The following is a 48,656-nucleotide window of genomic DNA, read 5'->3' on the forward strand; positions in this document are numbered from 1 at the left end:
AGGTCCGAATACTTACTTTGAAGGCTATGAAAATAATTTTGATAATGTAATATTTGCGGAAAGATTCTCTGAAGGTGAGATCGGCTTTGTTACCCAAGAGAGTTATAAGAAATTCAAAGTAAACCATGTTTCTTTAAATAAGGATTTGTTCTTGAAATTTTGGCCACAAGACAAAAAACAACATTCCCTATATAACATCGAAGACTTATCATTCCCTTTTTTTATTTCAAATCGTACAGATATTTTAGCAAATAAATCTGTACGAAAAAATAACTTTATTTGGTATCCAACTGACAAAGAGCTTAATCTGCAACACCAATTTTAACAGACTATATCAAAAGAAAATGTCCTACTAACAATAGGGTGTCACGACAAATTTCTCAAAAATCTTGAAGGCGCTTGGTTAACAGGTGTTTCCTTATCCCATGGCATGAACTTCTGTTTGGGATAAGTGACATATAAAAGACGCTTAGAGCGTGTTAAAGCTACAAATGCATTATTCTTTTCTTCATTAAGAGACGCTCCACCTTCCTTAACCGCTCGATAATCAGGAAATGTACCCTCATTCATCCCCATCAAAAAAACTATATCAAATTCTAGTCCTTTCACAGAATGAACTGTACCTAATATAACTCCGGTATTTTTGTTATTATTTAGGGAAATTCCTAAAGCAATTTGATTCCTAAAGTTAGATAATGTTTTATTCTCAGCAGTTGTTTGCAAAGAGTATGCCTTCCATAATGCTTTTAGCTCTTCTATATCTTGTATTACAAATCCCTTCTTTATTAAGTCGTTCGAATAATGAGGTGAAGTATTAACATATGCTTCTATCAGTTCCAATCCCTTTATAAAATTATTTATACCTGAATTAACAACTTTCCAGGACTCAAATAGAATGGTATATTCATTCTTTATATCAGATGAAATAATAAAATCTGATAATTTATATAGTTTATCAATTCCAACATTAGTATCTAATAAAGGAATTTTTTCTAACTCTAAAAGTTTACACAACTGTATAAAATGAAGTTTATCCAAAGAGTTCACTAGAATTCTAATGCCTAAATCATACATTTTAAGTAAATCACTTACAGGCTCGCTCAGATCATTTGTCTTTTTATAAACAAATGGAATTCGCTCTTTTCCTAATTCCTTTTCAAGACTTTTAAATACATATTTATTTCTTCCTAAAACAGCAATTCTTTCAGCAGTTATATCTCCCTCGATATCATTGTGCTTTTTAGAATCCAGGAAAAATTTAATCTTATTAGTTATGAACTCTGCTTCTGACTGTTCATTTTGACATTCAGAAATTGAAAATTCACCATTGATTACAGCATTAGAAATATCTACTGAATTTGGAATTAACTTTTGTGCTGCTGTTAAGACGGAAATAGAAGATCTGAAGTTTTCCGCAAGCTGTATTATTGGGGCGTTAAAATCAATGACAAAGTTTTCAGTCATAAAAGTTTTACTTGACCCATTAAATCCATAAATCGCTTGATTAGGATCTCCAACCATTAAAATATTATTGTGTTGCTTACCGCATAGTGCTTTGATTAATTCATATTGTGCAAAATTTAAGTCTTGAGCTTCATCAATGCATACATATCTAAACATCTTTCTATATAAATCGGCGACAGCCGGACGTTCAACAAGGATTTTATAAGCGAGACAAATTACATCATCAAAATCTATGGCATTTTGAGAAGATAACACAGCGTTATATTCATGGAAAAGTAACATTGTTTCTTCATCAGCCGCTTCATTCGTCTGAACAAGCCCACATAAATTCTTTTTTTGCTGGCTGATGTAATTTAAAACATCAAATATGAACTTCTGCCTATCTTTATCTGAAGCTCCTGTAACGTATTTTTTTAATGATAGGTTATTCTCAAATACCTCAAGTAAAATTTCTCTTCTATCATTTTCCCGCTCAAAAATATGCGGCATTTTATCTATCCCTATTGCAGTACCTTTTGAACGAATAAGCTCAAGGCAAAATTTATGAATAGTTCCAATGAATGCCCTATCCTTTATGCTCTGTACATCTTTAAGGCGTGTTTGCATTTCATCCGCAGCTTTATTTGTAAATGTTAATGCTAACACTTTAAATGTTCCTGGTTGCGAAGAGAGTAAATATCTTACACGTTCAGTCAAAACTCTCGTTTTACCGCTTCCTGCACTTGCCAAAACAAGCATAGGCCCGTCTTTTGACTCAACTATTATTCTTTGTTTATATGAAAGCCTGATTTCCATTATATATTAGCTTTATCAATTTCAATTTTCAAATCAGCAGATATTTTATCAAAAAGACTTTTCAAGATTGGAGGGAATCGTCTTTTTTTATCTTCTAATTTCACGATAATTTCAGTAACAATAGGGCTTATTGAGGTTTTGTTCTTAGACATATAATTCAAAATATCCAAATCACTAAATGCAGATATTTCAACTTTCCTTTTCTCAAGAAGTTCTGCTCTGGCAGTTTTCTCCTGTTCACTATTAAAAACTAAATTTTTATAGATTGCGTTTTCGATTTCAATAATTCCATTCTTAATTTCGTTTTGATAGCCTAACTCAATCAAATATTTTTCAAAGTCATTAGAGTTTGGAATTACAAATACATTTGAGGGACTATCATCGAGACTAATCTTAATTTTTGAAAGAGCTGATTTTACTTTTTTGACAGGATCAGGCTCTCCATCACTAAGTATGTACCAAGGAATATTGAATGTTTTACAAAGGCGAATAAAAGGTAAATAATTACCTGCTCCTCCAACTCCTACGAAGTTTATCCCTAGCTCAAAAGTGTGTTTGGCCCAATACCCTTTACCGAAAATCGGCAAAGATTGTTCTTCCGTTTCTCCTTCAAAAAGAACAACAGCCTTTGCAAAAAGCAATTCTCCTCTGGAATGCATTACTTCTCTTCGTAATTTTCTCAAATCTTCTGGGAACATTCCATCTATACTAAATTGAGATACTTGAGGATGGTCATTTGATTTGTAAAAGTGCCTAATCTCTTCTAAATCGCATTGTCCTGCAATATATGGAGAGTGCGAGGTAATAATTTTTTGACCTTTGATCTCTATTAGCTGAGAATATAAATGCCTTTGTGCATTAGGATGTAAATGAGCTTCTGGCTCTTCAAGTGCTAAAATGGGATAATAGGGGCTTGCTTTTCCCTTTTCAAAACTATCGGCAAGCCACGTTATATATGCTTTGAATGCCAAAAGGGAAGCCCAGCTTCTAGTTCCCATCCCATGATATTCAAGGGGAAAACTTTCATTTTCACCATCTTGAAAATTAATATTCAGTCCTTTATTCAGATCCCTAATTTTTTTGTTTAAAGGAGTAATATCAATACCCGTACTTCCTGATGGAATCGTATTACTTAATTCTTTTAACCTATCACGTAAATGGGATAAAACTTCACTATTCCCTACAATATCATCATTTAGACTCTTTATTTTTTTTTCGAGTTCCTCGATTTTCTTTGGATCTATTTCAATTTTAGAAATAAGTTTCCCGAGATAGGAGGAACGATCCTTCAGGTCACCTAATATATCTCGTTGAGCATCTATAAAAAACAATGGCAATGTTTGAAATGACGACTTTAAAGGATCTAAATATTCCTCTTTCTCCCAGTTTTCAACGTTTTCCTTCCAATCACTAATCTTATACTTTTTTATTTCGTAATCATTTTTGAAGATGTTATATGACACCTCAGTTCTAAAAGCCACATACTGGTTATCATTCCTATCAATATTTATTAGATCACCAAATTCAACATCTCTCCACAAATCCGTAAACTCTTTTATTCTTTCGCTGTTCTCATTTACAGGAATGATCCTTACATCAATTCGAATTTTATTTGCTTCATTAGAAACATCTTCTTTACTTATATGAAAATCTTCTTTTGATACAAAACGTTTTTCAATTCCTAAAGCCAGGTTAATTGCCTTTAGGAATGTGGTTTTCCCCGCGTTATTAGCACCAACAAGCAAAGTAAGAGGCGTTAAATGTACTTCGATATTCTTCAGAGAGCGGAAGTTAGAAATTCTTACAATGTCAATTAAAATACTCATTAGTTTAGTCCTTTTTAGATGCAGGTAATTTTAAAACCAAAATGAATAATTTGAATTATAACAGATTCAATAAGCAAAATATAGAAAAAGCCACCAACACGGTGGCTTTTCTATATTTTTGTTCGTCAATTTTAGTTCTTAGGTTTCCCTTGCAACAATTCTACTTTTTCCTTTTCACTTGCCAACAACCGTTCATATAACTCTACCACCTTATCAATAGGATTAGAACTGCAATAGTAATTAATGGCATTCAACGTAGAACTGTCGTTACTATTAAAAGTATTTGCAATAACATTAATCGCAGCTTCTTCGTTAAATTTCTGAATAGCTTCCGGGGTCACTTTCAACACTTTAGCGACCTGTTCTAAAATATCCGGTTCTATAGTTTCTTTCTGTTCCAATAGAGATATTTTCTTTTGTGTCCAATCATCGCCTAATTCATAGGCAAGTCCTTCCTGCTTCATACCCAGCATTTCCCTGAAACGTTTAACGTTCTTTCCTTCGTGTACTTTGTTTGGCATATCAGTGTTTGTCATGCTACAAATATAATAAATCTATCAATGGAATAATGAACCCCAAAGGGGTATAAAATACCGCTAAGATATTCTATTTATTCGGCAAGATAGCTAATTAAAGTATTGAATATGAGGGTATTGTTATGTTGTTTTGATTACCAAATCGATACCATATGACAAAGCAGGAATATAAGACGCTTACCTATAGGCCCACTCAAATGGAGAGTAACGGTGTAGGTAAGCCTCATGAAGCGCTGGAGGTCTTTTTTAGTGATTTCACAGTAGAAGATTGCCGGAAGCGCCTTTGGGAACTATATAGCCATTGGATAATTAACCATGAAAGACAAGGAACTGAGCATAATGAAGCCAGCACCATACTGCTTTTCTATACTCATACTGAAATGCTGATAGAAGCCGCTTATTTGCTCTATAATAAGAAAAAAAGGAAAGATGCAGCAAAAGAAGCAGCTCCACTGCCAGAAATACCTGTACTCAAACCGGACGAAACCCTGGTATCCATAACCCCGGATGAAACATTACAGCAGGTGATACAGGCAATAGTCAAAGAAGCGCTGCCAGAAAGGATATTTCTCATTAACCCGATTAGTGACGGCCAAAGCGGAGAGAATTTACAGTTAGAGCTAATGGTATTGCTGCCTGAAACGGCCTCTAAGCCGTTTGATGAATACCACAATAGTATTACTGCTGCCTGTAAGGATATGGCATCAGTCAAGATCTTAATACGGAAAGCGCAGGAAGTATATAGCTTTTTACAACAGGGACATATATTTTACTCTGTGGTTTGTACAGATAAGGCGCTTGTATATAGTATAAATACTGTCCCCTTGCCAGTTCCTGAACATTTACCCGTAGCTGAAATACGGGAAAAGGCGTATAAAACTTTTGAGCAGGATACCCCTAAATGTGAAGCATTTATAGACGGAGCCAGGTATTACCTGCTTACAAAAAAGTACGGCATAGCAGCATTTATGTTACAACAGGTAGTAGAACACCTACTGCGGGCTGTCATTGCCAGCCTAATGAACCGGAACGTATTTACCCATAACCTCACCAGTTTACTACAGACATGCCGGTTATGTGCCAAAGAAATAACTACAGTATTTCCACGTGATACGGATAAAGAAAAAGAGTTTTTTCAACTGTTAAACACGGCCTATGTAAAGGCCAGATATACTAATGATTACGAAATCGGCGAGTATGAAGTGTCTATCCTGCTGGAACGTGTTGAATACCTGCAATTTAGAGCCAAAGAGGTCTGTACGAAAAAAATCGAAGCATTCGGCCAATCTGTAAAATCATCAATCACCCAGTAAATTACTGTTTATGCCACAACCACACGACTTTTACCCGCAAAACTTATCTGTATCTGAAATAGCCAATCCATACATGGTAGCTAATACCTTTTTCCATGAATATGACTTAGCCTATGTAAAAAGAACCATCGCCAGTTGGATGGCAGCGGTATATAAAACGGCCAGCTGGAACAATGAATCCCCCGGTAATCTTGTCTATTTTTCTGAAAGGCTTTTACGGTTAATTGAAGCCGGATGGCTTATTAATCAGATGGACAATAGCGAAAGGCTGGCTAACCTAAGGTTGCAGTATCCGGAAGGAGAAATTGACATGATGAACCCTACCTTGTATTGCAAATTTGTACATAAAGACTACCCTTGGGATTATTTCCCCCGTAGTCTAACGCGGAAAGAATTTATTACCCCTTATAAAGTCTTTCCCAAATTCTTTCAGTTTCGTACACTATCCGAATGGAAAGAGGAACTGCATAATATTTTACATATTGCTTTAACTGGCGATAACATGGAGGCTACAGGAGATGTAATTGATGTATTGGCATTTAAAAAGCATCTTGATAAACTTGCAGATGCCTGCCACTTAATCAGCGTCAGGGAATTTGAATGGTCTAACGGAGAAATCATAGTAAAAACCATTAACACAACAAATAATGAAGGGGAAAACGCTACAGAAAAAGATTGATAAATACACTTGCAAATTAGGCCACAATCTAATGTGTATCCGTATGAAAAAGGGGATTAGCCTGTCTGCTACTTCGACTGACACAGGTATCTCCGTATACACATTACATAATATTGAGAAAGGGAAGTACCAGCATATAAGGATATTAGTACTTTTCCGATTGGCCAAATACTACCATATAATGCTGTCAGATTTATTTGAAGGTATGGATTAGGATACGCTATTCACCAACATCTTTAATATGTGTCAGCCACTTTTCTACCTGATCATAGATTTCCTGCACATCTTTTTCAGGGTAATTCTTGAACATATAATCAGCAAACTTAGCTTTCGTTTTAATATCTTCCCATTCCATAACCGTGAGGCTTAACATCGGCCATTTCTTGGTTTGTTGCATAAATCCATATAATGGCAGATAAGGTGGGGCATAGTAAAAGGAATTATCTACCAGTTCATCATATAAAGGGCGATTAAACGCCCTTTTCATATCCCCAACCACATCATACAGAATACGAAATTTACTGCCTTGCTGTATAGTAGTAGCTAATGCAGGCATTCCCTTATCCTGGAAGAAAACAAACAGGTAATCTATGAACCCTGGCTCCATTTCGTCACACAAATCTTTGCTGTAAAAAGTATAGTCCAGCTTAAACTGGTCTAAAGAAAAATCAGGCAGTCGCTTATCAATAATGTAATTAATCAAAAGTTCTTCCTTCTCCATAATCTGCTCCAGCGAAGGGCCATGCATTTTCCCATCCATGAATATTACATATCTGGCTTTGGAAAACAATTCAAAATAGTAACTCTTAAAAACAATTGTTTTCCTGTCAAAGGTTACCTGTACATATAAAGGATATGTAAGCTGACCGTGAAAAAACACCTGTTTTAGCCGGTCATTGAAATATGTTTTATAGCTAACCTTGTACGTCTTTTCCATTTTTCACTCATTTTATACGTAATGGCATCAAAACGTGTAACAGAATCTAATATACCCTTATTCCCAGCATACAAATCATACCAAAGTATGCTAAAGCTGACCAATGGGGGTAAGGCTTGCAAAATAAACACTCCAAATTAATAAAAAGTTTTGGTAAAAAACAAATTAACCTAACAAATTTACTATATTAGCATTGGAGGGTATATTCTCTTGCACAGAGAGATTTTGTGAAGTTGATAAAAGTGGAGGTGCAGATGGAAAACATTCAGCCCGAGAAAATAGTTGAAATACTAAAGGGGCATGGTACGCATGTAACTATTGAAGAAGCTAAATTGATTCTGGAATTTATGTACAAGTTGGCTCAAATTGCTTTAAACACATATTTAGGAAAATGAAAGCAGACTTATATATACGCGTCAGTACTGATGAACAGGCTGACAAAGGTTTCTCCCAGAGAGATCAGGAGGAACGTTTGCAGAAATATTGCCTTAACAATGGGATTACTGTCCGGAAAGTAATATTTGAGGATTATTCAGCGAAGACGTTTGACCGGCCGGGATGGAGCAATGAGCTTTTAGACCTAAAGAAACGGAAAGGGCAGATTGATGTAATCCTGTTTACCAAATGGGATAGGTTTAGCCGTAACGCAGGAGATGCTTACCAAATGATTAATATTCTTCGTAAGCAGGGAGTAGAACCACAGGCCATAGAACAGCCATTGGATATGACAGTCCCGGAAAGCAAAATAATGCTTGCGGTCTATTTGGCAACGCCGGAAGTCGAAAATGATCGTAGGGCACTTAATGTAAGATACGGCATGCGCAGGGCAAAAAAGGAAGGGCGGTGGATGGGGCCAGCTCCTGTAGGATATGTCAATAAGATAACAGAAGATTTCAGAAAGTATATAGCCCCTGAGGAACCTTCTGCCAGTATTATGAAATGGGTATTTGATATGTTGGCAACCGGCCAGTATCAGGTAGAGCAATTATATAAGGAAGCCTGTTTAAAAGGCATTCGTTGCTGCAAGGCTAATTTCTGGAAATTATTGAGAAACCCGGTCTATTGTGGTAAAATATACCTATCTGCTTTTAAAGATGAAGAAAGTAAGCAGGTACAGGGTCTGCATGAACCTATTATATCGGAAGCACTATTTTATGAAGTGCAGGATATATTGGATGGCAAAAAGAAGGATTACCGCACAAAAGTTGGTTCACAGGAAATAATGCAACTACGTGGCTATTTACTTTGCCCCAGATGTGGTAAACTATTAACGGGCAGTGCTTCTCGTGGTAGAAATGGCCAGTATTATTATTATCACTGCATTTCCTCCTGTGGTGCAAGATTTAAAGCAGAACAGGCTAATGACCTTTTTTCAAAGGAACTACGCAAATTTATACCCAACCCCGGCATGGCAGAATCTTATAAATACGTAATTAATTCCGCCTATAAAGTACATGCAAAAGGGCATCATGGTGAAGTCAGACAAATTACGGATCAGCTAAATGAAGCACAGGCTGATATTGTAAAAGCAAGAAAATTATTGTTAAGGGAGGATATTAGCGCTGCCGATTATAAGGAAATCAAAGCTGATTGTGAGAAAAGAATTACCCAACTTGAAGCCGGTCTAATAGAACTTTCCAGAACAACCACTAATATAGAAGCCTTGCTTGACAAAGCAATAACATCTTTAGTCAGGCTTGAACAGCTGTATCTTGACAGTGATGTAAAGAAGAAGCGGCACATTATTGGTTCGATATTTCCCGAAAAACTCACTTTTGACGGATTCAATTATCGAACCACCCAAATCAACGAAGCCGTTAAGCTAATATACAGTCTGGACAAGGGATTCACCCAAAATAAAAATGGACAAACCGAAACTAATTTCGATTTGTCCACTTTGGTGAACCGGATTGGATTCGAACCAATGACCTGCTGCTTAGAAGGCAGCTGCTCTATCCAGCTGAGCTACCGATCCGTTTTCCAAATTTCCCGTATATTTACCGTTTCATTTGGGAGTGCAAATCTAGTGAAAATTCCCTTTATAAAACAAATTTTTGCCATTCAAAATTTAAAAAAATTTATGGACGTTAAAATTGAAGCAAGTTGGAAAGAAGTTTTAAAAGATGAATTTCAGAAATCTTACTTTGAACAAATCGCCCTCCATCTCAAGCAGGAGAAGGCTTTGAACCGCACCATTTACCCTCCTGGCAACCTTATTTTCAATGCTTTCGACAAGACTCCCTTCGATAAAGTTAAAGTTGTTTTATTAGGACAAGACCCTTATCACGGTCCCGGACAAGCACATGGTTTATGCTTTTCTGTACAGGATGGCGTTAAACCTCCACCTTCCCTTGTGAATATTTTTAAGGAGCTGCATGCCGACCTCGGCCTGCCTATTCCACAAGGAGGGAACCTTACCAAATGGGCAGATCATGGCGTATTGCTCCTTAATGCATTCCTCACTGTCCGCGCCAATGAACCCGCTTCTCACTCAAAAGTCGGCTGGGAAAACTTTACGGATGCGGTAATCAGAAAGGTGTCAGAAAATAAAAAAGATGTGGTATTTATTCTTTGGGGACGGTTTGCCCAGGACAAACAGGTACTGATAGATGCGACCAAACACCATATTCTGAAAGCGGCGCATCCATCGCCTTTCAGTGCTGATAAAGGATTCTTTGGCTGCAGGCATTTCTCTAAGACAAATGAACTACTGGCAAAAGCGGGTATTGAACCTGTGGATTGGAGTTTATAACAATATGTAGCTATAATGGTTACCCGTTACACCCTGTATAACGAGTACCCATTATAGCTATATACTTTCTATTATTTACCTGCTTTTAATTCATTACCCGCTCTAATCACCGCTTCATTCACTGCCTTCACCCTCTCTATATCCATTTTCTCCACCTCCCTGTCATAAGTCAACATCCCATTCACCTCATGCTCCACATCCGTCGTCTGCGTATATATAGCTACACTCAATCCTTTATACCTCATCAATTGCTCCACCTGGTCCATCAAAAGCACATAACTATCCGTTAATCGCTCCTTAGTCGGTTCATAAGCATATGCATTATTCTCCACCGGCCACATATGCCCCCGTACAAACAAACCAACACCTCCAAATTCACCCAACGATGCCGCCCGCTTATCATCCGGTACAGAAGCCCCATAAGGCCCCACGTAAATATGTGTATCTACAAAATCTCCATTTCCAGGATCACCTGCAGGCTCCTGATACCCAGGGTTATTATTAAATCCTGAATTACCATTTACCAGCCTCGAAGGATCCAGCTTCTTTACCCAATCAGTCATTTCTTTTACATCAAATGCCCCCCAGTTTTCATTGAATGGTACCCAGGTAATGATAGAAGGGGAGTTGTAAAGATCATCCATCATATCTACTAATTCCTTCCGGAAAGCACTTCTATTCTTTGCCGTATCTTCATGCTGATACCAGATAGCCGGCATATCCTGCCATACTAGCAGGCCGAGCTTGTCTGCCCAATAGTAAAACCGCTTAGGCTCAGTCTTCATATGTTTCCTGATTAAATTGAAACCAGCTTTTTTTGTAAACGAGATATCAGATCTTAACGCTTCTTCTGTAGGTGCCGTCAAAATGCCATCCGGCCAATAACCCTGATCCAGTAAGCCAACCTGCATGATAAATTTATTATTTAGCAGTGGTCTTATCACTCCATTTACTTTACCCAGTTTTATATCACGCATCCCAAAATAACTGCTGACTTCATCTTTGATATTCCCTTTATTATCCGTCAGGGTTATTTTCAGATCATATAAAAACGGATCATCGGGCGACCATAATTTTGGCTCTTTTATTGGCATATATAAAAGCGTGCCGGAGCGCCCTGAAATTTCAGACACTACGTCTGAACCATTCAATGCAACAGCCTTTACCTTTGCCTGATCTGCATCCACAAATACCTGAAGCCTGTTGTTGACAAGGTCAGGTAATAGCCGGATACTTTTAATATAATGTTCACTGACTGGCTCCAGCCATACACTTTGCCAGATACCTGATGTAAAGGTATAATCGCCCCGTGGACCGTTTTTGCCGGAAGGTGTTCTGCCATCGTTAGGATCATGTGCTGCAACGACAATTGTGTTGGTACCAGCTCTTAGAAATTTTGTAATATTGATATTAAAGGAGCTATACCCACCAGCATGCACCCCGGCTTTTTCTCCATTGACAAATAAGGTCGCATCATGATCTACTGCATCAAAGTTGATGATGATTTGCTTCCCTTTCCATGCGGCAGGCATTTCAAATGTACGGCGATACCACATATTGATTTCCTGATTCCGCGCAATACCTGACAGCACAGACTCCGGACAGTAAGGCACCAATATCTTTTCCGCTTTATCACTAAAAGCAATCGGTTTAACAGGGGCAAATGCACTCGCCACTTCTTTACCACCTATATAATCCCATTTCCCATTCAAACACATCCATTCCTTCCGCTCCAACTGCGGACGTGGGTAGTCAGGAAAAGGAACCGCTGCTGCCATCGCAGCTTTCGTCCATTGGGTAGGTAGTTTGGCTGTTTGGGCTTTTACGGAGAGTCCGTGGAATAATAGGATGCCCAAATATAGCAGGCAGTATTTTGTTTTCATAATAAACAAAATACAAATAAAAATAGCCGCATTATAGCGTGTAGCTATTTTTCATTGAATGTGATGGCGATGCCAGGACTGGCCAAAGCTGAGAAACTGGCAGAACTGAGTGTGAAGAGATTAAGCGCCGGCGCCAATGTGGTACAGGAGGCATAGCAGGCCGTAGCAAAAGCAGCACAGGTGTTTCTTGCAACAGGCGATGCTGCGATATTCCAGCAAGAGGCCATGTCACGTAGAAAACTCAACCAGCTATTTGTATCTTTGCAGTAAACTATTTCATCTATGGAAGATACGAGGGGCATGATGGACAAAATCAGGCATCACGATAAATTAGCTATCGCGTTGAATGAAAACTGTGCTATCCAACTACCGGATGATGTGAAAGCAATTTTGGTAAAACCTCACAGACTCTCCTTTTACTATTTTCAATACATGGTGAAGGGGTCCGCCACTTTTGTGGCTGACATGCAGCAATTTACTGTTGGGGATGGCGGACTGGTCTACGGTTTGCCTAACCAGGTCTTTACCAAATTGCCTTACGATAAAAATATGCAGCAGTATGCGCTCTCTTTTGATGAAAGCACGCTGATGCTGTTGCCAGGTTCTTATCCATTCCTTGTCAATCCTTATAATGCCAATACTATCTCTTTTGACGAGGCTGCTCAGCAACGGGTAAAGAATCTTCTGGCCGGACTATTTCAGCTTTTGCATGCGCCTGGTAAACAGAAGAAGTCTGAAGTGATCCTCGCGCATTTGCATGCAGTACTGACTGAGTTTAATACCGCCTATTTTGAGCGGTATGAACGTAAGGAGGTGAACACCGGTTCCAAGTTATCAAAGTATATCGCCTTTAAATTGGCTGTAGAAACGAACCTGTCTGAGCAGCATGATGTGCAGGGTATTGCGGATAGACTCGCTTTAACTTCAAGCACCTTGTACGGTATTGTAAAGGAATTTGCAGGCGTTTCGCCCAAAGAGTGGATCACTAACCGGCTCATGCTGGAAGCACAGCGGAAATTACAATATTCAAAATTATCAGTGAAGGAACTGGCTTATGAGCTGGGCTTTACTGACCCCCGTTATTTCTCCCGTGTTTTCAAAAAGAGTACAGGGAAGCGTGTAAGCACCTATCTGTCCGAATTACAGGATTTGTCCCACAATTAAAACGATTTGTCCCCATCGGCTGTTTTTCTGCCTGCTACCTTCGTTGCATAAATCAGAAGGTATGAAATCAGCATTAATAACAGGCGCTAACAAAGGTATTGGCTTTGAAGTAGCAAAAATACTTGCGCAAAAAGGTTTCTTTGTTTATTTAGGTAGCCGTGATCCTGAAAACGGCCAGGCGGCAGTTGAAAAACTGAAAGCCGAAGGATTGACCAATGTTTCAGCAATACAATTGGATGTGACCAGCCAGGCATCTGTGGATGCGGCAAGAAAAGCAATCGGTGCTTTAGATGTACTGGTCAACAATGCTGGTATTTCCGGTGTATCAGCGCAATCTGCATTAGAGACGGCAGCGGATCAGTATCAGAAAGTATATGATACCAATGTATTTGGTGTAGTAAGGGTGACACAGGCTTTCATTGATTTATTAAAAAACTCCCCCGAGCCTCGTATTGTAAATGTAAGCACGGCTATGGCTTCGCTTTCTGCAGCAGCGGATATTTACAATAGCAATTATCCTAAGCGATATGTAGTATACCAGTCTTCCAAGTCAGCGTTGAATATGTACACGGTGAATCTGGCGTATGAGTTGCGGGATACTGCGTTTAAAGTGAATGCTGTTTGTCCGGGGTATACGCAAACTGATTTTACGGGGCATCAGGGTACCAGTACACCTGAAGAAGCAGGGCAAAGGATTGCTAAATATGCGTTGATAGGGCAGGATGGTCCGACAGGGCAATATTTCAGTGAGGAATATTATCCGGCGCCGGCTAATTGTCCATGGTAATTAGAATAGGAGGGGGGATTATAAATAAATGAAACTCCTGGGAATCGCATAAAATGGAATCTGACTCCATCAGGTATCCGAATAAAAAGAGGGTGTATCAAAGTTAGATACACCCTCTTTTTATTCAAACCAGGTTGTTAAGTCGCCATTCCTGGGGTTGTTATGATATAGTTATCCATTTGTAAAAGCCAGTTTTATGCAAAAGCGAAAATAATGGATAATCATAAGGTACACTACTTTATGGCAGGTACTGCAAAATGGCAATCCGGGTGATGGCTTTTGCCATATTTGGTAGACATACCTGACTTGTTACTCCTGTATCGCAATATTTCGATATTGAACGGTTTTAGATGATATATTATATATATAAATACTTAAAATCAATGAGTTTGTCATATCCCAACTAAATTTGGCGAAAAAAAAGTTCAACTGCTCTTACTTTGAGTTACCTTCGCATCCCAATTTTCTGTGATAGATTTAATGTAAATGAGAAAGGATATCAGAGCTACCATCAGCGCACTAGGAGGCTATGTACCATCGAATATTTTGACAAATGAGTTTTTATCGACAATCGTAGATACTTCCGACGAATGGATCAAACAGCGTACTGGTATTAAAGAAAGACGTATTGCAACCGCAGAAGATGAAGCTACTTCGGATCTGGCAGCATCAGCCATCAGGAACTTACTGGATACCTACCAGGTAAAACCAGAAGAGATTGAGGCGGTCATTCTGGCCACTGCTACTCCGGACCACTTATTGTCACCAGCCAGTAGCCTGGTATGTAAAAAAAGCGGACTTAGCAATGCTTTTGGTTTTGACCTCAATGGGGCCTGCAGTGGTTTCCTGTTTGGTCTGACTATGGGGGCTAGTCTGATCGAAAGCGGCAGGTACAGGAAAGTCATTGTGGTGGGGGCGGATAAAATGAGCTCTATCGTTGATTATAATGACAGAAACAGCTGTATTCTCTTTGGAGATGGTGCAGGAGCCGTTTTGCTCGAACCTACCACTGAAAACTACGGGGTAATGGATAGTGTACTGAGAACTGATGGCGCAGGAAATGACGCGCTGCTGGTACCAGCCGGTGGGTCAAGACTGCCTGCTACGAATGAAACCTTACAGAACAGAGCGCACTATATCAAACAACATGGTGCATTGGTATTTAAGAATGCGGTAGAGTCCATGGCTACAGCCTCTGGTGAAGCCCTGGATCTCAATGACCTGGATGCAAACGAAATTGACTGGGTCATTCCACACCAGGCAAATATGAGAATTATCCAGGCTGTGAGCGACAGACTCAATATTCCATTTGAAAAGGTAAAGATCAATATAGAAAGATACGGGAATACTACTTCGGCAACAGTACCGTTAGTATTGTGGGATTTTGCAGAAGATTTTGAGCCAGGGCAGAATTTGCTGATCACTACATTTGGTGCAGGATTTTCGTGGGGAGCTACCTGTTTGAGGTGGGGACAGTTAATCGCAAAAAAGGAGCAATTTGAATATGCATTACCAGAAAGCGTAACAATATAAGATCTGATATTACAATATTGCAGGCAGCGGAAACGCTGCCTTTTTTATTTAATTTTACAAAAACATACTAACTAGTATGTTTTTGTATTACTTTTGCATTGTTCAAGTGATTAACTATGTATCAGACGATTTTAGTATTACATTCTATTAACCGTTACCTTGTACTTATCAGTCTTGTTTATTGTATAATAATGGCCTGGAACGGCGTGCGGGGAAACAAGGTTTTTTCCTCTACTGACAATACTTTCAGACATTTGACTGCGACTATTGCACATATACAGTTGATGCTTGGTCTTTACCTCTATATTATTAGTCCTGTTATCAGATATAATGTGTTTGAAGAGTATACATTCTTTCGTTATTTACACATTGCATTGATGGTAATTGCTATTATCATAATCACAATAGGCTCCGCCAAAGCAAAGCGGATGGAAACAGATAAGTTGAAATTCATGACGATACTGCTATGGTTTTCACTGGCGCTATTGATCATATTGATCGCCATACCATGGCCTTTTTCACCATTGGCTCACCGGCCTTATTTCAGATCATTTTAATCTTATTTAGTGTTATGTTACAACTTTTCAAGACGCCCATAGGACGCCTCAGGATCATTGGATTTTTCGAAGGTATTTCCCTGCTGATTTTGGTGTTTATTGCTGTGCCATTAAAGTATTGGGGTGGGCAGCCAGCCATGGTAAAGACGATGGGGCCTATTCATGGGTTGCTTTTTACCTTATTTGTCATCACGACACTCAGCGTAGGTGTGACGTACAAATGGAAGTTCTCCGAGGTTTCGTGGAAGGTGTTAGTTGCCTGTATTATACCATTCGGAACTTTTTATGTTGATAAATACATACTTGCGCCACAAGCCAATAATGAAAACAGGTAAGTAGAACTCATTTCATAATTACCCTTCAAGCATTGACTATCAATTACAAATACCCATTTATGAAATGAGTTCTAGTTATCTGTCTCAAAGTGATTCCTTTGCCAGATGGAGTTTTGATCTGTAGGGTTGTGATAATGTGCTACGTATAGAAATTAAATCCGAAATTGCAGGGTCAATCATTCAACTCCTGGAAGATAATGGTTTTGAATGTGAGGAACTGAACGATTAAAATAAACATCCAGATGAAAAAGGCGGAGGCAACAAGGATAAATATTTTACAGAAAGCATTTGAGTTAATTTATGTGAAAGGGTATAAGACAACCAGTGTTGATGATATTATTGCAACTACCCAGGTAACAAAAGGCGCCTTTTATTACCATTTCAAAAATAAGGACGAAATGGGGGTGGCAATTATCAATGAACTGATGAAACCTGCGCTTACGAGTAGTTTTATAGCGCCTTTGGAAAAAGAAGGATCAGCACTGGATGCTATTTATAACCTGATGTATCATTTGTTGATGAAGGATGAATTTATGAAAGTTGAGTATGGTTGTCCTGTGGCTAATCTGGCTAGTGAAATGTGCCCCTGGAATGAGGATTTTAACAATGTATTGAATGAAGTGACCGAGCAGTGGACAAAGTTGATGACCGCTACTGTTGAGAGGGGAAAGAAAAGCGGGACAATACGAAAGGATGTGAATGCAAAGCAGGTGACGATGTTTGTAATGTCTGGCTATTGGGGGGTGCGCAACTTTGGGAAGCTGGCGAATAGCAGGAGTCCGTATATGCTATATCTGAAGCAGCTTAAATACTACCTGGACACATTGAAGGCATAAAAAAACGGGGCTTTAGGCCCCGTGTTGTTAGTTAAACAGTACAGCGCCACCGGCTTTTTTCAAGGTAAGCGTGATCGTTGAACCTATTTTTTGTTTTTGTAGTGTGGAGGATTGCCCATCCCCATCTTTAATGATAGATACTTCTTTATTTGCCAGCATGGGCAGTGCGATTGTCAATGTCTTCTCTTTCGGTTCTCCGTTCACTGCGGCTACATACCATTTGGTACCTTTGCGTCTTGCTATTACACAGTATTTGCCCGGATAGCCATCGATCAGGCGGGTTTCATCCCAGGTGGTGGGTACATTCCTGATAAAGTCCAGCAGGTATTCCGGTTCTCCTGTCATATTATCGGGTGTTAAACCCCAGTGTTGCACTGATGAAAAGAACAGTACGGCAGTTGCCATTTCAAATGCATCTGTAGTACGTCTGATAGAACCTTTTTGTTGGGTACGGCTTAAGCGTTTATTGAGGAATACCGGTCCAAAATCCATTGGCGCCACTGCATTGCGTGTGAATGGATAGATGGTAGCGGTTTGCGGATAGTTATCACAGAATGATTGCTGGAAGACGAGGTTTTCTGATGCCAGTACGGCTTCGCTGGTTACATAGTTCGGATACATCCTTTCCCAGCCCCTTGGCAGGGTGGCGCCGTGGAAATTAATGACCAGGCCGAAGTCAGCCGCATCCACTAAAATATCGTGGTACAATTGCATCGTTGCCTGTTTATCTCCGCCGAAGAAATCAACTTTTAATCCTTTAATACCTATTTTTTGTAACCAGGCCATTTCTTCTCTGCGCACGTCTCTTTCATTCATGCGGTTCCTGGGCGTAAGCGGGGCATCATTCCAGGATCCATTGCTATTGTACCAGAGTATCAGCCCAACCCCTTTTGAGGCTGCGTAACGTGCTAATTCTTCCATTTTCTCTTTACCGATCTGTGTATCCCAGAATGCATCGATCAATACATATTCCGCTTTCAGTTGAACAGCCATATTGATATAAGTCACCTGGTCATTGTAATTGGCACTGCTATCCTGCCATACAATCCAGCTCCAGGCAGCACGGCCGGGAGTAAATATTTTTTTAGAACTGATCACCGGTTTTACGACATCAGTGGCTACTGTAGATTCAACAAGGGGTTTAAGGTCATTACCTACGGTAATGGTTTTCCAGGAAGTCTGTAAAGGTAGGGGCGCACTGGCGCTTACCGGCCCTTGTCCGTTGTTTTCACCGCTTTGGGGGAAAGCGATCGTATACAGACCATCAGCAGTACCATCACTCAGGTGTGTACCCACATAGTTGCCTGCCACGCCTGTTTCGGAAACCAATGCCCATTGCTGGCCGGCTACATGGAACAATGCCGGGAAGGTATATCCTGCTTTATATTGTGAGGCGGTGCCTATAGGCTCATCGAGTGTATAAGTTTCCTCGTAGGAGGGTTTTGTTTTCATCCAGCCGCTCATGGGCAATGCCTGTGGTGTGATAAACGTAGTCGTTGCTGCGGGGAAGTCGAAACCGGTTACTTCTTTTTCTACCGTACAGGTGAGGGGGCCTTTGCCGTTCTGAGGAATGCGGTAGGAAAAGGCCAGGTCCCGGTTGCTCACACGGAACAGCACCTCTATTGTATCTTTGCCGGCATTGGTAAAAGCACAACGCAGTTCATTCGCCTTGTAATCTACCTTGCTTACTTTCGATCTGTTAAGAGTGTATTGTTCCTGCACGGGTTGCTTTTTGTTACCAGCCCATTGTAGTTGTTGGGAGAAATCGCCGATACTGCTCACCAGTCCTAATTGCGATGGCTCCAATACCTGTTTGCCGGCATAGGTAACGCTATAATAAGCTTTTCCTTCCCGGAGCTGAACATTGACCAGTAGTTGGTTGTCCGGACTTTTAACAAGAACATCGTTTTTCTGAGAAAAGGCTTCAGTACCGGCAAATGCGGTAGCTAAGAGGCATAGCAACGTACGTTTTATCATATCATGGAAATTATTGACCTGTAATTTAGTTTCCCATTCTAAAATCGCTTACACTGTGCTGATCGAGCCTGATGTCTTCAAAATTGCTTGTGGTACCTGTATCGATAGGACATTGTGTGCTAATGCCCACCCATATCGTTTGCGGGTAATCGTTTTTATACAATCGTACCATCTGCCAGTTTTGGTTATCCAGGGAATAATAGCTGGCCACCGTTTTGGTATCAGATGATATTTTCATGTAAACGAAGCCCTGTTCCACGATGTCATGGTTATTATCGTCGGAAGTGCCTTTTGTTCTTACAGTGACCACACGGTGCTTTCCACGTTCGTCCTGTTCAAAACATTGTTTTTGATAGAGACTATCATTGACGTAAATATACAAAACACCGGCATTATAAGTACCTGTTTGGGTAAAATTAGGTGTAACTTTGACAGTTAATGTAAAAGGTTTGGTATTATCAACCTGTGAAAGCAGTAGGGGGGCGGTGTTATCAGACAATTTTCCGTCAGGGTCATTGAAGTAATCTTTTTTTTCGCCTACCCGGAATTCAATTTTCCCTGAGTCCTTTACTAATGCGAGTGAGTCAGCGTCTTTGGCAGGATGTTCTCTTTGCCGGCAGGCTATAGTACTATCAATTCTGCTTTTGAAGAAGGGGTGTTTGATAAAATACATCCGGATGATATCTTAGAACGACATATCCTGGAACTGAGTTATTTCCAGCTGCAAAAGGCCATGGCGCCGGAAAATTGACCTGCCTATAGTACACATTGCAGGTTGAGGATTCAAAATGATAAGGGAATATATATCTATGTGACACACCGTACCATTTACCTGCGTAGTTTCCAGGATGGCAGTGTGTGGCTGGCGCTATGTCTGTATTCTCCTGCCACCTCTTCAAGCCCTTCACCTGATATTGATGGCAGGGTAATAAACAGTGAAACGGGGGAGATCATCAAATTTGAGCGTTATAAACAATTCGGAAAGCAGATCCTGACCCGCCGGGAGGTGGAAGTGATTAATCATATTGCGGGAGGGCTTGACAGCAGTAAGATTGCCAGCCTCTTAAATCTTTCTGTATATACAGTACGCAGGCACCGGCAGAATATATTAAATAAGTTAAGCGTAGCAAATACTTCGGAGGCTATTAAAACCTGCTCTCATATGGGATTGCTGAAATAGTTACTTACTTCCAGTAAATTATCGTCCGGGTCCCGGAAATATACTGATCTTATTTTACCTGTAGCGCCTGTTCTTTCTACAATTCTTTTCTTATAAAAATCACCCGAATCTCCCGCGCAGGGGCCAGCTTGACTAAATTCAAAATGATAGGCTATCATTTTTCGATCACGCCTTTCGTTAAACCCGATTTCCCAATAATAGATAGTAACTTTGCAACATGATTAAGTTAGTAGTTACAGATCTGGATGGTACTTTGTTAAATGATCAGCATGAAGTACCTAAACGCTTTTGGGATATAGCCAACCGCCTGTTTAAGAAAGGAATCAAGCTCGGCATTGCCACTGGTAGACCACATTTCAGTATTACTGAAAATTTTCCTCCTTTGATGGCGCATGTTTATGCTGTTTCAGACAATGGTAGTTTTATCATGCATGATAAAAGGGAGATTATGGCGAAGCCATTGCCGCATTCTGAATTAGCTGCATTAGTGAATACATCGCGTGGTATTGCCAATACCTATCCTGTGCTTTGCGGAAAGGATTATTGGTTCCTGGAAAGCGAGGATAAAGTATTGCTGGAAAAAGTACTGATCTACCAGAAGAATATCAAAATTGTGGAAGACCTGACAAAGGTGGAAGAGCCAATATTGAAGATGTCTGTACTCGATTTAAAAGGTGCCGATCAAAACAGCTATCCTCATTATGTACAATTTGCTGATAGGTTGAAAGTCGCATTGGGTGGAACTCTCTGGGTTGATGTGACACGTATGGATGCCAATAAGGGCGAAGCTGTGCAGATGTTACAGCAGGTGAATGGGATCACTCCTGATGAAACGCTGGTATTTGGCGACTTTATGAATGATTATGAAATGATGAAGGCGGCCAAATATAGTTATGCGATGAAGAATGCATATCCAAAGATCCTGGAGGTGGCTAATTTTGTAACAGAGAAGGATAATAATGAGGAGGGGGTATTGGATGTGATAGAGGCATTGTGTCTCAATGATGAGTAGGCGTTAGTTAACCCTGCTTATTCATACTGCGAAAATACAATATTTCATATTTCAGAGGGGGCTTTGCCAAACATCTTCTTGAAGGTGCGGGAGAAATGAGAAAGGCTTTCAAAGCCTAAATCGAGGTAGATGGCGGATGGCTTTTTATGCTTTTTCTCTATGAGATGGCGTGCTTCGGTGAGTCGTTTTTCAAGGAGCCAATGCCGGGGAGCTGCATCAAATACTTTGTTGAAATCACGTTTAAATGCCGCCAGACTTCTTCCTGTTAACTGTGCAAATTTTTCTATGGGTACATTGATATGATAATTGCTAAGCATGAATTTTCTTAGATCGATCTTATGATGTATCGAAAAATCAAATAATAGATTTCGTAATGAAGGGAGGGTATGCAATAACAATTGCACACCTTCTCTTACTTTTATCATGCCCATGGCATTGTTTATCTTTTCATCCTGATGACGTACGTATGGTATTACGGATTGAAAATACCCCCGCATAAAATCATTTGAAGGAATCAGCATATTTACCGGACCGGTGTATTTTTCAGTGATTTCTATTTGTTCTTCCAATGCGATTTTTCTCAGTAGCTCTTCCTGCAGGATGATGACGATTGTTTCATAGCTGCCTTCGTCTGAAGGGGTTTTCCTGAGTTGTGCCAATTGGTTCTTGCCTACCAGCAATATATCGCCTTTTTGAAGGGTCGTTTTCTGGCTGGATGTTTCAAATGTCAATTGTCCGTTTACCATCAGGATAAGCGTACTATGCCCCAGGAATGCTGCTACTTCCTTTCGTGAAGCTGTAAGGTGAGAGTAAAAGATAACACCAGGAATTATTTCGATCGGGTTCAGCATGGCATGAAATTACAAAATTATCGTTGCAGATAGGTGCCGCCGGCTGACAAAGGCATCGTCTCTTCTGCCTTTGATGGCTTTGCCTACCAGTAGTTCGTTGGCGCCATGGCCGTAGAAATCGCCGGTATTCAGGAAGTTGATGCCGCTGTCGAGTGCCTGTTGGATGGTAGCAATGCTTTCATGTTCGTCGTTTGTGCCGCCCCAGGCTGTTGACATACGCATACAGCCAAGTCCCAGTTTTGATACCAGCGGGCCATTATTACCTAAAGCTATTTGGTTCATTGTTTTCGTTTTTTGATGGTACAAAGCTCGGTGGTAATGTGGGATGGTATATTTCCCTGATGGCTCAAAAAACTTGACTGAATGGCTCATTTTACAGCCCCACACTTCCTTCTGCCCAATACCCTTGTAATTTGATATTCCTGGAACTGACATCATGCTTTTTTAAAGCAGTTCTAAACTGCTGTACAGAAGCTACATTACCTGTAAGGTAGAATATGGCTTCCCTGTACTCATTTATGTACTTGTCCAATTCTGCCAGCGCTGCATCCGGCGTTTTGGGAACAATTCTGATATTATAGGGAGTAGGAAGATCTGGCTCATTCAACTCAAATATGCCGAATGCCTTACCATTGTTTTTATTGATCTCCCCGAGCAGGCTGATATAGAATCCAAGACTTGTTTCATCTCCAAAAAAGAAGTGAGTATGTTTACCTGGATCATATATTTTCCTGCCGCCAGGAACTGATACTTTCAGATGATCGCCGGGTGTAAGCTGATCTGCCAGATGACTACCCGGGCCATTACCATGAATATGAAAGTAGATATCAAAGGTGCCGTTTGTCTTGTTGAAATCAACAGGTGTGTAGTGTCTTATTTCCGTATCACTCACCCGGAAATTAATAGCACTACCCGGAAAGTAATCAATTTTAGAAAGATCTGTGTGAAAGGTGATCACTTTAATTTCCCTACTGTATTGGGAAATATCGCCCACTTCGATATTCATAAATTTTGAAGGTAGCAGGTTTTCCATTTGGTCGGCTACCCATTTAGGTACATTTGGCATAACTCAAAAATTATTTGTTGCTTTTTGTAACTGGATCTGTGCCAGCATTAATTCATATGCGCTTTGAATATAGTTTCGTTCGGTAGTGCTAAGGCTTTTCTCTGTGTCTAATAGTGCACTGTAGTCAAAGGCCCCAAGGCGGTATTGCTCCTGTTGATTGTGAAAGATGGTCTTTGATAATTCATAGCTATTCTTCGCATTTTTTTGGTTCAGCAGGGCATTGGCCAGTAAGGTACGAGCCTGTTGTACTTCGTAATTGATATCTGCTTCCCGCTGTTGTAGCAGTAGTTCGTGTTGACTGATCTTTTGCCTGTATTCAGTTAAGACGGCTTTATTTTTAACATGGGCGGAAATAGGAATGTGCAAATTGAGGGTAACATAGCTAAAGGGACTCCACCACCTGCCAGTACCGTAATTGAATTTATCCGAGAGGAAAAGCTGGGAATAATTTGCGCTTATCGATAAGGTAGGAAGCAGCTCCTGTTTATATTTTTGCAGATTGATTTTATTTTCTTCCTGTTGCAAGGCTAGTTGTTTGATTTCTGTTCGCTCGCCATTTGTTTTATCATAGGCAAGGGTGATGGCATCCAGTGAATCGCTGAGCAGGAGAGTCGTCTCAGCTGGTACATTCAATTGGTAGCGAAGGTTCATTACACTCAGTTCATAATTCTGATCTGCCTGTTTGCTCAGCTGGTCAGCATTCTCGCGATCCAGTATGGCCCGGAGATAATAGTTTTCAATCAGCGTACCATTATTATACATCCCCGTTGCAATCATTTCATATTCATGATTGCGTTCCGCGATATCTGCGGCTATGCGTTTTTGTAAACCTTTTAGTTGAACGTCAAGGTAAGCCCGGCTTATCTGCAGCATGATATCTATCTGCGCGGCGTGGTTCTTTTCTTCCTGTAGGGCGAGTGCAGTTTTTGCCAGTTTGGTGTCGGTTTTTAAAATTGGATTGAACAGTGGTTGGATTAGATTTAATCCGAAGACTGTTTCATTTTTAACCATGAGTGGTAATAGTGTTGTTTCATCGTATCCTGGTAGTATCCCGCCTGGAATAACGGTATTCTGTAATTGCGGGCTATACTTTATGTGTCCGTCACCACTAAGTGTTGGTAACCACTCGTTGGTGGTTTGTTTTACCTTACTGGCTGCGATGGCTACATCATATTGAATCGCCTGAACGTCAAACCTGTTTTTTAGCCCGAGTTGAATCGCTTCACTACGCGAAAGGGTTGTCTGTGCATAGCTAATCGCCGCCGTTGTCAGGAGTATTATTAGGAGAAAATTCTTTTTCATCGTTGTGATTGTTAATTAGTGTGCACTTTTGGTCGTTTTGATCAGCATGATGACCGGGATGCAAAGCGCAAAGAGAAATGCGAAGGTGATAAAGCCATGATTATAACTGAGCAGTGTTTGTTGACTGATGATGCTGTGATCCAGCATCTGGTATGCGGCAGTCCTGGCTTCGTCACTGGCATAACCTGCACTGATAAAGTTTTGTGTTAGCAATGCTGTTCTTTCCTGTGTGGCGGTATTGTACTCCGAAATATGTGCGACAAGGTTACTTCGTACAAATGCACTGTTCCTTGTCGTGTATATACTGATGAGCGCCACACCGATGGCGCCACCCAGTTGCCGTGTCATTGTTGACAGGCCGGTTGCCTGTGCCAGGTCTTTACCACGGAGTGTGCCTACAGCAATACCGATCATATTAGGTGCTACCAAAGCCACTCCGATATTGCGGATGATGAACGGCCAGAAAAAGTCATCTTTGGAAGCATCAGGAGAAATTAAGGCCATGGGCAACAGGGAAATGATCACTATGATTAGGCCTGCAATCATCTGGATTTTCGGACTTACATTGACCAGTAATTTCTTACCTGCAATCATCCCGACAGCGCCCACTATTCCGCCAGAGATCAGGAAGGCGCCAGTTTGCGTAGCTGTCCATCCAAGTGATACCTGGGCAAGGAGTGGAAAAATGAAAAGGGTACCATTCGCCATAATGCCATACATCATACCGATCACATTGCCAAGTACCAGATTGAAGTTCGAGTATAAGCGTAGTTCCACTGCTGGATGATCAGTAGTGAGTTCTCTCCATACAAAGGCGATGAATGAGCAGATAGAGATGGCAAAGAAGATGCGTATTTCTGCACTATCGAACCAGTCGTGAATAGAACCTTCTTCTAGGACATACTGCAGGGAACCTAATGCCATGGCTATAAAGGCAATGCCTGCCCAGTCGATCTTCGGAGGCCGGACAGCGTCGGGCAGGTCGGTGATATACTTCCAGGACAGTAAGGCGCCAATCATACCCAGGGGTACATTCACAAAGAAGATCCAGTGCCATGAAAGTGTATCGGTAATATAACCTCCCAGCACTGGACCAAAAATGGGCCCTATCATGATGCCGAGTGCAAAGGTGAGAAAGCCGGTTTTTGCCTGTTCAGGAGGAAATGCACCTAGCACGATAGACATTGCTGTTGATAACAATCCACCGCCGGCCACGCCCTGAATGAACCGCCACAGCACTAAGATCCACAGGTTGGATGATAGGCCACACAGCAATGAGGTTAATGTGAAAACTACTACAGAACTGGTGAAATACAACCTGCGACCAATCAGGTTCGCCAGCATTCCGGAGAGTGGAATGACGATCACGTTTCCAATACCGTAAGCGGTAGAGACCCAGCCAATTTCAGTGACACTGGCGCCGATATTTCCGCTGATTTCCCTGAGCGACACATTCACAATGGTGCTATCGATCAGTTCCATCACTGCACAGGCAACACAGGTTAATACGAGTATCCACTTCGCCGTGCCGGTAGGATATTGAGTTTCCGCAGTCATATCAGTTTACTTTAACTTTTACGAAAACACTAAGGCCTGGATACAATTGTTCCTTTACAGTTTGCGGATCCAGTTTGATCCGTATAGGAAACCGCTGGGCGATTTTGATAAAATTGCCCGTAGCATTATCAGGTGGTACCAGTGCAAAGCGCGCACCTGTGGCACCGCCATAGGAATCTATCGTGCCTGTTAATTTAATTTCTTCATAGGCATCTACAGAAATGCTGACTGGCTGCCCGGCTTTAATCCTGCTCATCTGTGTTTCCTTGAAATTGGCAGTGACCCAGAATTCCCTGTGATTGATAACAGCGCAGAGCGCCTGTCCTGCATTAATAAACTGTCCCGTCTGCACATTGCGTTTGGTAACGATGCCATCGAATGGCGCGATTACGTAAGCATGACGAAGACGTTCCTTTGCAGCGTCCAGTGCTGCCTGTTTCTGAAGGATGACATTTTGTGCGAGAGATACCTGTTTCTCTTCCGTCAAAGCACGGGTTTTCAGGCTAACGCTGTTACTTGCAGAAGACTGTTCCATCGCTTTAGCTTTGAGGTAAGCCGCTTTGGTCACATCTACCTGTGTGGAGTAGTGTTCATAATCAGTTTGGGTAATAGCTTTAATAGCCAGCAGTTGCCTGGCGCGATTAAAGTCCGTAACGGCTTTGTCGTAAGTGGCTTTTGCAGATTCTATACCCTGTGTATCAGACTGCGATTCAAACATCGCTGCATTTGCATTTTGGAGACTTGCGGCGGCCATGCCTTGCGAAACGGCGACATTCAGTCTGGCATTTTCCAGTTCAGCGGCAATACGGCTGGTATCTGCTTTTAACTCAGCGGTCCCGAATACGATCAGGGTATCCCCTTTTTTTACTTCCTGGTTATCTCTGAAACGGATATCAGCAATGTAGCCTGTGATACCTGCTCTGACAGGTAAGAGATCGCCATCCAACTGCGCGTTGTCGGTGGTTTCATAAGCTTTGCCAGCGATATATGCATTGATGCCATAGCCAAGGGCGAGGAGTGCAACCGACGCTCCGATGACCCATTTGGTCCTATTCTTTTTTTCCATTTTTTGTCTTGATTTATCAACACAAAGGACGGAAGGAAGTGAGGGCGAAACAATGAACCAATGCAGGGAATGTCTGGACTATTTGCGGGAACTGATGCGAAATTGAAGGGGTGGCATACCGGCGGTCTTTGTAAATAGCCGGGTAAAATAAAAGGTATCTGTATAACCGAGCAGATGGGAAATCTCTTTCACGGTGCTGTTGGTATAGAAGAGCATGCGTTTTGCTTCCAGCATGATTTCCTGATGAATCCAGTAACTCACAGGATGACCAGTGGTATCTTTTACTGCTTCATTGAGGTAAGAAGGGGAGATGTTGAGCGCAGATGCGTATTCAGAGGGGCCTTTCATTTCCCGGTAGCTTACCATCAACAGACTTCTGAACTGTCTGGTAATGAGCAGGGGGCGAAGGGCCGCCTGTTCAGAGAAAAGATGATCACTTTGGCAGGCGGCTACAAACTGACCGATACAGACTTCCAGCATAGCGGTATCTTCAGGATATTCATCGCTCAATTTTCCCAGCAGTAGCAGACTGTCTCTGAGTAATTTTCCTTTTGAAGGATGTAGTGCGACTGCTTGATTCCGGATGGCAAATTCAGTCAGTATGGCCCGGTGATTTTCACTGATGCGAACGGAATCCATGGCCAGTACCCATGCAGTGGCGTTCATCATAGAGAGACCATAATGTACTTGTCCCGGCATCAGGCAATAGATTGCACAGTCCTGAATATTGATTTCCTGAAAATCAACTTTCAATTTGGTATTGCCTTCCAGCTGAAAATATAGCAGATAGTTATCGTCACGATGGGCCTGGTTCCAGTGAGTGATGTGGTTCAAATCGGAGAGTGATGACATCTCAAAGGTTTTATTCGCTCTTTCAAGGAAGTGATATACAGGTATGGCTGGTTTCTGTTTCATGATGATAAAGCTACATTGACCTGGTATATTTAGATATAGACAAATCCGGGGTAAGTATGGACTATTCACGGGAGATACAATAGTATAAGGAGCCGGTAGCTTTTCTTATACTATTGTAACCCTAAACTTCCACCAACTACAGAGATAGATTGGCCATTGATATAGCCTGCATCCCTGGATGCCAGAAACAGCGCTGTACCGGCAATTTCTGCAGCAAGACCTGCACGGCCAAGCGCATTCCATTTTTTGTAAGAAGCTAATTGGCTCTGGTGCATAATCAGCCTTCACAGGACTGGACAGCGGAAGCGCCTGGTAAGCAGGTGGGGATGTCGGGAACTTTGTTTTTTAACAGGTTTAAAACATTGGTAGGGGAGACGCCGTTAACCTATTTAACGAACTGGCGGATCAGGAAGTCATTTTGAAATACACTAACGCATTCCAGATACCATCATTGTCGATATCGTCCGTCACATAATCTGCAATTGCTTTTACATCATCCGTAGCATTTCCCATAGCAATGCCGATACCTGTATGTTTTAACATTTCGATATCATTCCCGCCATCTCCAAAGGCCATGGTCTCTGATATATGAAACCCGAAGTGCTGACAAAAGACTTCGATACCTACTTTTTTACTGATCCCTTTAGGATTGATATCGGCAGAGTGTGGTGCCCATCTGGTAGCGATGCTATTGGGCATGATATTGCTCATGAAATCAAGTTCATCTTCAGGATTCAGTAAGATGTTCGCCTGCAGGATATTGGCGATATCCGGATTGTTACGGTCTACCAGCGGAGGTACGGGCAGGTTCAGGTAAGCGTACATATTGATAATCTCAGGTGTTGCCTCATTGACAAAGTGGCAATCTTCATACATCAGTGAAAAATTCAGTGGCTGCTTGCTGGTATAGTTCAGTAATTGCTGAATATCCTGCGGATCCAGTGTTTGTTTGAACAGGACGCTTTTGTCTCTTGCTACACAACAACCTCCGTTAAATGTGATATAACCGTCAAATTCCAGGTGTTGAATATGGCTGATGGCATTGATAGAGCGGCCGGTGGCTATAAAAACCCTGATCCCTTTTTCCCGCAGGTGCGCAAGTGCACGTGTGGTAGAATCCGGAATGGTTTTCGTTTTGAAACTGACGAGTGTACCATCAATATCAAAAAAAACGGCTTTAACAGTTGTAGCATTATCCATGAGCCTTGTTTCAGGTTGAATCGGCAAAATTAGATAAATAGTCTTTCATTCTGATAGTCCAAAGTGAAAAAAAGAGGGTAGTCCAATGTCAGGCCAGGAAAAGACGCCAGGGGGTACTGGGGAGCCCTGTTGACGATCAGGGGCGAGTGCTCCAGGAAGCTCTATGAAAGACCAGGACACCCACTAAATAATTTTTTGCTAAATTGATTCAGCAAATTCACGTTATGAAGTTACTTTATACCTTATTCTCCCTTACTGTACTATGCAGTCAGCTCTGTTTTGGTCAGCATACCCGTTCCTGGAACTCCCAGTGGATAGGGCTGAAAGCACCATTTGATAATGGCAAAAGCTATGGCGTTTGTTACTTCAGAAGGTCTATTGATCTGTCTGAAAGGCCGCAAAGTTTCATTATTCACGCTTCCGCCGATAATAGGTACAAGTTGTACGTAAATGGCCAACTCGTATCCATCGGTCCTGCCAAAGGGGATTTTTACAACTGGAACTATGAAACCATCGATCTGGCGCCTTACCTTACCAAAGGTAAAAACAGCATTGCCGCCATCGTCTGGAACGAAGCCGAGTTCCGCCCGGAATGGCAAATGACTTTAAGAACCGCATTTATTATACAGGGGAATACACCTGCTGAAGACATCATAAATACCAACGACACCTGGAAATGTGTGCAGGACAAGGCATTCTCGCCACTATGGGGCTTCTTTGCCGCTACCAATGGTGAAATTGTCGATATGAATAAAACTATCCCCAACTGGCAGGCAAAAGACTTTGATGACAGTGGCTGGCCGCCGGCTGGCAACTTATTCCAGGGCCAGTTAAAAGGAGCTGGGGATGGTTTTGGCTACATGCTTGTACCCAGTACCATCCCGGCAAGGGAACTGACTTACCAGCCTGTCACCGTTATCCGCAAAGGAGCCGCTCTGCCGGCCACTATTCCTGCCAATACGGAGACCACTATCTTACTCGATCAGACCTACGAAACCAATGCATATCCTACCATCTGTTTCAGTGGCGGTAAAGATGCCGGTATCTCTCTTAGTTATGCCGAAGCGCTTTATGATCATCAGGAGCCTTATGGTTCCCACAAAAGCAATAGAAATGATGTAGAAGGGAAAGACTTTTTCGGTGTCAAAGACAGTCTGACCAGTAATGGCGGTAAAGGCCAGACTTTTACGCCTTTTAATTTCCGTACTTTCCGGTACATCCGGCTATCTGTACATACCAAAGATGCGCCTATAGTGATCGATAGTCTGTATGGTACCTTCACGGGGTATCCATTCAAACAAACAGCTCTCTTTAAATCAGAAGATACTGTTATTCCAAAAATTCTAGACATTGGCTGGCGTACAGCCCGGCTCAATGCCTTCGAAACGTATACAGACTGCCCTTTCTACGAGCAGTTACAATACATCGGAGATACCCGTATTCAGGCTATGATCTCTTATTACTATAGTGGTGATGACAGATTGGCCCGTCATGCCCTCGATCTGATGGATCAATCCCGGTTGCCCGAAGGGGTGACGCTTAGCCGTTATCCCACCCATACCACACAGGTTATTTCAACTTTTTCGTTATGGTATATTGGCATGCTCCATGATTTCTTCATGTACAGACATGATAATGATTTTATTAAAGATAAGCTGCCGGGTGTAAGAGGTATCCTGGACTTCTTCAGCAAATATCAACTGGCAGACGGCTCTCTCGCCAATACTCCTTATTGGAACTTTGTAGACTGGGCCTCTGGAAAAGACTGGAATGGAGGGGCGCCTCCCAAAGGTAGCGATGGCAGTTCTGCTATTGTAGATATGCAATTATTATGGGCGTATCAATGGGCGGCACAAATGGAAACTACACCTACCAATATCGCATTGTACAATCAAAAAGCAGCACAGTTAACAAAGACCATCAAACAGAAATATTGGGATGCAGGTAAAGGTATTTTTGCGGATACAAAAGAGAAGGATCATTTTTCTCAACACGCTAATTCATTGGCTATTCTGACGGGTCTTGTAAATAAAGCGGATCTGCCTGTACTCAGCAGAAAGCTACTGAGTGATGCTACGCTCACTCAGTGCTCTATCTACTTTAAATACTACCTGCATCAGGCGCTGGTAAAGGCGGGTATGGGAGATGATTATATCAACTGGCTGGGTATCTGGAAAGAGAATATTGCTATGGGATTGACTACCTGGGCAGAATATTCTGATGTAGGGTATTCCCGTTCTGACTGTCATGCATGGGGAAGTAGTCCTAATATTGAATTTTTCAGGACTGTACTCGGCATAGACAGCGACGCGCCGGGTTTTAGCAAAATAAAGATCGAACCACACTTAGGTAATCTGAAGGATGTAAATGGCGAAATGCTGCATCCTTTTGGTAAGATCAGTGTGAGTTATGTATACAAAGCAGGCCAATGGAACCTGGATGTGCAATTGCCCGCCAATACGGCTGGTGTATTCATCTGGAAAGGCAAGTCCTATGTCATCAAAGCCGGGAATAATAAAATCAGGTTGCAGGCATAGTTTATGATTTTGCAGATATATACGAGAGGATGACAAACAGTACTGATAACGTTCATTCCCGTATTGTAAAATGCTTTCAAACACCTGAGTAACAAAGCTACCAGGCAAAGGTTGTATACTTTGCCTGGTAGCTCTTACAGAGAACGGATGTATTCATCCAGTTCTTCTTCTTTGCCAAGGCCCAGTTTTAATTTGATACGATACCGCGACATCAGGATACTCTTTGGTGCAATACCTAGTCGCTGAGATACTTCTTTGTTGGTAAGGCCTATGTAGATGTAAGCACAATGTTTCAGGTCCAGCCTGGAAAGCGTATTATCAGATCGCTCTTTCAGTTTATCAAATACTTCCTGGCTCACATTGTCAAAATCTGCTTTGTCTTCTGCCAGTGAATCATCCAGTCGTTTATCGTGATCGATGATCCTGTTGATCTGCGTCAACACTGTTTTATTGTTGGTATGCTCGGCAATTTTCTTTTGTAAGGTTTGCACCAGCGCATTTTTCTGTTCTACCTGTAGGGTGCCTGCCAACAGGTCTTTTTGCATACGCTCCTGTCTTTCCTGCATGAGTTGTTGTTCGGCAATGAGGCGCATGGCTGCTTCATCTTTCAGGCGTGCATGCATGCCCAGTTGTTTGAGCCGGAAATGATAGGATCGGAACAGGAAGATGGCGGCAGTCAGCAATGCCAGTGCCAGTCCTATATAGAGATAGCCCAGTGTCTTGTGCAGACTGGCAGTCTGTTGCAGATTTTTGAGGGCAATCGCCGTTTTCTCTGCCTGATATCTGGCTTCCAGTTCTTTGGTGATGTTTAGCTTTTCTTCATTGTAGAGTTCAGTATACAAAACTGCAAATTGCTGTTGGTATTGGAGGGCTTCTTTATAATTGCCCTGTTTCTCTGCCAGGGATGAAAGGGCAGACATGAACTGTATTTTCGTCGCCAGGTTTTTGGTACTGTCTTTATTTACAACAGCCAGTCCTTTTTGCAGCAGGTCTTCTGCCTGCGCATAGTGGCCGGCAGCAGCTTCAAAATCACTTTTCATGCCATAGCAATTGGAAATCACTTCCAGGTGGTGGGTTTCAAAACCGATCTTCTGTGCAAAGTCCAGGTAATGAAACACTGTATCTCTGTAAGAAGCAGGGAAGTTTTGTGCATAGAGGTCAGCCAGATTTAGCGCTATGATCGCCGTGGTGCTATGGAATATGATGCGGTCTTTATTGTTTAAATAAGTAGTGAGCGCGATCTTATTATAATATATAGCGGAGTCCAGCGCGTTTTTGTCCTGTGTATGCGCCATGTGATAATATTGCCAGTAGGTACCCAATGTCTGATAGGCAAGAAGGATATTATCGTAGTCCTTACTTATCAATGAGGCCTGTAGAGACAGCTGTGCATATTTCTTATGCAGGGGGTTATCTTCCTGATTGGCATAGATGCTGGCAATTTCATAATATACTGCCGCCTCATAATTGGCCGATCCCGTTTTCTCCAGGTATTTTAATGCCTGCTGGGCGCTGAGTAGTGCTTCTTTAGTATTCCCTTTAATATCTTCCATCCAGGATTTACGGTACCAGGCGATGCCTTTTGCCAGTTGGCTTGCTGTTTTTTCTGCATAGTACACAGCACTATCCACTACCATGGCAGACTTCGAAAGGTCATTTGCCTGGATATAGATCTGTGCCAATATGGCATATGAAATCGAAGTGTACTGTGCATCAGGAAGGGTACGGCTCAGGGCCACTGCCTGTAGTCCGAGGTCTATCGCATGCTTATTTTCTGTAATAGATTTAGCCCTTGCCAGTAGGCCCAGGGTGATCACTTTTTGTTCAGGTGTAATATTTTTTTGAGCTAACACTGTACTGAGAGAATCAGCGGGGGTACGGGCTGCGCATGAAAACACCTGTAAGGTGATAACAATAATGGATATGGTTATCTTATTGATTAACTGCAACATATGTCTTTCTGTAGGGTGTTTGTAGTTGGCATTTTTTAGCCCATGTAGAGCATTTGTAGATACCAGATTTTCATTTTCGCTGCCCACTATAACTATTTTTGAGGACACACAAGTGGGTATAAATATAATATAAGAAGATAAAATCGCGAGGGTAAAAATGATGCAGTATTTTGAATTTCAGGAAGAGCATGTATCGTGCTTTATAGAAATTACTTTGGAGGACAGAATAGTGAGAACAAGGTCAGGACAAAAAGGCACACAAGGTGTTGCGACAGAAAAAGTATTCAGGGATGCCTGTACGGCTGCCGAGGAATTCGACCGGTTGATCCAGGAGAAGAAAGAAGATGATGCTTTTTATTTCCGGTTAGGAGATGAGTACAGGCTGTAACCTGTACCTTTGTATTTATGGGAAAAACGAATATTCCTCGTTTAGAGTTAACAACTTTCACACAGGTAAATTTCAAAGAACCATTTCTGAATGTTGAAAATTATCCTGTAGATGCAAGCCTCTTTACAATCAAAGACCGGAAGACGGCCCCGGTGAAGGATTACATTTCTCCTAACCGTAGACAGTTTTACAAAATATTCCATATTACAGCCGGTACAGGCATACTTACAGTAGGCTTACATCAATATCTCATGACCCCGGGCGATATTTCATTTCTTCACCCGGATGAGATTATGTCATGGCAAACGACATCAGTAGAAACGGAGGGACATTTCTGCCTCATACACCCTGATTACTTTGAAGGGGCCAGTCACCTGGTGCAGTTATTTAGAAATTATCCTTACTTCCGGCCAGCGAAAGCAGTCGTGCAGTTATTGCCGGCACAGTCTGAAAAGACAGACCAGTACTTCAAGGCGATATTGGAAGAAGAGGAGGGTAACAATGATGATAAGCAGCAAGCCATCTTCCTGCATTTACAGTTAATTCTGCTCGAGGCGCAGCGTGCCGGGAAAAACCTGGCTGATGAAGCGGTGCCTGATAGCTATCGTTATATCCATGGTTTCCTCTCACTGTTGGAAGCCACCTTCCAGGTACAGCATCCGGACGATGTGGTGAAAATGAAAACGGCGACTGAGTTTGCCGAACAACTTCATGTGCACCCCAACTACCTTAATACCCTTGTAAAGAACCAGACAGGTAAAACCGTGAGAGAGCATATACAGGAAAGACTCCTCTACGAAGCCAAGGTATTGCTGAAGCAAACCGACTGGGATATCAGGGCCATTAGTTATGTACTGGGTTTTTCTGAGCAGGCTGCTTTTACAGCGTTATTTAATAAGAAAGAACAGCTCTCCCCCTCTAAGTTCAGGGAAAATTTGAAACGCACAACTATCCCTGTTATTTGAATAAATACGGGCCGGACCAATGTTAGTTCCTTTGTACCATAAAATTTTAAACAAATGGGCAATCAAAGAAAAACATGGTTTATTACCGGCGCATCACAGGGTATTGGCTTGATACTGGCAAAGCAATTATTAGCAGCCGGATATAATGTAGCCGCTACTGCACGCAATGCTGACACCCTCAGAAAGGCGGTAGATAATGATACTCCTCAATTCCTGCCTTTACAGGTCAATCTTGTAGATGAAAAAAGTGTAGGGGAAGCGGTCAATAAAGCAATCGCACAATTCGGCGGCATCGATTATTTAGTAAATAATGCAGGTTTTGGCCTCATTGGCGGCATCGAAGAGACAACTGACGCAGAAGTCAGGAACAGCTTCGATATAAACGTATTTGGGCTTTTAAATGTCACCCGTGCAGTATTGCCACATATGCGGGCCGCACAATCCGGTCATATCTTCAATATGTCTTCTGTATTTGGTTTGATCTCCGGTGGGGGGTGGGGCGTATATTGCGGCACCAAGTTCGCCGTGGAAGGAATTACTGAAGCACTGGCACAGGAAGTAAAGCCATTCGGTATTCATGTAACCATTGCAGAGCCGGGATATGTACGTACGAACTTCCTGAGCAGCGGCTCTATTGCACATCCTGCACATCCTATTGCTGCATATGTAGCACTGGAAGAAGAGCGTCGTAAGCACAGGGAAGATGTACCCGGCACACAGGTAGGTGATCCTGAAAAGGTAGCGGCAGCTATTATCAGTCTGAGTCAGATGATCGAACCACCATTGCGTGTGTTGATGGGCTCTGATGCATTGCAGTTCGCAAATTATAAAATACAGCTATTGCAGGAAGGTATTGCTGCGAATAAGGCCATGACCTTATCGACTGACTTCAGTTAATATACAGCCAGGGGTGTGACCTTTTATATTCTCATAAAAAGCACTAAGTTAGCTTTATGAGACACACCCCTTTTTACCTGTTACTGTTACTGTTACTGTTGTTCTCCCGGTCCGTTTCCGCCCAGACAACCCAAACCGAAAAGCGAACCGACAGTATCACAAGACTGATGATACGCTACCTGAATGAATCCAAACCAGACAGTGCTTATGGCTACTGGGGTGAAGCCGCAAGGAAGCAATTTACACCTGAGTCATGGCGTAATGTATACAAAGGCAACCTTTCGCCTTTCCTGCCTTTTTCGGACATCACTTATACCGGTAGTCATGATGGAATGAACATCTATACGATGAAAGGTGTAATGCCGCTAAATCTCTATGCAAAGCTGGATGTTTCGGGCAAACTGGAAACGTTTTTTTTTCAGCCGGTAAAGGTGAATCTACCGCAGAAAACCACTACCGCCCTTTCTGACAATCCGTTAAAAAGCCACCTGGATAGTATCGTTGAATCAGCCGTAAGACCCTACATTAACCTGGCCGGGAATGTGGGCCTGAGTGCTGGCGTACGCTATAACGGGCAGGACTATTTTTATAACTATGGTACTGTCAGACTGAACACAGATACGCTGCCGGACAATCATACCATTTATGAAACCGGCTCTATTACAAAAACATTCACCGGTACCTTGCTGGCGCTGGCTGTCATCCAGAAAAAAGTTACCCTGGATCAGCCGATCACTAAATTCCTTCCTGATTCTGTTGCAAAGAATCCTGCATTGAAAGGTATCACCCTGAAACAACTGGCCAATCATACAGCCGGATTTCCCAGTCTGCCATCCAATCTATCTACATCAAGAGCTGAACAGCCTTATGAAAACTATGACCAGGCACACCTGTTTAGTTATCTGAAGTCGGCAGCACCAGAGAACCCACCGGGGAAAGTACATTCCTATAGTAACTTTGGATTTGGATTACTGGGTGTGATACTGGAGCGGATCTATGGAATGAACTATGCAGCGTTGCTGTCAAAATACATTACAGGTCCACAGGGATTGAAACATACAGGTATCAGCGTGTATGGCAAAATTGCCCAGGGATATGATGGTGGTTTGAGTCCTGTAGCTATGTGGGATCTGAATGCGATGAAGAGTGCCGGCGCCATTAAATCAGATGCAGCAGATCTGTTGAAGTATGCGAGCCTTCAGTTACAACAGGGTAAAGACCCCTTGCAGCAGGCATGTGCATTGGCACATCAGGCGACATATGATGACGGTGCTACTAAGATCGGTCTTGCGTGGGTACGCTTCCAGCATCAGGATGACTACTTATTCCACAATGGTGCGACAGGTGGTTACCGCTCATTTTTGCTGGCTGATACATCGAACAATACGGCTGTGGTGATACTGGTGAATTCAGTCAATGGTGTGGAAGCTGTAGGTGCACAGATCGTACAGAACCTGAAAAAATAAGAAAAAATAACGCTGCTGCCACATTTAGCAGCAGCGTTATAAAAAAAGCTCGGCGGGGTACGTTAGGATAAACAGGCGTACTTTATTTTGGAAGACGTGTATCCGTAGCTTTCAGCTTTGCTAATGTGTCTTCAAAAACCTGCACGTAAATAGCTTTAATGCTGGCTAATTCCGCACTGCTTACGCCACGTACCTTACCATCGTTTCCTTCCGGAGGTCGGGTCGCCGCTCTCAGTTTTCTGTAAAATGTGGGAATACTCCAATCACATTGTTTACAGATTAATTCCCTCGCTTCGACAGGAATGTTATTCACCTTCCAGAACATCTCTGCAAAGGGATTCGGATAGAGGCCATTCGCTGCGGCTTTCTTAATTCCCATTTCGGGCTGCTCCAGGTGGATCTGTTTTGATCGTTTTCGATTCATAGAAGGAATCTGGTTTTAATTGAACAATAACGTTTTTGGTTAGGAAATATGAGTCTTTAGAATGTTAATTGGGGAAACGTTTCGTTCAATTCCTGGTGAAAAATTAGGACTCCTTTTGAATATAACGATAGAAAAAAGCAACTTTTTTTCTCCGACCAAAAAAGGAGGGTCGTTTTTTTGAATAATTTCCAATGTTGTAGGTACTGTAGTAATGAAAAATAGTTTTGAAATTGTTTGGATGACAAACTGAAATGGAAAGTATCACCATGGTATGTTTGCAAATCATGGTGATACTTTCCATTAATAGTCAGTTGTACCCATTGTTCTGTGTATACAGCCCTGGTGCTATATCCAGCTGTGATTTTGGAACAGGATAAATAATGTAGTCCGGTGTGAACGTCTGAATCTTATTCTGGACGTCTTCGGACGTGATCCAGGCTGAAATTATCGAGATGATTAACCCACTTCTTACGAGGTCATGCCACCTGGTTCCTTCGGCGGCGAACTCTTTTCTTCTTTCTTCCATCAGTTCTGCGAGGGTCACATTTGCCTTATCGCCTGTCAACCCTGCTCTTACCCTCACCTGGTTCACGATCGCGTCTACATCTGCCCCCTGTGAACCCGAAGCGCCATGTAAAACACATTCTGCCTTCAGCAGCAGTACATCCGTATACCGTAGCACGATAAAGTTGATGGACCAGTCCTGTGTCACTGTAGGCACCTTTGTGATGTCTACATACTTTTTCAGGAAGGAGCGGGTCTCTACCTGTCCGTTGGTATTTGTATATCCTGTCTGGATGGTAAAGGTCTTCCGGATATCGCCTGCCTCAAAACTATTCAGCAGGTCTGTTGACACCGGACGAATGGTGAGCCCTCCCTGTGTGTTTTTTGAAATAGCCGAAAAATAGGTATCAGGAACTAAAATGCCGGGGTAAGAGGCGCCGACTGAGGGAGAGGCCCCGGAAGTATAGTCGATGTTGTAAACGACCTCTTTGTTGTATTCGTTGCTATACGAAAAGATATCGGTGAAGGAAGAGAGGAAGGCATAGTTCCCGCTATTGATGATTTCGTTGAGCAGATCGGCTGCCTGCTGCCATTCATTCAGTCCCAGTCCCGGGCCTTCCATGCTATAGGTAGGAGCGGAGCGGGTCATGTATACGAGAGCTAAGATTCCTTTGGCTGCATATTTTGTAGGCCGGCCCCTGTCTGCCGTAGCATATGTATCTGCTGAAGAGGTGGTGCCATTCGTAGATGGTAAATGATCGGCGGCGTATTTCAGATCACTGATGATGAGGTCATAGATGTCGGAGACCGGACTTCTGCCTATTGTGGCTGCTTCTGCGGCCAGTACGGTTTTGTCTATAAGAGGGACCTTGCCAAACAGTCTCACCAGGTCAAAGTAGAAGAAGGCACGGAGAAACTTTGCCTCTGCCTGCAGGCGGGTGCGCAGAATGGTGTCTGTAACAAGGTTGCCTCTGTCAGCGAGGTTCTCTAATACGAGGTTCGCCCGAAAAATACCATTGTAATTTGTGACCCATGCCTCAGACATATACGCATTGGTGGAGAGGTCATTGTAAAAGTCGTTCACGCCTTCCCAGTCCCTTACTCCGCCATCTGATACGGCATACAGGTTGTCAGAGCGGGTTTCTGACAGGTTGTATAGTCTGTCAGGATACCTGAGCAGGTCGTTGTAAATAGCGTTCGTCCCCTGTATAAAGTCATTTGAATTAGCGAAGAAGTTATCTGTCGTTACGGACGAAACAGGTTGTAAATCCAGGTCGGTCTTACAGGAAGGAATGATGAATATCGCCAGTAATATCAATATGTTTCTCATGTGGAATGCGATTAAAAGGTGATGTTTAAACCGAGTATCAGTGATTTTGGCAGTGGTAGTCCGCCATAGTCGCCCGCTTCGGGGAAGGAGGTACTTCCGCTTACATCGGTGTTGGCAGCTTCAGGGTTAAAACCACCGTAGTATCTGTCATGACCAAAGTAGTTTTCGGCTGTGATGTATATTCTGGCGGCATTGATCTGTTTTGCTTTCAATGCCTTGCCCAGGTTATAACCCAGTGTAATGCTGCGTACTCTCCAGTAGTTAGAGGAATATAACCAGTCGGTATTAGCGATGTAGGTTGTACTGGTCACGGCCTTGCTGGTGATGCCATTACCCGGTTCTTCGGCAGAGCGCCAGCGATCCCGCATAATGCCCAGGGTATTTTCCAGGGAGCTCATACCGACCCGGTTGATGGCCCTGCCCAGTAAAGAGTAAATAGCGCCACCACTTTGTCCCTGTACGAGGAAGGCGAAGTCAAAGTTTTTGTACCGGAAGGTACTGTTGATGCCCCATATCTTATCAGGGCTGGGCTTACCTGCTATCACACGGTCACTACTGTTGATCACACCGTCGCCATTGGCATCAAAATACTTTGGATCGCCGGCTGTTTCACTGGTGTACAGGGGTACGCCTTTGTCAATATCTTCCTGGCTCAGTACGCCGGTCCTTTTTAATACATAGATGCTGTAGATCGGCTCACCTACTTTCAGTATGCTATGTACTGCTGCATCGCCCAGACTGGATGGAATTACGATTTGTGTTTGTCCGTTTGGCAATGCCACCAGTTTATTTTTAGTGAGGGTCAGGTTCCCGCCCAGGTTCCAGCTAAAGTCTTTCGTGTTGATGACTTTCGCATTTAGTTCGAACTCCCATCCATTGTTTTTCACTCTTCCTGCATTGCTCAGGTATGTCTGGAACCCTGTGGTGGCGAGAATGGGCACATTCAGCAGCAGACTGGATGTAATTTTGTTATAGTAATCGATGGAACCTGTGAGCCGGTTATTGAAGAGACCAAAATCAATACCTCCATCGATGGTCTGACTCTTTTCCCATGTAAGATCAGGGTTCACAATTGAACCCTGTGTTTGTCCTGCTACCGATGTATTGTTCAGTGATGCATTGGCGGCAGTGAGCAATGCAATGCTGGCATAATCCCCGATGTTGTAGTTGCCTGTCTCACCATAGCTCACACGGAGTTTCAGGTTATTCAATGGTTTTACATTGCGCAGAAATGGTTCGTCTGTTATATTCCATCCTACAGAAGCAGCGGGGAATAAGGCCCATTTGGTATTATTACCAAAGCGGGAGGAGCCATCACGACGCAAGCTGGCAGACAACAGGTATTTCCCTTTGTATGCATATTGTGTCCTGCCAAAGAAGGAGAGCAGTTTGTTCTGCGTTTCTGTACTGTTACCTGTGATCGCTACAGCGCCATTCAGTGTGGTGATGTTACTATAGTTGAAGCCACCTGAAGATCTTTCCAGGTTGGCGTAGAGGTAATCACTGTTGTAGGAGAAACCTGCCAGCAATGATACATCATGCGCTTGCCCAAAGTTGTGATTGTAGTTAAATGTATTTTCATTGACGAATGTCTGACGACGGTATTGAGACAGTGCTCCATAAGTACCGGCATTGGGAGATGCAAGCCTTGTAGAATAAGAGGATACAGTGACACCATTGGGTTGGTAAGTCTTTGATGTGTTATCCGTATTGTCGAGGTTTACGGTCGTTTTAAAGTGCAGGTCTTTTATTATTTCATAATCACCATACAGGCTGGTCAATGTTCTGAAACGCCTGGTCGCGCCAATAAAGTACAGCAGCTTAGCAACCGGACTATTGTTGGAAACGGCCCATGGATAACGGTCGTAGGTGAATACGTTTACATTTTCTGCATCGAATAGCTGTACGGGGGTGGCTGATACCAGTTGATGCAGTATATTGTCTTTCCCTTCTACGCCGGGATCATTGGTGATAGAGTAGGAGGGGTTGATGTTCAATCCCAGTTTCAGTCTGTCATTCGCCTTTACTTCGAAGTTGGCCCGCACGGAGTACAAGGTATAATCTGTCTTTTTCACCAGGCCATCTGTTTTGGTATAGTTACCGGAGAGGAAATAGTTCAGCGTGCCTGTACCACCTCTGGCAGATAACTGGTAGTTCTGCAAAGCCGCTTGTCTGAATGCTTCATCCTGCCAGTCGATGAATTTCAAACCACCGTAGTTGGGTTGTGTCCAGCGATCATCCGTCATATAGTTGATGTCAATACCACTGGCAGGTAAGCCAAGGAGTGTTCTTCTCTCATCGTTGCTCTGTGTCGCAGTCCTGTTAGCGCCTGACTTCACCCATTGTTGATTGATCATTTCAGTTGCCCTGTCTATCCATTCTTTGCCACTGAGCACATCCAGTTTTTTTACAGCTTTGGAATAACCTGCGTTGGCATTGAAACTGATTTCTGCCTTACCTGTTTTTCCTCTTTTGGTGGTGATGAGCACTACCCCATTGCCGCCTCTGGATCCGTAGATGGCAGAAGAAGCGGCGTCTTTTAATACCTGTATAGATTCGATATCATCAGGGTTGATGTTATCCAGTGGATTTCCGCTACCAAAGCTGCCCGCAGAACCGGGAGCCGCAGTAGACAATGGAAAACCATCTATCACATACAAAGGCTCATTGCCGGCAGAGATAGAAGCAGCGCCTCTTACCTGTACGCTGAAAGCCTTGCCGGGTGTACCAGTTGTTTGTTTAACGGAGATACCGGCCATCTGGCCAATGAGTGCCTGATCTACCCGGGTCACAGGACGTTGTTGCAGGTTCTCTGTATTGAGAGAGGCCACAGCACCGGTCAGACTGGATTTGCGCTGGGTGCCATAACCTACTACCACCACCTGGTCCAGCGAGCCGACAGCAGCTTTGAGTGATACGTCCAGCGTAAAGGTAGTACCGGGTCTGAGCTGATAACCGGAATAATTCTTTGGCTCAAAGCCGATACTGGTAATGGTAAAATGGTAAGGGCCACCTGCTGGTAAGCTGGCATAGAACAGACCGGCGGTGTCAGTCTTTGCGCCGGTGGTGAAATTGCTTTGTGTGTTGCGGATCACGATGGTGGCGCCTATTACGGGATGATTATCTTCACTGTGTACGATCCCTTTTACGTCGCTCATTTTTGTTTGCGCAAAGGTCCATAAGGGTAGGAAGATCAGGGCTATCATGGACGCCCGGGTCCAGGGTTGCTTACATTTCATACAGCATTGTAGTTTTATCAGGAAACAACAGCCCTGTTATCAATCGGTATGACTGATACGATGGGCTATACGTGGAAAATATGTATACGGGTTTTACTTTCTAATTATCATAACGCTATCATTGTCGGTCATCTTAAGGTTGTTCAATTTTGCAATTCGTGCTAAGATAGATGCAAGTGATTCTGTTCTTTCATATCTGGCCGTGAAATAGATATCCTTTATATCGGATCTGTTATAAATAATTCTCACCTTATAGAGTGCTTCGAGTTGATTCAGCACTTCTTCCAGCGATTGGTTGTTGAACATATACCAGTTGTTCTCTTCGCTATTGGCGATGAACGGATCTTCTGCAGGATGACTGTCTCTCGTAGCAGAAGCGGTGTTCTGCAGGAAAGAGTGCACGATGATCCGGTTGCCATAAATAAATTCCTGTCCGGGAGAGAGGTATACTTTGTTCTTCATTCTTCCTGTGTTGGAAGAAGTGATCATCACCTTGCCAGTGTATAATCTGACCCTGATATCATGAAATGAATTGACTTCAAAACCCGTTCCCAATACTGTCGTCGTGATTTCTCCACTGATCACTGTGAATGGATGTTGGTCGTCTTTTGTTACCTGAAAAAATGCCTTCCCTGTCATACTGATCGCGCGGTTGTGGGTAAATGGTTCCCGCCAGGTAAGTGCGCTTTGATCAGCCAGCAGGATGCCGGTACCGTCTCCCATGGTGAGTTTCATGGGTACACCCGTGGTGTTTGTAGCATGATGCAGGCTGTCATGCAAAGCAGGTCTGGTTGACAGCGCAATATTGGTAGATGGTCTTTTACCGATCCATTGCCAGTTAACGATCATAAGCAGACAGATGGCAGCTGCGGCAGCCAGTATAGCGAACGGTCTTTTTGATGACACCGGTTTTTCTCCTGCCTGTTTGAACTGCACCCATTTTTCGTCCATGTTCATTTCATCCAGCACATAATCAAGCGTTTGCCTGGCATCGGCGAGTTGCCATGCCAGGCGGAGGGTATCCAGGTATTGGCAGTTTTCCGCGCTGAGAGCTATCCAGCGCTCGACGAGGGCTTTTTCTGAGGCGGTGGCCTCATTTGCCAGGTACCTGGTCAGGAGTTCATCGTTGATTGTATTTTCCATGCGCTCGGATATTAATACAAGTGAAAGTAATTTTACCCCTACAAGGGGTGAAAATATTTTTTAGCGGATAAAGGCGGCCAGTTTTTTCCTGAGTTTGAGCAGTGCCCGGCTCATCTGGGTTTCTACAGTTTTGACAGATAGATGTAGTAGTGCGGCTATTTCGGTGTATTTAAGTCCGTCGTGGCGGTTGAGTTCAAATATTTTTCGCATCTGGTCAGGTAGTTCGGCAATGGCCATGTTGATGGCGTCGCGGAGTTGTTTGAGGTCGAGATCGTCCGTGGCGGACAAAGGATCAGCTATATTGAGCTGGGCCTGGGTATACTGATCCTGTACCTTTTGGTGTTTGAGGGTGTTAAGGCATTGGTTGTTAACGATTTTGAAGAGATATGCTTTGGCCGAGAGGGTCGGGTTGAGGGTATGGCGGGCTTCCCATAGTTTGGAGAAGGAGGTATTTACGATGTCTTCGGCGAGGTGCACGTTGAAGTTGTATTTGATTTTGCAGTATACGCAGAGTTGAGGGTAAAGAGCCTTGAAGAAGGTTTCAAAGTTAGATTCCAGGCGGAGGTCATGGAATGAAAGGTCTTGCTGGCGGCTTTCGGGTAGTAAAGTCATATCATTACGTGGCTGACCAAATGTAATAAAAAGCTGAGTGAAAAGAGAAACCCCGCTGTTGTCATTGACAGCAGCAGGGTTTTGCGATCGTGGAGCGACCGTTTGAGTGAAAAGGCTTAATAATATAGGAATTTGTCAGCCAGACAATTAATTTTCAATTCTCCTGATGGGGTAAAATTCATTCAGCTCAACTTCGAGTGCAGCGGCTAATTTGATGAGCGTAGTCGCAGCGGGATTTTTCATGCCATTTTCTATTTTCGAAATATCTCCGGCATGTACACCGGAAGAAACTTCGAGATCCAGCTGGGTCATTTTTTTCTGCTTACGAATTGCTTTGATCTTTCCGCCGAGCTCTTTTAATATTACTTTTAGTTCAGACATTCCGGGTGAAAAATGATCACATTTTAGAAAATAAAAAGTTGTCGATCGACTACTTTCGTGAAAAAAATGAAAACGCTTGTTGGCTGTGAGCAAGCCACCCGCGCAGTTAGGGGTACTCCGGGGGTGCGGAGTACTCCTAACTGACACAAGTGAGGTGATGGCATAGCTATAGCTGCTGCACACAGTGAGTGCAGACTTGTCGTTTAGAAACAATGCATGCTGATCATCCTTTTGTGTTGGCATGAATGCAGCTCAAAAGCGAGCTTTACGATGAAGATGTTGAATAGTTCATGTTGAAGGCGATTTCTTTGTTATTTTGAGATATACAGTCTGAGGGTGCTACAAAGTTCTTTATTACCGGTCGTTTGTTTTATTCCCTTTGTTATTTGAGTTTGTCCCCGTTGTTGCTTAAGTAAAATTCACTTCATTTCCTATCAGATGCTTCAGCAGCCACTTTCCTGCTTTTGCCGTCTCCTCTTCGGTGACGGTTTTACCTGCTGCCAGTCGGAGGCCCCAGGGTTTGCCGTCATGCACGAAGAGTGGCGGGCTTTCTACTACTTCCCAGATGGCGTATCCCAATTGTTTGGACCGGATCAGCAACCGCATGTCGGAGGTGAGGTAGTACAATTCATCCGGCACAGGCACCAGGATTGCTTTCCTGGAATAGCCACTTTTTATGCGCGGATTATTGGTTTCTACTACTATTGAGCTAACCTGGTGCTGAGGTTTATAGTAGTAGGTTTTTTTCGCAGATTTGCCAGTGGGTACTTCATCACTGGGGTACCTGAGTTGTTCTTCAAAGAGGGAAAAGAAGAGCCGTTGTAGCTGATGAATGTAGTAGATGTAAGCAGAAGTCAGGACTTCATCTACACCTACAAACCATTTTCCTCCCATGCCAGGCTTCAGCCAAAACTTGTTACCAAGTGCTGTTGGACGAAGAACTGTGCCGGTCCTTCCATCCATAGTGGAGAAGCGGAAAAGCGACAATTCAGCGCGTTCGATCAATATTGGTTCCAGCGTATCGATAACCTGCAGGATATTTGGTAAATCCGTGCCTTTTATCCTAATCTTTTTTCCCTGTTGTAAGAAATAAGCACCTTCGAAAACCTGTTCTAATTCTACTGACACAAAGCTAATTAATTTAGCGCAAAATACTAAAAATATTAGTAAATGAATGTAAGTTTTTGAGCAGAATAATTACTTGAAAAGTAGACTGTATTCAAAAAGAAAATGATATTTAAAGATTTTTATACTCATTAATAAATCGTAGTTGTATATTAACACTAACGTAGATTTCAATTTATATGCAACGTCCATTATTTACATTTATCATCGCCCTTTATTCCACGGCTACCTTTGCCCAACGGCAGAAGGCAATCAGTCCTGACCTATTCGGTATCTTCTTTGAAGACATCAGCTATGCTGCTGATGGGGGATTGTATGCAGAACTCATCCAGAACCGTTCTTTTGAATATACAGGATCGGACCATAGAGGATGGAATCCAATGACAGCATGGGAGTACACACCCAAAGGATTTGCTTACGGCAAAATATCGGTGGAAACGAAGTCTCCACTCAATGAAAATAATCCGCATTATGTAGTACTGGATATCCAGGATGCAGGACAGGAAGGTCTTGGATTAACTAACTACGGTTTTAATGGTATTTCTGTAAAAGAAGGCGAACAGTACGATGTATCGTTTTTCGCAAATAGACTTGCTGGCAATGCCATGCCTGTCACTGTAAGTCTCCGCAGCAAAAAAGGAGATATTTACGGCGAAACCACTTTCGATATAAAAGATAAAAACTGGCAGAAATATGCCGCCAGTATTACGGTGAATAAAAGCGATGACAGCGCCTGTGTGGTGATCATCGCAAAAGGTATTGGCGAACTGGCTTTGGATCAGGTGTCGCTTTTTCCAAAGAAAACATTCAAGGACAGGCCAAACGGGATGAGGGCTGACCTGGGACAGGCGATTGCAGATCTGCACCCGAAATTTATGCGTTTTCCCGGTGGATGCCTGGTACATGGAGATGGTATCGCAAACATTTACAACTGGAAAAATACCATTGGTCCTTTAGAAGCACGTGTTGATCAGCGCAACATCTGGAACTATCACCAGTCAATGGGATTGGGTTATTTTGAATATTTCCGGTTCTGTGAAGACATTGGTGCTAAACCCGTACCTATCCTGGCTGCTGCTGTGAGTTGCCAGAATTCCGGCGGTACCTGGGCGATTGGTGGCACAGGTCAGAAAGGTATTCCTATGCAGGATATGCAGGCATATATCCAGGATGTATTGGATCTGATAGAATTTGCAAATGGTCCCGTTACTTCTGCCTGGGGAGCCAGGCGCGCTGCTGCAGGTCATCCGGAGCCATTCCACCTGGAATACGTTGGTATTGGTAATGAAGATAAAATGACCCCAGGTTTTGAAGAACGCTTCACCATGATTTATAATGTTGTGAAAGCAAAGCATCCGGAAATTACAGTAATTGGTACAGCTGGTCCTTTCTCTGAAGGTGAAGATTATGAGAAAGGATGGGAGATCGTAAACAAACTGAAAGTACCGGTAGTAGATGAGCATTATTATAATGACCCTGAATGGTTCCTGAAGAATAATCTTCGCTATGATAAGTATGACAGGAAAAAAGCAAAAGTGTATGTTGGCGAATATGCTTCTAAAGGCAACAGGTTTATCAACGCTATCTCTGAAGCTGCTTATATGACCAGTCTGGAAAGAAACGGTGATGTGGTACACATGGCTTCTTATGCACCACTGCTGGCAAAGAAAGGAAATACCAACTGGAATCCGGACCTGATTTATTTTGACAATACAGGTGTATATCCAACGGTGAACTACTATGTACAGCAGCTGTTTTCTGCGAATACAGGAGATGTATATATCAGTGATGTAGTGACCTTTGATCGTAAGAAGGATTCTACGCTGGCAGCATCCTGTGTGAAGGATACAAAGACAGGAGATATCATTGTAAAGATTGTAAATGCGGGTGGTACAGACGCTAAAGTAAATGTCAATCTGAAAGCTTTTGGTGCATTGCAATCAAAGGCAAATGTGACAATATTAAAAGAAGACAGGGGCGTACCTGTTTCTATTGAAACAGCATTAACAAAAGGAAGTATGACGCTGGATGCACTGAGTATGCAGGTGATACGATTCCACAGGAAATAGATAAGAGGGGATGTATTATAAGTAACAGGAAGTGCATGTATGAAAAAGGTACCCAAATAAAAAAAAGGGGGCGTCCCGAAGAGAGGGCACTGAAGAAGTTG

43 protein-coding genes, 1 tRNA gene and 1 pseudogene are annotated in these 48,656 nt (G+C 42.6%); 20 read left to right on the forward strand and 25 right to left on the reverse strand.

Going from position 1 to position 48,656, the window contains the following annotated elements; all coding sequences use genetic code 11:
* On the forward strand, positions 1-325 hold a 325-nt coding region (locus BW716_RS37095), incomplete at its 5' end, for a hypothetical protein (RefSeq protein WP_179091308.1).
* 41 nt (positions 326-366) lie between these two features.
* Here BW716_RS37095 and BW716_RS28240 read toward each other — a convergent pair.
* From BW716_RS28240 to BW716_RS28250, 3 genes are all read right to left on the reverse strand, one after another.
* A complete protein-coding gene (locus BW716_RS28240) occupies positions 367-2,259 on the reverse strand; it encodes an ATP-dependent helicase (protein WP_083729329.1) in 1,893 nt (630 codons plus the stop codon).
* Positions 2,259-4,085 carry an ATP-dependent endonuclease gene (locus tag BW716_RS28245; protein WP_083729331.1) on the reverse strand — a complete coding sequence of 609 codons (1,827 nt, stop codon included), beginning with the start codon at positions 4,083-4,085 and terminating at the stop codon, positions 2,259-2,261. Before BW716_RS28245 ends, BW716_RS28240 begins: the two co-directional genes overlap by 1 nt.
* Positions 4,086-4,216: 131 nt before the next feature.
* Positions 4,217-4,621, reverse strand: a complete 405-nt coding sequence (locus BW716_RS28250) for a helix-turn-helix transcriptional regulator (RefSeq protein ID WP_083729333.1) — start codon at positions 4,619-4,621, stop codon at positions 4,217-4,219.
* 152 nt (positions 4,622-4,773) lie between these two features.
* Here BW716_RS28250 and BW716_RS28255 point away from each other — a divergent pair, with 152 nt between their 5' ends.
* Genes BW716_RS28255 through BW716_RS39200 form a run of 3 tightly spaced genes read left to right on the forward strand, consistent with a single transcriptional unit; the run spans position 4,774 to position 6,827 of the window.
* Positions 4,774-5,934, forward strand: coding sequence for a HEPN domain-containing protein (locus BW716_RS28255; protein ID WP_083729335.1), 1,161 nt, complete (start codon positions 4,774-4,776; stop codon positions 5,932-5,934).
* 10 nt (positions 5,935-5,944) lie between these two features.
* Complete coding sequence (locus tag BW716_RS28260; RefSeq protein ID WP_083729337.1) at positions 5,945-6,613, forward strand: hypothetical protein; 669 nt, start codon at positions 5,945-5,947, stop codon at positions 6,611-6,613.
* 43 nt (positions 6,614-6,656) lie between these two features.
* Positions 6,657-6,827, forward strand: a complete 171-nt coding sequence (locus BW716_RS39200) for a helix-turn-helix transcriptional regulator (protein ID WP_179091309.1) — start codon at positions 6,657-6,659, stop codon at positions 6,825-6,827.
* Positions 6,828-6,833: 6 nt separating this feature from the next.
* Here the strand turns inward: BW716_RS39200 and BW716_RS28265 are convergent, their stop codons facing one another.
* Positions 6,834-7,550, reverse strand: a complete 717-nt coding sequence (locus tag BW716_RS28265; RefSeq protein ID WP_083729339.1) for a hypothetical protein — start codon at positions 7,548-7,550, stop codon at positions 6,834-6,836.
* 391 nt (positions 7,551-7,941) lie between these two features.
* On the opposite strand from BW716_RS28265, the pseudogene BW716_RS39205 reads away from it, so the two are divergent.
* Positions 7,942-8,718 (forward strand): annotated as a pseudogene (locus BW716_RS39205) (recombinase family protein); the annotation flags it as partial.
* 730 nt (positions 8,719-9,448) lie between these two features.
* Here the strand turns inward: BW716_RS39205 and BW716_RS28275 are convergent.
* Positions 9,449-9,525: transfer RNA gene (locus tag BW716_RS28275), tRNA-Arg, on the reverse strand.
* Positions 9,526-9,630: 105 nt separating this feature from the next.
* On the opposite strand from BW716_RS28275, the gene ung reads away from it, so the two are divergent.
* Positions 9,631-10,302, forward strand: a complete 672-nt coding sequence (gene ung, locus BW716_RS28280; protein ID WP_083729341.1) for a uracil-DNA glycosylase — start codon at positions 9,631-9,633, stop codon at positions 10,300-10,302.
* 71 nt (positions 10,303-10,373) lie between these two features.
* Here the strand turns inward: ung and BW716_RS28285 are convergent, their stop codons facing one another.
* Positions 10,374-12,185 carry a glycoside hydrolase family 2 protein gene (locus BW716_RS28285; protein WP_083729343.1) on the reverse strand — a complete coding sequence of 604 codons (1,812 nt, stop codon included), beginning with the start codon at positions 12,183-12,185 and terminating at the stop codon, positions 10,374-10,376.
* Between the two features lie 282 nt (positions 12,186-12,467).
* Here BW716_RS28285 and BW716_RS28290 point away from each other — a divergent pair, with 282 nt between their 5' ends.
* From BW716_RS28290 to BW716_RS28315, 6 genes are all read left to right on the forward strand, one after another.
* Positions 12,468-13,349, forward strand: a complete 882-nt coding sequence (locus BW716_RS28290; protein ID WP_083729345.1) for an AraC family transcriptional regulator — start codon at positions 12,468-12,470, stop codon at positions 13,347-13,349.
* Between the two features lie 61 nt (positions 13,350-13,410).
* Complete coding sequence (locus BW716_RS28295; protein WP_083729406.1) at positions 13,411-14,136, forward strand: SDR family oxidoreductase; 726 nt, start codon at positions 13,411-13,413, stop codon at positions 14,134-14,136.
* Positions 14,137-14,622: 486 nt separating this feature from the next.
* Positions 14,623-15,669, forward strand: a complete 1,047-nt coding sequence (locus tag BW716_RS28300) for a beta-ketoacyl-ACP synthase III (protein ID WP_083729347.1) — start codon at positions 14,623-14,625, stop codon at positions 15,667-15,669.
* 191 nt (positions 15,670-15,860) lie between these two features.
* Positions 15,861-16,226, forward strand: a complete 366-nt coding sequence (locus tag BW716_RS28305; RefSeq protein ID WP_235643964.1) for a hypothetical protein — start codon at positions 15,861-15,863, stop codon at positions 16,224-16,226.
* Positions 16,227-16,240: 14 nt separating this feature from the next.
* A complete protein-coding gene (locus BW716_RS28310; protein WP_083729351.1) occupies positions 16,241-16,561 on the forward strand; it encodes a DUF3817 domain-containing protein in 321 nt (106 codons plus the stop codon).
* Between the two features lie 242 nt (positions 16,562-16,803).
* The gene (locus tag BW716_RS28315; protein WP_083729353.1) at positions 16,804-17,397 is read left to right on the forward strand and encodes a TetR/AcrR family transcriptional regulator; all 594 of its coding nucleotides are present in this window, start codon (positions 16,804-16,806) and stop codon (positions 17,395-17,397) included.
* Positions 17,398-17,424: 27 nt separating this feature from the next.
* Here BW716_RS28315 and BW716_RS28320 read toward each other — a convergent pair whose 3' ends face one another.
* The gene (locus tag BW716_RS28320) at positions 17,425-19,374 is read right to left on the reverse strand and encodes a glycoside hydrolase family 97 protein (RefSeq protein WP_083729355.1); all 1,950 of its coding nucleotides are present in this window, start codon (positions 19,372-19,374) and stop codon (positions 17,425-17,427) included.
* A gap of 25 nt (positions 19,375-19,399) precedes the next feature.
* Positions 19,400-20,047 carry a DUF1349 domain-containing protein gene (locus BW716_RS28325; RefSeq protein ID WP_083729357.1) on the reverse strand — a complete coding sequence of 216 codons (648 nt, stop codon included), beginning with the start codon at positions 20,045-20,047 and terminating at the stop codon, positions 19,400-19,402.
* Positions 20,048-20,185: 138 nt separating this feature from the next.
* On the opposite strand from BW716_RS28325, the gene BW716_RS28330 reads away from it, so the two are divergent.
* Positions 20,186-20,554: a response regulator transcription factor gene (locus BW716_RS28330; RefSeq protein WP_179091310.1), complete on the forward strand. Its 369-nt coding sequence runs from the start codon at positions 20,186-20,188 to the stop codon at positions 20,552-20,554.
* Positions 20,555-20,771: 217 nt separating this feature from the next.
* A complete protein-coding gene (locus tag BW716_RS28340) occupies positions 20,772-21,566 on the forward strand; it encodes an HAD family hydrolase (RefSeq protein WP_083729361.1) in 795 nt (264 codons plus the stop codon).
* Between the two features lie 44 nt (positions 21,567-21,610).
* Here BW716_RS28340 and BW716_RS28345 read toward each other — a convergent pair whose 3' ends face one another.
* The 9 genes from BW716_RS28345 to BW716_RS28385 form a co-directional block, all read right to left on the reverse strand.
* Positions 21,611-22,417 carry an AraC family transcriptional regulator gene (locus BW716_RS28345; RefSeq protein WP_083729363.1) on the reverse strand — a complete coding sequence of 269 codons (807 nt, stop codon included), beginning with the start codon at positions 22,415-22,417 and terminating at the stop codon, positions 21,611-21,613.
* A gap of 9 nt (positions 22,418-22,426) precedes the next feature.
* Positions 22,427-22,699 carry an aldo/keto reductase gene (locus BW716_RS28350; RefSeq protein ID WP_235643965.1) on the reverse strand — a complete coding sequence of 91 codons (273 nt, stop codon included), beginning with the start codon at positions 22,697-22,699 and terminating at the stop codon, positions 22,427-22,429.
* A gap of 91 nt (positions 22,700-22,790) precedes the next feature.
* Complete coding sequence (locus BW716_RS28355) at positions 22,791-23,483, reverse strand: siderophore-interacting protein (protein WP_083729365.1); 693 nt, start codon at positions 23,481-23,483, stop codon at positions 22,791-22,793.
* Between the two features lie 3 nt (positions 23,484-23,486).
* Entirely contained in the window at positions 23,487-24,785 is a 1,299-nt protein-coding gene (locus BW716_RS28360) for a TolC family protein (protein ID WP_083729367.1), read from the reverse strand.
* Positions 24,786-24,800: 15 nt separating this feature from the next.
* Positions 24,801-26,342, reverse strand: coding sequence for a DHA2 family efflux MFS transporter permease subunit (locus BW716_RS28365; protein WP_083729369.1), 1,542 nt, complete (start codon positions 26,340-26,342; stop codon positions 24,801-24,803).
* 1 nt (position 26,343) lies between these two features.
* On the reverse strand, positions 26,344-27,408 hold the full coding sequence (locus BW716_RS28370) for an HlyD family secretion protein (protein WP_083729371.1): 1,065 nt from the start codon (positions 27,406-27,408) through the stop codon (positions 26,344-26,346).
* A gap of 78 nt (positions 27,409-27,486) precedes the next feature.
* Entirely contained in the window at positions 27,487-28,323 is an 837-nt protein-coding gene (locus BW716_RS28375) for an AraC family transcriptional regulator (protein WP_083729373.1), read from the reverse strand.
* Positions 28,324-28,433: 110 nt separating this feature from the next.
* On the reverse strand, positions 28,434-28,598 hold the full coding sequence (locus BW716_RS28380) for an SDR family oxidoreductase (protein ID WP_083729375.1): 165 nt from the start codon (positions 28,596-28,598) through the stop codon (positions 28,434-28,436).
* 130 nt (positions 28,599-28,728) lie between these two features.
* Positions 28,729-29,523: a Cof-type HAD-IIB family hydrolase gene (locus BW716_RS28385; RefSeq protein ID WP_083729377.1), complete on the reverse strand. Its 795-nt coding sequence runs from the start codon at positions 29,521-29,523 to the stop codon at positions 28,729-28,731.
* A 224-nt stretch (positions 29,524-29,747) separates the two neighbouring features.
* Between BW716_RS28385 and BW716_RS28390 the strand changes: the two genes are divergently transcribed.
* Positions 29,748-32,060, forward strand: coding sequence for an alpha-L-rhamnosidase C-terminal domain-containing protein (locus BW716_RS28390; protein ID WP_083729379.1), 2,313 nt, complete (start codon positions 29,748-29,750; stop codon positions 32,058-32,060).
* Positions 32,061-32,194: 134 nt separating this feature from the next.
* On the opposite strand, the gene BW716_RS28395 is transcribed toward BW716_RS28390, so the two are convergent.
* A complete protein-coding gene (locus tag BW716_RS28395; protein ID WP_143709085.1) occupies positions 32,195-34,012 on the reverse strand; it encodes a hypothetical protein in 1,818 nt (605 codons plus the stop codon).
* Positions 34,013-34,169: 157 nt separating this feature from the next.
* Here BW716_RS28395 and BW716_RS28400 point away from each other — a divergent pair, with 157 nt between their 5' ends.
* From BW716_RS28400 to BW716_RS28415, 4 genes are read left to right on the forward strand one after another with little or no spacing between them, the layout of a single operon-like run.
* The gene (locus BW716_RS28400; protein WP_083729383.1) at positions 34,170-34,400 is read left to right on the forward strand and encodes a WGR domain-containing protein; all 231 of its coding nucleotides are present in this window, start codon (positions 34,170-34,172) and stop codon (positions 34,398-34,400) included.
* A gap of 17 nt (positions 34,401-34,417) precedes the next feature.
* The gene (locus BW716_RS28405) at positions 34,418-35,365 is read left to right on the forward strand and encodes an AraC family transcriptional regulator (protein ID WP_083729385.1); all 948 of its coding nucleotides are present in this window, start codon (positions 34,418-34,420) and stop codon (positions 35,363-35,365) included.
* Between the two features lie 54 nt (positions 35,366-35,419).
* A complete protein-coding gene (locus tag BW716_RS28410) occupies positions 35,420-36,262 on the forward strand; it encodes an oxidoreductase (protein ID WP_083729387.1) in 843 nt (280 codons plus the stop codon).
* Positions 36,263-36,318: 56 nt separating this feature from the next.
* Entirely contained in the window at positions 36,319-37,728 is a 1,410-nt protein-coding gene (locus BW716_RS28415) for a serine hydrolase (protein WP_083729389.1), read from the forward strand.
* 82 nt (positions 37,729-37,810) lie between these two features.
* Here the strand turns inward: BW716_RS28415 and BW716_RS28420 are convergent, their stop codons facing one another.
* From BW716_RS28420 to BW716_RS28450, 7 genes are all read right to left on the reverse strand, one after another.
* Positions 37,811-38,152 carry a hypothetical protein gene (locus BW716_RS28420; RefSeq protein WP_083729391.1) on the reverse strand — a complete coding sequence of 114 codons (342 nt, stop codon included), beginning with the start codon at positions 38,150-38,152 and terminating at the stop codon, positions 37,811-37,813.
* Between the two features lie 307 nt (positions 38,153-38,459).
* Positions 38,460-39,986, reverse strand: coding sequence for a RagB/SusD family nutrient uptake outer membrane protein (locus BW716_RS28425; protein WP_083729393.1), 1,527 nt, complete (start codon positions 39,984-39,986; stop codon positions 38,460-38,462).
* A gap of 11 nt (positions 39,987-39,997) precedes the next feature.
* Complete coding sequence (locus BW716_RS28430; RefSeq protein ID WP_083729395.1) at positions 39,998-43,225, reverse strand: TonB-dependent receptor; 3,228 nt, start codon at positions 43,223-43,225, stop codon at positions 39,998-40,000.
* A gap of 93 nt (positions 43,226-43,318) precedes the next feature.
* A complete protein-coding gene (locus tag BW716_RS28435) occupies positions 43,319-44,368 on the reverse strand; it encodes a FecR family protein (RefSeq protein ID WP_083729397.1) in 1,050 nt (349 codons plus the stop codon).
* A gap of 60 nt (positions 44,369-44,428) precedes the next feature.
* Positions 44,429-44,980 carry an RNA polymerase sigma-70 factor gene (locus BW716_RS28440; protein ID WP_083729399.1) on the reverse strand — a complete coding sequence of 184 codons (552 nt, stop codon included), beginning with the start codon at positions 44,978-44,980 and terminating at the stop codon, positions 44,429-44,431.
* A gap of 147 nt (positions 44,981-45,127) precedes the next feature.
* On the reverse strand, positions 45,128-45,361 hold the full coding sequence (locus BW716_RS28445) for a helix-turn-helix domain-containing protein (protein WP_083729401.1): 234 nt from the start codon (positions 45,359-45,361) through the stop codon (positions 45,128-45,130).
* Positions 45,362-45,769: 408 nt separating this feature from the next.
* Positions 45,770-46,489: a hypothetical protein gene (locus BW716_RS28450; RefSeq protein WP_083729402.1), complete on the reverse strand. Its 720-nt coding sequence runs from the start codon at positions 46,487-46,489 to the stop codon at positions 45,770-45,772.
* 176 nt (positions 46,490-46,665) lie between these two features.
* Here BW716_RS28450 and BW716_RS28455 point away from each other — a divergent pair, with 176 nt between their 5' ends.
* Complete coding sequence (locus BW716_RS28455) at positions 46,666-48,555, forward strand: alpha-L-arabinofuranosidase C-terminal domain-containing protein (protein ID WP_083729404.1); 1,890 nt, start codon at positions 46,666-46,668, stop codon at positions 48,553-48,555.
* The last annotated feature ends 101 nt before the right edge of the window (positions 48,556-48,656 follow it).

Origin of the sequence: [Flexibacter] sp. ATCC 35208 (genome assembly GCF_001975825.1) — a bacterium.
Taxonomy (GTDB): Bacteria; Bacteroidota; Bacteroidia; order Chitinophagales; family Chitinophagaceae; genus Chitinophaga.

Excerpts from the sequence above, each read along its gene's own strand:
- BW716_RS28240 (WP_083729329.1), bottom strand. The coding sequence starts at position 2,259 with ATGGAAATCAGGCTTTCATATAAACAAAGAATAATAGTTGAGTCAAAA.
- BW716_RS28245 (WP_083729331.1), bottom strand. The coding sequence starts at position 4,085 with ATGAGTATTTTAATTGACATTGTAAGAATTTCTAACTTCCGCTCTCTG.
- BW716_RS28250 (WP_083729333.1), bottom strand. The coding sequence starts at position 4,621 with ATGACAAACACTGATATGCCAAACAAAGTACACGAAGGAAAGAACGTT.
- BW716_RS28255 (WP_083729335.1), top strand. The coding sequence starts at position 4,774 with ATGACAAAGCAGGAATATAAGACGCTTACCTATAGGCCCACTCAAATG.
- BW716_RS28260 (WP_083729337.1), top strand. The coding sequence starts at position 5,945 with ATGCCACAACCACACGACTTTTACCCGCAAAACTTATCTGTATCTGAA.
- BW716_RS39200 (WP_179091309.1), top strand. The coding sequence starts at position 6,657 with ATGAAAAAGGGGATTAGCCTGTCTGCTACTTCGACTGACACAGGTATC.
- BW716_RS28265 (WP_083729339.1), bottom strand. The coding sequence starts at position 7,550 with ATGGAAAAGACGTACAAGGTTAGCTATAAAACATATTTCAATGACCGG.
- ung (WP_083729341.1), top strand. The coding sequence starts at position 9,631 with ATGGACGTTAAAATTGAAGCAAGTTGGAAAGAAGTTTTAAAAGATGAA.
- BW716_RS28285 (WP_083729343.1), bottom strand. The coding sequence starts at position 12,185 with ATGAAAACAAAATACTGCCTGCTATATTTGGGCATCCTATTATTCCAC.
- BW716_RS28290 (WP_083729345.1), top strand. The coding sequence starts at position 12,468 with ATGGAAGATACGAGGGGCATGATGGACAAAATCAGGCATCACGATAAA.
- BW716_RS28295 (WP_083729406.1), top strand. The coding sequence starts at position 13,411 with ATGAAATCAGCATTAATAACAGGCGCTAACAAAGGTATTGGCTTTGAA.
- BW716_RS28300 (WP_083729347.1), top strand. The coding sequence starts at position 14,623 with ATGAGAAAGGATATCAGAGCTACCATCAGCGCACTAGGAGGCTATGTA.
- BW716_RS28305 (WP_235643964.1), top strand. The coding sequence starts at position 15,861 with ATGGCCTGGAACGGCGTGCGGGGAAACAAGGTTTTTTCCTCTACTGAC.
- BW716_RS28310 (WP_083729351.1), top strand. The coding sequence starts at position 16,241 with ATGTTACAACTTTTCAAGACGCCCATAGGACGCCTCAGGATCATTGGA.
- BW716_RS28315 (WP_083729353.1), top strand. The coding sequence starts at position 16,804 with ATGAAAAAGGCGGAGGCAACAAGGATAAATATTTTACAGAAAGCATTT.
- BW716_RS28320 (WP_083729355.1), bottom strand. The coding sequence starts at position 19,374 with ATGATAAAACGTACGTTGCTATGCCTCTTAGCTACCGCATTTGCCGGT.
- BW716_RS28325 (WP_083729357.1), bottom strand. The coding sequence starts at position 20,047 with ATGTATTTTATCAAACACCCCTTCTTCAAAAGCAGAATTGATAGTACT.
- BW716_RS28340 (WP_083729361.1), top strand. The coding sequence starts at position 20,772 with ATGATTAAGTTAGTAGTTACAGATCTGGATGGTACTTTGTTAAATGAT.
- BW716_RS28345 (WP_083729363.1), bottom strand. The coding sequence starts at position 22,417 with ATGCTGAACCCGATCGAAATAATTCCTGGTGTTATCTTTTACTCTCAC.
- BW716_RS28350 (WP_235643965.1), bottom strand. The coding sequence starts at position 22,699 with ATGAACCAAATAGCTTTAGGTAATAATGGCCCGCTGGTATCAAAACTG.
- BW716_RS28355 (WP_083729365.1), bottom strand. The coding sequence starts at position 23,483 with ATGCCAAATGTACCTAAATGGGTAGCCGACCAAATGGAAAACCTGCTA.
- BW716_RS28360 (WP_083729367.1), bottom strand. The coding sequence starts at position 24,785 with ATGAAAAAGAATTTTCTCCTAATAATACTCCTGACAACGGCGGCGATT.
- BW716_RS28365 (WP_083729369.1), bottom strand. The coding sequence starts at position 26,342 with ATGACTGCGGAAACTCAATATCCTACCGGCACGGCGAAGTGGATACTC.
- BW716_RS28370 (WP_083729371.1), bottom strand. The coding sequence starts at position 27,408 with ATGGAAAAAAAGAATAGGACCAAATGGGTCATCGGAGCGTCGGTTGCA.
- BW716_RS28375 (WP_083729373.1), bottom strand. The coding sequence starts at position 28,323 with ATGAAACAGAAACCAGCCATACCTGTATATCACTTCCTTGAAAGAGCG.
- BW716_RS28380 (WP_083729375.1), bottom strand. The coding sequence starts at position 28,598 with ATGCACCAGAGCCAATTAGCTTCTTACAAAAAATGGAATGCGCTTGGC.
- BW716_RS28385 (WP_083729377.1), bottom strand. The coding sequence starts at position 29,523 with ATGGATAATGCTACAACTGTTAAAGCCGTTTTTTTTGATATTGATGGT.
- BW716_RS28390 (WP_083729379.1), top strand. The coding sequence starts at position 29,748 with ATGAAGTTACTTTATACCTTATTCTCCCTTACTGTACTATGCAGTCAG.
- BW716_RS28395 (WP_143709085.1), bottom strand. The coding sequence starts at position 34,012 with ATGTTGCAGTTAATCAATAAGATAACCATATCCATTATTGTTATCACC.
- BW716_RS28400 (WP_083729383.1), top strand. The coding sequence starts at position 34,170 with ATGATGCAGTATTTTGAATTTCAGGAAGAGCATGTATCGTGCTTTATA.
- BW716_RS28405 (WP_083729385.1), top strand. The coding sequence starts at position 34,418 with ATGGGAAAAACGAATATTCCTCGTTTAGAGTTAACAACTTTCACACAG.
- BW716_RS28410 (WP_083729387.1), top strand. The coding sequence starts at position 35,420 with ATGGGCAATCAAAGAAAAACATGGTTTATTACCGGCGCATCACAGGGT.
- BW716_RS28415 (WP_083729389.1), top strand. The coding sequence starts at position 36,319 with ATGAGACACACCCCTTTTTACCTGTTACTGTTACTGTTACTGTTGTTC.
- BW716_RS28420 (WP_083729391.1), bottom strand. The coding sequence starts at position 38,152 with ATGAATCGAAAACGATCAAAACAGATCCACCTGGAGCAGCCCGAAATG.
- BW716_RS28425 (WP_083729393.1), bottom strand. The coding sequence starts at position 39,986 with ATGAGAAACATATTGATATTACTGGCGATATTCATCATTCCTTCCTGT.
- BW716_RS28430 (WP_083729395.1), bottom strand. The coding sequence starts at position 43,225 with ATGAAATGTAAGCAACCCTGGACCCGGGCGTCCATGATAGCCCTGATC.
- BW716_RS28435 (WP_083729397.1), bottom strand. The coding sequence starts at position 44,368 with ATGGAAAATACAATCAACGATGAACTCCTGACCAGGTACCTGGCAAAT.
- BW716_RS28440 (WP_083729399.1), bottom strand. The coding sequence starts at position 44,980 with ATGACTTTACTACCCGAAAGCCGCCAGCAAGACCTTTCATTCCATGAC.
- BW716_RS28445 (WP_083729401.1), bottom strand. The coding sequence starts at position 45,361 with ATGTCTGAACTAAAAGTAATATTAAAAGAGCTCGGCGGAAAGATCAAA.
- BW716_RS28455 (WP_083729404.1), top strand. The coding sequence starts at position 46,666 with ATGCAACGTCCATTATTTACATTTATCATCGCCCTTTATTCCACGGCT.